Below are 57671 nucleotides of genomic sequence, written 5' to 3' on the forward strand. Positions count from 1 at the left end.
TCGGCCTTTTATGCGCAAAACACGACTCATTCTCGCCATTAAAAGCGGCTAGCTTTCAACAGCAAACCGTCTGGTAGCAACACCAGACCAGAGCCGATTTTCCACTCAAATCTTGCTCACACACAATCTATCAACCAAGTTGTCAAAGATCAAAAACCCACCAGAGAGTGTCTCGCGGGTGAGAGGAATAATAGCAGCCAATCGCGGTTCGTCAACGGACTGCCGCGAAGTTTTTGAGAAAATGTCGTTCCTCAGTTCCCGGGCCGTAGAGTGACTGTCCGCTACACTGATAACGCTTCACTTCGCGGCCGGTAAAACAGGCCAATCGGTAGCAGGAACGCCGCCATAACAGGGAACAGCCATGGGAACGGAAGTTGAAAGCCGTTGAGTAGAGCAGTGGCCAGCGAGAAGAACAAACCTGAACAGACAATTCCTATCCAGTTAATGAGATTCATCGCGCCGATCATCCGGCCTTTGTATTCGGCTGGTGGTCGAGATTGCATAAACACTTGCAGCGGGACGACGAACATCCCGGCGGACAACCCGGTCAACAACATTAAACCCCGCAGCTTCCATTCAAAGCCGGACAGCGGAACGAGCAACTCCGCGATGGCTTCCGGTCGAAAATGGATATCACCGACGATTTTCGAGGGAATGGGCAATGCAATCTTCTGCACGAATGTGACTGCTTTTCCAGATGGGCAGATCCACCACAGCCCAACAAAGCTAAGGATGAGACCCCACGTTCCGATTTTGGTCACACCGAAGCTCACCCGATCCTTGGACATTGCCGCCGCGGAAACACAGCCAAGGCAGATTCCTAACCCGATTGTCGCCACCATCAAGCTTGTTCGTGTATCCGACCAGCCAAGGTGAGCTTTTCCGAGCGTATTTGCGGTCTGCTGCGTGAGTCCACCGAGAAACCAGAACACGGATGAAATCAGAAGCACTCCGAGAAGCTGACGGTCGCTCCCGATCATTCGCCAAACGTCTTTGGTGACGATCCAGGCGGACCAATCGAATTGCAATTCCGGCTTGGCGATTGGTGTTTTTCGCAGGAACAACGAAGAAACGGTTCCCACAACTGCGATGCCGACGCAGTAAATCGTGCCAAGCCAAACCGCGTCGCCGTACCAGTCTTTCAGGAATCCGGCCAAGGCAGCACCGAAGATGATTGCCAGAAACGTCGTCATTTGAATGACGCCATTGGCGTGCGGCAAATCTCGATTGCGGAACATTTCCGGAAGAATGCCATACTTCGAAGGACCGAAGAACGCGCTTTGTGTTCCCATGAGGAACAACACTACGAACAGCAACGGGACCCGGAGTTCCGGCCAGTATTGCCCGATCATCAACGCCGCCCCGCCGAGCGACATGATGACAACTTCCGCCACCTTGCTGGAAACAATGATGCTGTACTTGCTGACACGGTCCGAAAGGAACCCCGCAACCCCCGAAAACAGCACAAATGGCAAGGAAAATAATGCGGTCGCGTAGCCTTGAAGACTTCCGCCGCCGGAATTCACCGTGGCGGTGACGCAGATCAGCAATACAAGCTGTTTGAAAAGATTGTCGTTGAAGGCCCCGAGAAACTGTGTAACGAGCACACCATAAAACGCACGGTCTCGCGATAGCGGAGGAATCGAATCCGCCCCTTGAGCTTCCGATGGCATCGAAGATCCTTCGCCCGAGATTTGGGCTATGTCGCGGTCTGTTGTATCTGTTTTCAGCGAGTCAAATCGTGAGTTTTCCGTCGTTGTCCAGAATGTCAATCATTGGTGACCGAGGAAATTTGATCTATAACCCCAGCGACAGCACCCAAAGAATGGCGAAAACCACCCCCATAAAAAGGAAAATGGTCAGGAACAACCGTACCGAGCGTTGAATGATCGCGGCTGGCAATTCCACGCGACTGGCGCTGTAAACCAAGCTGATCATTGCGGCCAACGGAACCAAATGCCAAGAGATATTGAGGTTCGCGAAAATCGGCATGAGGTTGTCAAACATGATCGCACTCGATAGCAAGTTCTGGCGTCGAAAGTTCGGTGATCAACAGTGAAGTCGGTGCCGTTTTTTGGGCGATCAGGCTGTGGGAGCAGTGTTGGGCTCGGATGCAGAGAGGTCTTCCGGCTGCTTCGCGGAATCATCCTCGGCATCTGGTTTTTCGTCGCCGTATCCATAGGCAGGACCGGCGAAGGCATCCCACACCGCGAGAATGTTGAGCAGTCCCGCAATCCAGGTGTAAACCAAGGCCAACTCGTACCCTTTCCCCCGCAACCCATGGAGACGCTCGATTTGCTGCTCGGTGGCTGGCATACCGACTCGGTTGAACAGACTTCGGGGCACAACGCCGTTCAAACTTCCACTTGAGGGTCCCGAATCGCTTTTCAGAATGTCGATTTCGAGTCCGCGGGCATCATCGCCAGCATATGGAGGGCCAATCAAAAAGCCGCCCTGTAATTCCAACTCGACCGGTTTGACCTCCCCATCAGGAAACAAACCATCACCAGAGAACACCCCGGAGACTTCCGGACCATATTCCGTCTGACGTGTATTCAGTCGGATGCGTCCGGCGACGGCCAATCCTTCGGATGGCACGATGTCGTAAGCAATGCCCTTGAAGTCGGACACCAATTCACCGTCCAATTGCCGGCTCGTTTGGTTCGACTCCGATTGGAACCGTTTTGTTTGCAGAAACGCGAACGTCGCTGGAGTTCCAATTCCCAGATGCGTGAGAAAACCCCAGTTGCGTTGCCAGTGGAGTCCGTGACCGTCGCCACCTGAAATCTGGTGGGTATGCAACGCGGACCAACCAGACTTCTGCATGCCATACAGGAACATGCCCCAGATACAAACGGCATACAAGACCGCTTTAAAAATCCGTCCTTGGTAGAGATGTCCCGCACCTGGCAAGAAATACGCCAAAATGGCGGCTAATGCGGGATTTTTGAGGGGTACGCGAGGGTCGGCCATCGTGCCTCGATCTCTAGCAATCGTTCTCTCGGACCGATCCCGTCGACACCGTCTGCTCTATCAAAGTACAAACGATTCAAGTTTCTGGAGTCGGAACAGATGCGGAACGAATTCGTTTTGGAATTGCGAATTGTTTGCTTCACCAATATCAATATTGGCAACGCCGAGAGTATAGGGCGAGTTACAAAGCGATGTCAACGTGTGTGAATTCTGCACACGGTCCCGAGACCACGCGGGAAATTCACAACCGATCGTCTCGGGAAGAAATCTTGCCGGGCACGCGTCGGTGGATCAACGTTTGTCTTAGCAACTTGGCGGCAGCAGGAGCGGCCACGGTGCCTCCATAGTGGTTTGGCCCACCGGTCGGTTCATCGACGACGACTAACACGATGACCTGTGGATCGTCCGCCGGAGCCCCACATACAAACGACGCAACATGATAACGGGAAGAAATCTTTCCTGTCTGCGGATCCGGTTTCTGAGCAGTCCCGGTTTTGCCGAAGACGGAGTACCCCTCCAATTGGCCATTGCGACCGGTTCCCCTAGTGATCACTTCCCGCATGGGGCCTTGCACGAGCCAGGTAGTTGTATCGCGGCTGGCCACGGCTGATGCCACTTGCGAGGAAACGACGGACTCGGAAGGGGATTGCCGATCATCGAACAGGGCATCCGTGTCCGCGAGAACGATCTTAGGAGCTAGCAATTGTCCGCCGTTCGCCAGCGCGGCATGAGCCGTGATCAGCTGCAACGGAGTGACCGCGATCTCATGGCCCATCGGCACGGACCCCGTGGAATAGTGATTCCACTGCTCCACTGGCCGGACTAGCCCATCAACTTCGCCGGGCAATTCGATGCCCGTTTTCCGACCGAACCCCCAATTCATCACCGACGCATGAAGCCCCGCATTCGTTAGCCGCTCGCCGACTTTCGCCATGCCGATATTGCTCGACTTCACCAAAACATCCGTGACGGAAAGTTCGCCGTAGGAATGATGATCGTGCAGAATTCGCCGCCCCATCCGGTAGGCACCATGTTCGCAATGGAGAGTCTCGTCACGCTGAAGCACGCCATCGTCAATCGCGGACGCCACCAAGAAAGGTTTCAGAGTCGACCCTGGCTCGTACATCGACGCAATCGCATTGTTCCGCCAGGCGCGGTTCACTGCTCCACGCGGATTGTTCAAGTCAAATCCCGGACGTGATGCCATCGCCAAGACTTCACCGTTTCGGGGGTCCATAACGATCGCGGATGCACCTCGCGGGTTCCATTTCTCGACGATTTGGTCAAGTTCCCGCTCCGCGTAAAGTTGAATCACCGCATCCAGCGTGAGTACAACCGTTCGGCCATGTTTTGGTGCCGACACGACTTCCTCGCGGACTTGAACCACTTTCCCCCGTGCATCTCGAGTGAGCTGTCGCGTGCCGTCGTGACCTCGCAGGATGTCGTCGAAGGTCTGCTCGATTCCACCGCGGCCAATCCCATCGATGTTCCGAAGCCCAACCACATGCGACGCCAATTGCCCCTGCGGATACTTGCGAAGGTATTCGTCACGAAACCCAAAAGTCCCACGTGGCAATTTCAACTCGACGATGGATTGTAATTGCGATTCCGTCAAACGTCGTTTGATCCACAAGAAGCGTTTGTGGCGATACTTCGAGAGCCGCAAGAACAGCATATCGGCATCCATGTTCAAGGCGGCGGCGAGTCGCTGTGCCGTTGGCCATGGGGCGGTGAGTCGATGCGGATCGACAAAAAGGCTTTTTGCGGTGACCGTTGTTGCGAGCAATCGTCCGTGTCGATCGACGATGTCTCCGGGACGCGCGGAGATGGTAACAGTGCGCGTGTGTTGGCGTTCGGTGATTGCACTGAGCTCGTCACGTTGAATGACTTGCAACTGCACCAAACGACAGGCAAGCACGAGCCATCCGACAGTCATCGCAGCCACAACGAGACGACTCCGCCAGATGAACATCTTCGATGATGCCTGGGAGTCCATCGGCTCAGCGGCGATTGGGCTGTTCGGAATCGATCGTTGGGACTCGTCCACGCCACTCCAATAACGGCATTTTTCGGGGGCCACCGTTCGCAACCCGTTCCGGAGCCCGCACCGGGATTCGACCGGATTCCAAATCTTCGAGCATGTTCGTCGGTGCCCCGAGTTCCTGACTCTTCAACCGCAAGCGGGCGTAGTCTTCGCGAAGGATGTCGGTCCGGTAATGCTGACGGCTGATCTCTCGGTGCAACGAAAGATTCGCCTTTTCCAGTCCCACACCGATCAACGCAATCGAAACGATCAACGTCAAACTACCGACAAATCGAAATACCATAACGCGGAGAACTCATGACAAAATTCGTCGTGCGCCGAATGCTCAAAGTCAAGCAACCGATGCGTTCCAACCTACGACTTTTATCGTCCAATGACTTCCGCGCTGACAACTCGAACTCGGCTGGCATCCTGTGGAAGCTGAAGTTCCGTGCCGACCGTCAATTTATTGGGATCGATTAATCGCTGCCGGTTCAACTGATAGATCTCGGTCCATCGGGAGAATCGGCCCAGATGAGCATGCGCGATGCTTCCCAGCGTGTCTTCTTTACCAACCCGAAAACGGGGCGTGCCGTTTTCGTCCATAAAGAAACCGCTATCCGCTCCCGCGGGGTCGGTATTGAGCACACGTTTGGGAAACAAGTCCGGATTGGCTTGTTCGAGTGCTTCCCGTGTAGGAACCATGACCTTCATGCCCGGACGCATTTTTTTCGGATCGGGGATACGTTCGCGATTGAATCGAGCAAGAGCTGTGAAATACCGCCCAGTGCCGTAAACCCGCTTCGAGATCGACCAATAGTTGTCACGTGGTCGGACTTCATACACATCAATTTCGTCCGCCTTGAACGCTGGCGCATCAGGTTCGAACTTATCGGAAGAACTTGCAGTCGGCACGGGCACCAATTCGGGCTCGTAGTCGTTCGACATCTGCACGGCAGGTGTACCGTCGGCGTTGCCAGCGGCCGGACCGGGCGTATCAATCGCAAATTTGTCAACCGGTTCGGTGGAAGGCTCGTTCGTGAACGGGTTCTCCGTTTTGAATGCGTCTTTGGGCTCCCCCGTATCGCCGGCAGTTTGCTGAATCGGATCGGAAGCCGGTGCCGGCACGTCGATCGGAGCGGGAGCGACAGGAAGTGCTGTCTCGTTACCTGCAGGAGGATCAACCGGGCCAAACAATTCCGCTGTCGCCCGTTCATTCGGAGCGGCTTCGGTACCATAATCTGTAGGACTCGGTACCGCTTCCATTCCCGGTTTGGTTTGATCAAACGGCACGGATTTGGCAAAGGGGACCGGTTCGTCGGTCGAAGGCGTCTCGGTAAATGGAACGGGGGCCGTCGCAGGTTCGTCCACAACGACCGCCTCCTCGATCACCATCGGCTCAGTCACCGCAGTTGGTACGGGTTGCAAGTCAGGCTCGCCCGGTTGGAGCGGAACACCCATAGGCGATTCCACTTCTGCATTGATTGCCGCCGGCGGTGTCGAAGGGTCGCCAGCGAACGGATCGTTCTGGGAAAATGGATCGGGGGCCGTCGCAGTCTCAGCCGCAGTGGTTTTGATGTCGGATGGCGTCGATTCACTGGCGACCGGACTGGCCATCGGTTCGGATGAACCGAACGGTGATTCTGCCTCGAAGACGGCCGGTTCTGATGGTGGTGCGGAAGCAGCGGGTTCGTTGACCGCGACCGTGTTCTCGGGAACTGTCTCTGCGGCCGGCTCAAACGGAACACTTGGTGTCTCCGTGGCGACCTCGGCTACGGATTCGGAAGCAGCAAAGTCCGGTACAGCAGCGGGGTTCGATTCCTCTGGGGCTGGTGATGCAGGAACGTCCGCTGCGGTTTCGACAACCTCAGCCGGCGGTTCCGAGAACACCATGGCCGGCGTCTCCTGCGATTCCGCCGCCGGATCTGGAACCGGGACCGGAACCGTGACAACGTCGTCGGTAGCCATCTCAGGAGCGGCATCACCTGTTGGGGCCGGAGCGAAATCAAAGGGCGCCGCCGGAGGCTCGGTTGCTACTGGTGGAGTCGTTGCGACAGGTGAATTGACCGCCGCAGTGTCGTCTTCTTTGGGCAGCTCCGATGTTTCCGGGGCTGCGGATTCAGTTGTCGGGCCTAAGTCTGGTGGCGTGGCAGCCGGGGCTGCATTGACTTCCTCAGCGGGCATCGTTGCGGTCGCGTCTGAGATCTCGACGGCACCAAACGGATTTTCAGCCGTGAACGGTGCAGACTCCGTCGGGGCAGGGGCGGTCACTTCGATATCGGCTGACGTTTCGGGTAAGGGTTCCGAGGCCGTCACTTTCACACCGGTCCAGTCGGCGTTCGGGGTGTCAACGGGAACCGCTGGTTCAAAATTGAGAGGGTTCTCGGCTGGGCTGTCTGGGACCGGCGCTGGCTCCGCGTTTCCGCCGGGCGAAACCGCCACCGTTGTAGCTTGGGGTTCGACGACTGTCGTCTGCGGTTCGGTGGCTGTCCCGACATCCGAAGCACCAACGTTGGTCTCGACTGCGGGAACTTCGTGACTCGCCTGCTGGATCGGTTGAGGGAACATCGGTTGATCAAACGAGATCGCCGACTTGTCCTGACTTGGAGGTGGCGTGAGTGCTGCTGGCGCCGGTGAACTTGGTTCCGGAGTCACATGCGTGGCGGAGGGTTCTTCACCTGCCGCCAACAGACCGCTGCCCAGGGCTTTGTTCTGTTCAGCCTTGCGATAAAGAACATATCCGAAACCCGCCAACAACACGGTGACACCGAGAAGTCCCAACTTGGTTCCCATCGAGAATCGTTTCGATTTCCGATCGACTCCCCAGTCCATTTCGGACGGTTGTGATGCTGCGGTCGGATTCGGTTGCTCCTGTTGCTGCGGAACAGATCGTGGAGCCGTCACAGCTTGACTTGGTGAAGCTTTGGAACTCGGTACCGGCTTGGACGGCTGTGTCGGAGCCGGTTGTTGGGGATTTGCGTTCGGCCGATATGAATTGAATTGCGATTGTGGCGAAGGTGTTTCTCTTGTCGAAGGAACCGGCTGTGTAGCTGACGCGGACCGTGTGGGAGCGGGCGGTGTCTGTGGGGTTCGGGAAGTCGCGTTTGGAGCGCCGGTTGAATAGGAATTGGGCGTGCTGTTCGGTGTCGGTGAGTCTTGAACCGACGATGGTCGCTGGGGGTCTTCGGACGAATCCAGGATTCCCGCGTGCGCAGCCAACGCCGCTACGGAAGCGGACGGCAACGACGGGGGCAAGCTGGAGTCATCGAGAAATCGCATTGCATTACCGGCGGCGGTGTGAGCACGTCCCAATGGAGGTACCGACCGATCTCCTGGCGTACTCGCGGACGACGTGGAAGATGATGTCGGGGTCGTTGAGGCCGGTGGTTCCTGCGTGTTCGCCGATTGCCCAATGTTCGGATTCACCCCCGGAGCCGATGGTCTCGGAACCGGAATGCTCCGGGTCGCGGGGCCACTCGGTCGTGGCTGAGGTGGATTCGCCCCAGCATTCGGAGTGGCCGCATTCGGAGCAGGAGCATTGGGTTCTCGTGCGTTTACGCTCGGATTGCTACGCGGAGCCGGGCCGTTCGGGCGCGGGGGTTGAGACGCACCTCGTCCGGGCTGGCTGAGATGGGTTTGAGGGCTTTGCTCGGGCCGGTTTGGGTTGTCTGCCATGACGCACCTCGAAATGCTGCCTTGACCATGCGGTCTTCCAACGAATGAAACGTGATGATGAGTGCACGCCCCCCCGGGCGAACAATCCGTGGCAAGGTCTCATCCAGGGCTTGCCGAAGGTGATCCAATTCCTGATTGACTGCAATTCGCAAAGCTTGATAGACCCGCGTCGCCGGGTGCTTTTTGGCATCCTGCCGAGCCGAACTCGGAACGGACCGCAGCACAATTTCCGTCAATTCTTTGGCCGAACGCAGCGGCTTCGAGTTTTCCTGTCGATGTTGCTCGATGCCGGCGGCAATCCGACGACTGTACCGCTCTTCGCCATATTCCTCGAAGATTTCGCACAACTCGGTTTCGCTCCAATTTTGGAGCATCTTCCAAGCCGGGTGTCCGCGTGATGGGTCGAATCGCAGATCCAAATCACCGGTCGCCTGGAAACTGAAACCACGATCGTCACTCGCCAGCTGGTCAGACGATAATCCTAAGTCGAGCAAAACTCGATCGACTTGGTCAATCTGATGCGATTCCAAAACACTCGCCGCGTCGGCATAGCTTGCATGTTCCAAGATGATCCGCTGCGCGTCGGCGGCATCCGATCGCAGTTTCGTGCTTGCATAGGCGAGCATCATGGGATCGCGGTCGAGCCCAATCAACGTGCCGTCCGGTCGGATTTTCTGCCAGATCTTTTGGCTATGTCCGGCTGCTCCAACAGTTCCGTCAAGTACCGTAAGCCCCGACGAAAGTTCCATTTCGCGCATCACTTCCCGCAACAACACCGGTCGGTGAACCGGGTTGCCAATCCGTTGGGATTGTCGATCGGGAGCTGCCATGCGTCAACCTGAGGGTGCAGTTGAGTCCGAAGACTCAGTGAGCCTGAATGATGAATCCGCAGGGTTCTAGACGAAAAACCCTGGCGCGCGAAGATCAAAACTGATCGACCGCCTTTGATACACCTTTCATCGCTGTTTCGGCACAAAATGTCGGGTTGACCCAATTGTCGGTTTTGGGGTAAGTGACAGGTCGCGTCACGGAATTGCCACGCGATCCCCGCTATCAGTCATGGAACGACTCGCAATGACTTCGCATTCAACCTTCCCGAAATTGTCTCACTCCGAATCGGACTCCGAACTGCCGTTGACCGAGGGAAGCCTGCTCGACTTTCCCTCGAACCCCATCGCGGTTCTTCGACGATTAAACGCGGAGCATGGGGAAATTGCCGGGTTGCAAGACGGGGCGCATCGGCTGTTTTTCGTGTTCGGTCCCAAATGGACGCAACGTGTCCTCAGTGACGCCCGAACATTTCACTCGCGATTCTTCGCCCTGCGAGGTGGCAAACGGTCGCCGCAACGACGACTCACGAGTGGCTTGCTCAGCATGAATGGCGACGAACACAAGCAACATCGTCGACTTGTGATGGGGCCGTTCCAGAAGCAGGTCATTGGGCAGTATGCCGAACCAGTGACGCAGTTGGTCACGGAAATGCTGGACTCCTGGCAGGTCGGAGAGACTCGCGATCTGCATGAAGACATGACGCATTACATGCTGCGTGTGACAAGTGCCTTGCTCTTCGGGCTAGATGAACCGGAGTTGGCTTACCAGATCGGTGCCATGCTCGACGAGTGGATTCATATGAATCACGAAATTGGCATGGGAGCATTCATCGCCGGGAAACAATTCACCGATGGCTACGACGAATTGATGACGTTGGGAAAAACCTTGGAACAGGAAATTCTCGGCATGATCAACCTGAAAAAATCACGAGGGGCCAGCGGTAGCGATTTGCTGTCTCTCTTGATTCAAGCACATGATCAAGGCGTAAAGATTGATGACGGAAATCTCGTCGGGCATGTGGCACTGTTGTTCGGTGCGGCTCACAAGACGACGGCTCATACACTTTGTTGGACAATCTTCCTGCTGACGCAGCACCCGGAAATCATGTCCGAATTGTGGCAGGAAATCGATACACTCGTCGAACAGCCATCGCCGAACCTCGGAGAGATTGAAAACCTTTCGGTCACGGAACGAGTTCTCAAAGAGAGCATGCGAATCATGCCTGCCTCGGGATATTCGCAACGGATCGCAGCGGAACCGGTCGATCTGGGACCGTTCCGCCTTCGTCGGGGTGAGCCTGTCATTTTCAGTCAATTCATCACACACCGTCTGCCAGAAATCTACCAAGAGCCCAACGCGTTCCTACCGGATCGCTGGCGAACGCTGTCGGTTTCGCCGTATGCGTATTTGCCGTTTGGGAACGGACCACGCATGTGCATTGGCGCACCGTTGGCGATGATGATTCTCAAAATCACGTTGCCGAGTATGCTCAAACGCTTTCGGTTCAGTGCGGTGAGTGGCAGCGAAGTCAACGGGGCCATTCGGTCGACGATGTTGACCCCGCTTGGTGAACTTCCTGTGACCCTGCACGAGCCGGATGGCCAATTCGACCAAAATTCCGTGCAAGGCAACATTCACGATCTCGTGAAACTGCCAATCCAAACGCAACCGGCGGCCAAACCGTCTCGGAAGGCCGCGTAGGTCGATTTCTTACCAACAGCGTGCGAATTCCGCCGCCTCGACTTGCCCACCGACCACCAACGACGTTCGCTCGTGGATACTGGAAGGCACTTTATCGAGGATGCGGTGTTCGCCATCCGTCGCGACGCCGCCAGCTTGCTCGGTGATGAACGCAATCGGATTCGCTTCGTACAACAGCCGCAGTTTTCCTTCCGGATTGCTCGCCGTCGGCGGATACAAAAAGATTCCGCCCTTGAGAAGCGTGCGATGAAAATCTGCGACCATCGAGCCGATGTAGCGTGAACTGTACTGTTGGCCCAATTCTCCCGATCGAATTCGGGTCAGGAACTTTTGGTACGGTTCGGGAAACGATTCAAAGTGTGACTCGTTCACCGAGTAGTACTTACCCTGCTTGGGAATCCGGATGTACTCGTGGCTGAGCACGAACGCACCGATGGCTGGGTCCAGCGTGAAACCGTGCACGCCGTGTCCGCAGGTGTAAACGAGCATCACCGACGAACCGTACATCACATAACCGGCTGCGACTTGCTTTGCACCTGTTTGCAAAACATCGGCCTCGTGCCCCCCGTCCGGAGTGGCTCCATCCGCGCGTTTCAGAATCGAAAACGTGGTTCCCACACTGACGTTCACATCAATGTTCGACGACCCATCGAGCGGATCAAACACCACGACATAATGGGAATTCGGATTGCCTTCGTCGACGATCTGCGGTTGCTCGTTTTCTTCCGATGCCAACACCGCCACGCTTTCTCGAACCGCCAAGCAGTGCATCATCGCTTGGTTGGCGTAGACGTCGAGTTTCTGTTGGACCTCGCCTTGCACGTTCATACCGCCTTCGGCTCCAAACGTGTCGGTCAGACCGGCTCGGCGAACACGGGCTGCGATCATTTTCGTCGCGAGGGTGATGCCCGACAGCAGGAACGAAAACTCGCCAGACGCCCCCGGAAACCGACGTTGTTCCCGTAAGATGTGCTGTTGGACGGTGACAATCGGATTCTTTTCGGCGAACGCCGGTGCTTCAACGGGTTCCATCGGTGACCTTTCCAGTCTTCTGAAACGGGCGGCGCGACCCGTCCGGGCGAGATTGAGCTTGTGATGCTGAATTGTGCCCCGCGACCCACTTTCACGCAACCGACTCGCCCGGTTGTGAGTCACCAGAAATCGCCCAAAAAACGAAATCGCGGGCACTCTCTTCGAAAGCGGTTTGCGAACGAAATTTTCTCTGCGGTCGGCACCCGAATTGCATTGAACAGGCAAACGAGTCTTCTACAACGTAAAAGTCGCTAGACCCAGCGGATTTGTATCCGAGTGACTTAGAGCCTTGTAGAAATTACATCACTCAAAAGTCAAATCGACAATTCCCGAGACAAGCAACGCTCCATTTGGTGGAAAGGAAGCCCCATGTCGGACCGAACCGAAACGCGGACTCGCATCAACCCAGAACGTCATCCCGCCTTGTTTCAGCGGGTCACGCCGAACAATCCGACGCCGCCACGTCCCACGAACGAAACTCCCGTCAAACCTTCGGGCACCGGAGTCACGATCTACGCGGACCTGATCAATCACCTGCAGTTCCATCCCGCGGACCTGCGTCACGCTGACGATCACCATCGAAATCGTTCGACTCTCGCCGCCGCCGTGCGATTTCTGGAGAGCCGTGGCCTGTCATTCGATGACATCTTGGCTCTCAACTTTGGCTTGTATCCGACTGCGGACGAGGTTCGCAGCTATCTCCGACGAATCGGCTACGGCGAAACGGCGATCGAAGAATCCGGCTTGGTCTCCGATTCCGACGGACATCGGCACGGGGATTGGGAAGGTTGCTTGGTCGCACCCATTTGCGATGCGAATGGTGAAGTCGTCGATGTGGTCGCGTTCGTTCCGACTCCCAATCCCGGTCAACGAGCCCATTACCGATTTGCCCGCGGACCAAAGTTCTCGGGTGTCCCTGCCTGCGGTTTGAGTTCCCCTCTGACCTCAGTAGTTCTGTCTTCGGAAGTGATTCTCGTCGAGGACGTGGCCGACGCGTTCTACCTGCAATCTCGCGGCATCGAAAACGTCTTCGCAATTGCTGGCGACGGTCCCGAATTTACCGCAACTCGCTGGCAACAACTCGCGAAACTTGGTGTGCGGTCGGTGGTGCTTGCCTTCCGAAAGGATTCCACCTGCTACCGCGATGTGCGGAGCTGTCTCGATCATGCGTTGCACGCTCGCAGTGCTCCGGAAATCTTCGTTTTGGATCACGATCGTATTGGCGATGACGAAACCCTCGCCGATTTCACTCGTAAGCACGGCGTATCCGCCTGCCGCAAAACTCTGGAATACCGAAGCCGTGCATTCCACGGGAAATCCTTCGGGTGGACCGACCGAGTGACGGAACCGGCCCGCCGTAATGGCACGAAACCCGTCGCGAAAGTCGAACCGAAACCGGAACGCTACACAACTTTGCGTGCGTGGTTGCAAGCCGAGGCCGAACGATTGACCGATCTTGACGATCGTCGTGCGATGCACGACCTGATCGCCGATGTCGATGACGCACTGCGTCGCGGTCACTTCCAATTGGCTCGCGATTTGGTCGAATCACGCTTGGGCAGCCTCCAAGCCCCAGCTCCAAAAGCTGAATGCGTTTCGGTCGGTGATGTGGTCGGACGACTGATCCGAAACGACGATCGTCACCGAGTCGATGAAGATCTTCTCAGCTGCGATGGGACGGATCGTCATGCCGGCACCGTCACCGTGTTGGCTCAAGCAACACGACGAGGACGCTTCACCGAACTGTGCGGCCGAATTGTGCACGCCCTGGAAAACTGGACCGGCACTTCCGTCGTGGTCTGCCGCGAGTTCACCGAAGAAGAAATCACACTCGGCGTCATCGCTCAAATGACCCGGCGGCTGTCCGACGGTGAAGGCTTGTCGGTCGAAGAAATTCAAACCCGATTGATCGGCCAGGACCCACGTGGTGGATACGCTGACAAACCATGGTTAGTGGATGAGTCAGTGGATCGCTTGCGTCAATGGGCTGAACGAATTCAGTTCGTCGATGGCAACATCGAGCGACAAACCGTCGAAGTGTTGAAGTCGCTGTTCAACGATCGGCAACTGGGTGCGGTCTTCGTGGACCATCTCGGTGAGTTCTCGCATTGGACCAGCTACGAACGCAACTGGCATTTCGAAGAGCCAATGCTCCGCGATTTGGAAAGCCTGGCGGATCGCTTCCGCTGCCCCGTGATTGCGATTTCCACCGAGCCGATGCAGATTGCCACTCCGGCAGCTCGATCGAACGCCCACTGGGTGCGAGTCGAACGAACCGCAACACCATGGAACCGCGATTTCTACCTTGGTTTGCACGACTGGATCGACCGGGAATCCGGTGACGATTACCGCTTTCGCTTCAAACATGTCTAAGCAGCATCGACGAAGTCGGAAACGCATCTAAAACAGAACAAACCCCGTGGATGAGTAAACTCGTCCGCGGGGTTTGTGGTTTTGATCGCTGGTCAACAGTGAGGTTGAATCTTCAAGCCGCCGACCTTTTTTGCGTCAAATTAGTTGTTCTTTGGAACCTCTGGAGCAACTGGGCCGCAAGCGATGTCGCACTCGTTGTTGTCGCAGTCGTCGAGGCTATCGACGAAGACACATCCGAAGCTGACAGCAGCGTTGTTGCCGAAGATTCCGCCGTTGCCATCGTCTTTAGCTTTGGAGAAGCCGGTGTAGCCATAGCTTTGGTTCAGGCAGCCGATGGCTTCGCCGACGTCATTGAGTTCGGAGTTCACAGCGTGAGCGACTTCGCTCAAGCCAACAACGAGGCCGATGACAAGGATCGTAGCGATCATGACAAGTTCAGCCGAGACGATGAAACCAGCTTCGTCGTTGAGCAATTGTTTCAGCATTGAGATTTTACCTTCTGATAATTCTTGAGAGAGCATATCTTGTTGAACATGTCACCAATCTTCGGCCGAAGCCCCGTGATTCGTGTAGACGGTGAATTCCGCGTTTGTGCACGAACGAAGAATTCGATTTCGGCAACACATTGATGGTTGAGTCTGATCCACTCCCCATCGATTGCCTTTGCATCCGGGCAATTCCCGAGATGCGCCTGCAGGTTGTATTCGGATCGGCCATCGAATGGACCGATTTTGATTCGACGAGGACTGTCGGTTGCGGCGACAGTCCTCGGGTCTCTCTCACACTCGAGTATTGCGAAGACTCTGAGCATGACAGCTTAAAACAGTCATAGAGAACGCTACTTAGTACCGCAGCGTTCATGTAAGACGTTCAAATGCAGTTCATGTGCCAGAACGCAAGACCGTGGGAAACCGCCCCGAGGACAGCAACCACGAACAAGACATAACCCGTTAACATCAAACGGGTTGCAACGAATCACTAGAAGAGAATGTTGCTGAAAGAAGACAGTCCGAAAAATCGGAACGTCAGATTTGCGAACAATTTGATTAATCAAAGTGTTTCATTGCCTGAACGTTGAGATTCCGCAACATCGAGTTTCTTTGCAAACTCAGTGGGGTATCTATTGAGGCACGTGGAAATGGCTGTTCATCGTCAGCAACTTCGTTTCACCGTCTTTGTGACGGATCACATTGACGCACGTGTTCTGCTGATCCAACGTCTTTGCAAGCCGAAACTCAAGACCTAACAAGTGGGCAAGCCAAGCTCGGTTGACGACGTTGTGCGCGACCACGACGATGGCTTCCCCTTTATGTTGTTCGAGGAGTTTTGCCATCGCAGGCTCGGTTCGATTGAGGACATCGCGGTACGATTCCCCTCCCAGGTAGGGTGTGTCGCCGGGATCATCCATGAATTTCCGGTAGTCGTCCGGAAACTCGGCCATAATCCCGTCCCAGTGTTTGCCTTCCCACTGTCCAACATCGACTTCAGCGATGGTTTCGAGCGTTTGCACATTCAAATCATGATGCAGTGCGATTTGTCCGGCAGTCTGCTGTGCCCGCTTGAGAGGACTGGCATAAACGTGGCTCAATGGTGCCGACTTGAGGAACTCACCAACCGCCACCGCCTGCGCCTGCCCCGTCGGGCTGAGGTCGAGATCGACACTTCGTCCTTGCAGCGTATACGGCCGCATTTCGTTTGCAGTGGTCGCACCGTGACGGATCAATAGAAGATAGGTAGTGTCAGATTCAACAGGCGGTAGCATGATGTTCTCTTCCGGTGATAGTCGCATGTCGCCAGCGATGGCGTAACATAGGCGGAGAACACGACGAACGCAAGCGGATTCAGCACGGCAAGAAACTGTTATACAGGTGACATACTGGGTAGCACGAGGGGACATTCGAACGTCGCTGGCCCATGCCCACCTCGAGCTGTGAGCATGCCACCCAAGTATTGATTGCATCACTGGTTAAGAAAGTCTGTCGTCAACCCGAACAGCTTCCTGCATAGGCATCAGAGTCTCAATTCCGCCGCGACTAATTCTCGACGAAGACGGCTTGAACAACCCCGTCCCGTCCGACATTCGTCACCGGATTGGTCGAAACACGGGACAACAAACCTGAGTACCGCCCACGAATCATCGCCAGCCCCACTGTCAGGAAGTGTGACATCGATTCATGGTTGGCGTCGCGTTGAACTTCTAGTGACGCCGGTTCGGTGAACTCTTGGACGACCTTTGGCAGGCAAGGATCCAGCTCGCACGCCGCTTCCCATTCCGATGGCGTCGCAAATTTGCCGACAACCACCCCGAATCCACGGCCCTCGTTGGCAGGTTTGATCACCAACCGTTCGCGATTCCGTTGAACGAACGGAAGTAGGTCGATCGTCTGACCGTCCCAATCGACAAGCCCTTCGCGAAGACGCACGGTACGCAAGACATGATGTTCCACGACCAAACGTTCCGCATCGCTCAATTGGCGTGTGAACTCAGGCGTCCGCATGACTTCGAGCAATCCCTTGTCCTCACCAACTGTCAGACACGCCAAATTATTCACCGCCACCACGCCGTCTTTCGCGATCGCCTCCAAATAGCCGGCGTAACGATTTTCGAATCCCGGTCGCCAGTGATGCCCCGGACTATTCGGTGTGCTAATCCGGATCTTGTTATATGCCAGAGAGATCGGTTCGCCGTGAACGGTCGCCTGGGAACCGTTCCATTGAATGTCTCTCGCATTCACGATTTCCGCCCGACGACCACGCGAGCGGAGTTTGCGTTGAAACAGAGCTAACTCGTTCTGCAGTTCGTTTTCGTCATTGACGAGTGCAATCAAACCTTGCTCATGGGTTCCTTGACGTTCAATCTCAAGAAGCTCATCACAAAGTGTTCGCTCCGGGATCGTGCCGTAGCGGCTTGTCGCTGCGTGTGCGGGGATGGCTCCCGCCTCGACCATTGCACGGGCGGTCACATCGGAAAAGTTCTCCGCATGAAAAAAACCCGCCGGGCATCCCGTGTTCAATTCGAGAATCCGGACCTGCCCATCAGCCGTGATGACCGCGTCAAACCGGCTCACGCCTTGCCAATGGGGTGAGTGCGAAGCTTTCCGTAGCCAAGGCCACATCCGTTCGTGATCGCGAAAGAACTGGATGAATCGGTCGTGGTCGCTCAGCACCCAATCCATCGCCTTTTCAGCGATGCGATGCAACGACTCTCCGATCTCTCGCAACGTCTCAACGTGTTGCTGTTTGAGTAACAACGCCGAGAGTGCGAAATTCATGCTCCGCGCGCCCTCGAACTTCGTTTCTCGGTCGGAGAGCGTTTGGCTGGCATGGTCGCAGGCCGCCTGACAGGATTTCGGATCATCTCTCCAGCGACCAAGCAACCGATCATGCAACGCAAACGTGGAATTCAAATCAATACGGGGGGCCACCGGAACCCTTTTCTGATGGTTCAAACGTCGAAAGCCAGGCTCACCCGATCGGTCTTCCTTGTTGCCGGTTGATGATGGATTGCACTGGGGTTGAGTCAATCGACTTGACTGATTCCATTGCGAGCGCGTGGGGGGCATGGTTTTCATAACTCAAATATGGCCAGAAACCCGTGTCCCCCGACACAAGTTCACCAGACGTCAACCGTCTGCTACACAAATTGACCAAGGTTAGTCAGCAAACGCCGCGTCAAATCGAGTATTGGACGGAGCAAAATCGACATTCTTGCAGAACTGAGCGGCTTCGGTCGCGCCGGCTTCGCGGTCCATCCCCATGTCTTCCCATTCGACCGACAACGGGGCATCCGCCGGATAACCGATCGCGTTCAACGCACGAATGATCTCTTCGAAGCGAACGCCACCACGACCGACACTCCGGAAATCCCAACCACGCCGCGGATCGCCGAACCCGAGATGACTGGTCAAAATCCCCGTCTTCCCGTTCAACGTGACTTTGGCATCTTTCATGTGGACGTGGTAAATCCGATCCGGGAACGCCCGAATGAACTCAACCGGATCGACGCCTTGCCAAATCAGGTGACTGGGGTCGAAGTTGAACCCAAATTCTTCGCGGTGATCAAGTGCCTTGAGTGACCGTTCGGCCGTGTAAATATCGAAGGCAATTTCTGTTGGATGGACTTCCAACGCGAATTTGACGCCACATTCTTGAAAGACGTCCAAAATCGGATTCCAACGATCCGCGAGCAATTGATAGCCCGCGTCGAACATCTCCGGTGGGGTTGGCGGGAAGTCATAGATGAGGTGCCAGATCGAAGACCCCGTAAACCCGTTGACCACGCCGACGCCCAACTTCTGAGCGGCTCGCGCGGTGTTCTTCATCTCTTCGATCGCCCGTTCGTTGACGCCATCCGCGTCGCCATCTCCCCAGACATATTCCGGCAAGATGGATTGATGACGAGCATCGATGCGATCCAGCACCGCTTGCCCAACCAAGTGGTTCGAGATGGAATACAATTTCAGTCCATGTCGTTCCAGCAAATCACGTTTTTTCGCACAATAGGTGTCGTCGGACAACGCCTTGTCGACTTCAAAGTGATCTCCCCAACACGCAAGTTCCAGACCGTCATATCCGAAATCGCCCGCTTTTTTGCAAAGCGTCTCTAACGGTAGGTCAGCCCATTGGCCAGTGAATAGAGTTACGGGACGGGGCATAGCGCAGTCCTTCGTCGTCAGGGTATGTCAATGAAGAAGCGAAATTTGGTGAACTGGTTGTGTTGGATGGGTCAATCCAACGGGAACCTCACGGTAAATGAGGTTTCCCGAAATGTCAACGAAGCCGATTGCTTTGTCGTGGTGTCGTGAGATGCTCTCAGGACGCGGGGTTGGTGATGGAATCTTGCGTCCATTGCCCATCGACACATCGCCAAAGACCCGGAATCGTTGACTCGTCCTGAAGTTCGGCAGGGAGGCGATTGGGACGAACGTTATCGTAGCACAAAAGTTGAGCAAAACGTTGAATCGACGTTGGCATACCGACCGCCGTAAACCCCGGATGCCCAGTCGCTGGGAATGGTCCGCCGTGATTCATCGCCGGACTGACGGCCACACCTGTCGGCATTTTATCATTGAGTAGACGGCCAACACGCTGACGCAGTTTTGGCTCAATTCGGTTGTAAATGTCGTCGTCGGTACCATCGGTGTCACTATAGATACAGCCCGTCAGATTGCCTTCCAAAGCCGCCGCGATTTCCACCAATTGACTGACGTCGTTCGCAACGACAATCAACGACTCATTCCCAAATGCTTCGGTCTGAAATTCCTCAGGGCGTTCCAAGAATTTCTCGCCATCGACTTTGAGCAATGTGTTCTGATACTGAAATCCAGTTGCATCAGCATCGGCACCACCGCACAGCAATTCTGCTCCTGCGGACTGAAGTGTTTGCACGCCATTCGAAACCGATTTGAGAACCCCTTCGGCCAACAAAACCCCACTTGGAGCATCCTGAAATCGCTGCACGATTGCATGAATAAAATCTGTGGACTCTTGCGACTTCAGCAGCAACACAAGCCCCGGATTTGTGCAAAACTGGCCGGTTCCCATCAAGCAACTACCGACAAATTCATCGACAATCGCTGCGGATCGTTCGCGAAGCGATCCTGGCAGAATGCAAACCGGATTGATGCTGGAGAGTTCGAGATAAATCGGTTTTCCGGCTTCATCAGCGGCTTTTTTGAGAGCCAGACCGGCATGACGGGACCCGGTATACCCGATCGCACCGACACGATGATCGGAGACGAGTCGGGCACCGTCTTCATGGCTGGTTCGGTAAACCAATTGGACGAAGCCATCGGGCATTTTCGTCGCTTTTGCGGCCGCCAACGCTGCTTCGGCGAATAATTTCGTGGTCCCCGGATGTGATGGGTGACCTTTGGCAATTACCGGATTCCCGGCAGCCACGGCGGCGGCGAAGTCTCCGCCCGCGATGCTGTTAAACGCGAACGGAAAGTTGTTCGGCCCCATCACAACGACGGGACCGATCGCAGCGAATTTCGAGCGGATGTTCGCTGTCGTATCGATGATAGGACGCGACCACGAACCGGTTCGGGCTCCCTCGGCGGCCTGCCGGAGTTGATTGGTCGTGCGAGGAAACTCACCATCCCGCAGACGAGGCGAAACCGGCAACGCCGTCTCCAAATTCGCCATTTCAACAAGTGCATCTTGCCGTTTTTCGATTTCGTCGGCGTACCCTTCGAGAAAGTCCGCGAATCGGCTTCCTGGCCAATTTTGAACCTCCTGAAAAGCCGCATCCGCCGCCTTCAGCACCGACTCCAATTCCTCCCACGAACTGACCGGAAAAGCCGCCTCCAACGATTCCCGAGTCGCCGGATTGACGGCATGAAAGACTTGGCTAGCGTTGGATTCGGTCCAAGCTCCGTTGATCAAAACTGGTTGTCGGCTCATGATTTCTTCGGGGTTGAAGGGCAATACGTCGTGTGGATCCGTTTGCCGATTCTATCGTGTCACAGTCGCCTCGCAAGCGGACCACGATGATCCAACGGCATTAGTCGGCAAGATGCTCACGAACGTTTTGCTCGTTCACCGGACGAATCAACCCGCGTTCGGTGATAATCGCTGCGATGTATTTGGCCGGCGTCACATCGAAGGCCGGATTGTAGACGTGTGCCCCATCGGGAGCTGTCTGACGTCCCATTCCGTTCGTGATTTCCAGAGGGTCACGTTCTTCGATCGGAATTTCTTCTCCGGAGGACAATGACAAGTCAAATGTGCTCGACGGAGCGGCAACGTAGAAGGGAATGCCATGTTCCTTCGCCAACAGAGCCACAGAGTACGTGCCGATCTTGTTGGCGGCGTCTCCATTGCCTGCGATGCGGTCCGCTCCGGTGACAACGGCCTGGACCCGTCCCTCTTTCATGACCCAACCAGCCATGGAATCACAAATGACGGTGACGGGCACGTTGCGTTGCATCAGTTCCCAGGATGTCAGCCGAGCCCCCTGGAGCAGTGGTCGCGTTTCGTCGGCATAGACCTGAAGTTGCTTGCCGCTCGCTGCGGCCGCAAAGATGACTGACAACGCCGTCCCATCGCCCGCCGTCGCCAATCCACCCGCGTTACAATGCGTGAGCACGCCGGAACCGTCCGCGAGCAATTCCGCACCGTGTCGGCCGATCGCCGCGCACATCTCGCGGTCTTCAAGTTCAATACGTCGAGCTTCTTCCAGCAATTTCGGTAACAACTTCGTTGAGGCTTCCTCTGGACGATCCGCCGCAAATTGCGACATCCGCTCGAGGGCCCAGAACAAGTTGACGGCGGTTGGTCGGCTTGTGGCCAGGTAGTCCACCGTCTCTTTCAATTTGGCATCAAACTGCTCACGGGGGGCGTCTGCCACTGCCTGCAACCCGATGACGACACCATAAGCCGCCGCGACCCCAATCGCAGGTGCACCACGAACGCGCAAGGCTTTAATGGCCTCCCAAACGGCCTCTACCGATCCGAGTTCAATCTCTTTCAACTCGGTTGGCAACAGGGTTTGATCAATCATCCAGAGTCGGCCCGTGTGATCGCCCTCCCAGCGAAGTGTTGGAGTGGGTGTTTCGGCAGATGTCGATGATGGATGCGGTACGGACATAGAAAAAGCTCAAAATGAAGTGGTCGATAGCACATGATGGATGTTCGCCGCGAACGGCTTTCGTTCGGTTGCCATTTCGACGAATACGCCACGAAGGCATGTTCTTCCTATGTAACAAACCGTGGATCGAAACATTAGGGAATGGGTCAAGTTTGCACGAACTTCATCGATTCTTGCTCGTGTCCACGACTTTGATTCACCGTCTGTAAGACAGCCCGACGCGAACCTGTTATGATGATCCCGAACGCACCGTTTTTCTCGCAAAGAAGGCCGATTCACGTATGTCCGCGGATTCTCGTCGCTCGTTGGCAGCTGCTCGTCAGAGCCAGTTTCTGGACGTGGTCAGCCGAGATGAGGCGACGCGTCGCTTTCGTGAAGCCATCAACACGCAACCGTTGGGTGTCGAGACTGTTCCGCTGTCGGAAGCGGTCACGCGAGTGCTGGCGGAGGATGTGGCCTCGCAGATTGATGTTCCAGGGTTCGACCGCTCGAATGTCGACGGATTCGCGGTCCAGGCGTCGGATACGTTCGGGGCCATGGAAGAAGAACCGCGAATTGCAAATCTCAATCTCGAAGTGATTTCGCCGGGCATCGAACCGGAAGGTTATGTCTCTCCCGGAACCGCAACGCCAATTGCCACCGGCGGGATGCTGCCACGCGGAGCCGACGCCGTTGTAATGATCGAAGACACCGACGTCGATGAAACAACCGATCCCCCGCAACTGAGTATCACACGTGCGGTCTCAGCGGGGCAGAACGTGTCGTTCGCCGGGAGTGACATTGCTCTCGGCGAGACGGTCTTGCGTGTCGGGCAGGTCCTTTCGTCACGGGAAGTCGGCGTACTGGCGGCGATCGGATTGTCGAAGATTGCCGTCTATCGCAGGCCGACCGTGGCCATTCTCTCGACGGGCGACGAAATTGTGCCTCCCGGCGGACTTCGACCGGCAGGAAAGGTTTACGATTCCAACTTGTTCATGCTCGCCGCCGCCGTGCAAGAACTTGGTGGCGAACCAGTGCCCTTGGGCGTCGTCCCCGATGAGGAAACCGCTCTGGAAAAGGCACTCGACGAAGCACTTCAATGCGATGTCGTGTTGTTGTCCGGCGGAACATCAAAGGGTGCTGGCGACTTGTCGTACCAGGTCGTCACCCGTCGCGTGACCGATCCGGGAATTGTCGCTCATGGCGTCGCATTGAAACCTGGAAAGCCAATCTGTTTGGCAGCGACGGAGAAAAAACCCGTCGTCATTCTGCCGGGCTTCCCCACATCGGCGATCTTCACCTTCCACGAATTCGTCGCCCCAATCATCCGGCAATTGGCGGGACTCAGTTCCCAAGCCACCGAAACCGTGACGGCTCGACTACCAGTTCGTGTGAATTCGCAACGGGGACGGACCGAGTTCCTGCTGGTCGGTCTCGTAAATTCCCCCGATGGACTCAGTGCGTACCCGATGGGCAAAGGAAGCGGGTCTGTCACGACGTTTAGCTTGGCGGATGGTTTCCTGACGATCGATCAACATACCGAACAGATAGCCGAGAATTCCAAAGTTATGGTCACGAAGTTAGCCGGTGGCAACAATGCGGCCGATCTCGTGTTTGTTGGGAGTCACTGTGTTGGTCTGGACCAGATTCTGAGTCAGATGAACCTGTCCGGCCGACAAACAAAAACCATTTTCGTCGGTAGTCAGGCCGGGTTGAATGCTGCCCGAAAAAACGACTGCGATCTGGCGGGTCTCCATTTGCTCGATGCCGCAACCGGCGAATACAACACGCCTTTTTTGGACGACAACGTCGTTCTGATCCCTGGTTACTTACGTTGGCAGTGTATCGTTTATCGATCCGACGACATACGCTTCGATGGCCTCACGCCAACACAAGCGATTGAATTGGCGATCAAGACCCCCGACTGCCGCATGGTCAATCGCAACCAAGGGAGCGGCACTCGGATTCTGGTTGATGAGTTGCTCGACGGGGAAAAGCCTTCGGGTTATGCGATGCAACCCCGTTCGCACAACGCAGTTGCGGCGGCAATTCAGCAAGGGCGAGCGGATTGGGGCGTGGCGATCGAGTCTGTCGCAATAAACTATGGTCTAAAGTCGATCCGTGTTCGCCAGGAACAGTACGATTTCGTTGTCCCACGATCCCGGTTCGATTCGCCGGTGATCCAAGAGTTCCGCAAGCGGTTGACATCCGACGAGACGCAAAAATTCTTGGAAGGAATGGGATTCACGCCAATTCATGCGTAACGTCCCGCCAGTTTCCGTCAACTTCAATTAGACCGGGGGGCGGTTATCCGGATACTCGGTGGACAGGATCAAACCGTTGCTTCCTGACCTTGACGAATAACCCACGAGGAGCGATAGCAAGCTGCTCGGTAGCTAATCCCCCTAGCGGACTGCCAGCGATTCCGCCATGGCATCCTGGGGTTCCAACTTAACTCGGTAAGCAACTCCACCAATCAAAATCTCGTCTCCCGGATACACTTCCGTTTCCGTGGCGGGCTGCCCGTTGACGATCGTCTGGTTTGTGGATGCCAGGTCTTTAAGAAATAACCGACCATCGACACAACACAACTCACAGTGCATTCGGCTGACAAGCGGGTGCGTCACCTGCACGTTGGCATGTGAACTTCGGCCAACGACAACCGGGACATCATCGACTTGAAATGAAATCGATGGGTAGTCCGAGAACTGGCTAATCAGTGAAACATCCATGATCATGACGTGTTTCAATACCCAATTGGCTGGCAGGATGAGTGGGGATAACTCGGCAGGCTCAAATCCGTTTTCTTTAAGAAAATTGAATGTCGCAATGATCCATTCAATATCAAAAAACGTTGTTGGGAGAAATAGGATACGAAATTTCCCTGATATCAACAACCGTTAATTTCAGAAAATTTGGAGTCTTCACCTCGACACCTCAAAAAGTGGGAACCATCCGGAAACATTCGCAATCCTAATTATCCCACTTCAATCAATCATTCCTGGGGAGATCCGAACGTTTTCTGCACGATTCCTCGTGGGGAAAGCTTAAACTGTACATTGGGCCCGCAAATCAATCGGCCGTTAGTTCCCAGATGCGGCCGTCATTTTATTAATGCTTAACATAATGCCAGATTCACAACCGCAACTTAAACTCCGCCACGACGACCGGATCTTCGGGCCAGTCAGCTTTGAGCAAGTTCAAGAGTTACTGACGGCAGGGAAGGTTCAGAAGACGGATTCCGTCCGTGAAGATGACGGCCCGTGGATTCAAATCCAGGACTACTTGGATTGGAAAGCTGAGCAACAGACGCCGGTCGCAGATATCTCCGAACTTCTCGGTGGTTCCGACACCAGCGGTCCTTCCGAGAAACCGGCTCAGCCGTCGCAATCGTCATCAGCCCCGCCTGCAAAACGCCCCGCGGGTTCCAGCTCGACCATCATTCCGGATGATGCTCCGCTGATCGCGGACGACGACGATCCGTTACCCGTCGAACCGAAACCAAAGAAGGCATCCTCCTCGTCCAACGACTACATGCCGTTGGCGGACTCGGAACCGGAGGCAAAGAACCAATTGGCGGAAACCGCGGAGGTTCCGAAGACGGATTCGCACCACCGAAAACCGAAATCGAAATCGGGTTCTGCATCGTCCGTTCGTGAGCAAAAAAGAAAATCCTCCGGTGGTTCGTCGGCGTCTGCTCGGTCCTCGAAAGCGGGGAAATCCGGGAGTGGAGTTCGAGCTAACTCAAAGTCCGGGGAGCAACGGAAACGTCGTCAGGCAACGGGACGAAGTAGTCAAGCCACCCAGTCGTTTCGTCTCCCCGACGATGCCGACTTGGACTCGATCCTCCGCGCGATGGCGACCTACGAAATGACCGCGGAAAGTCTCGACAGCTCCCCGGCACAATCGACTAAAAAACGTCGACGCAAATCGTAGTATTCGGCGGCGTGTTCAAAGCGGTCAACGCAACCACGTCCTGCGACATCACCGCAAGCCCTTTTAATATGACGGGCGGTAGACGTTGCGGGCATCGACGGTCTCCACTCGATCACTGAGTTCGCTCGTTTGCCATTCCTTCCAGGCAAGTTCCATCATTCGATTCGACCGAGCATTGAGTTCCTGCAACGACAGTTCTCGCTCGCGTTCGATTAACGGCGACAGCGATGTCAATTGGCACGAGGCAACATTGAGTTTCGCAAGCCGATCCACGCCGCCAGTCGATACCAGGAACGCGAACGCCGCCTGGCCAATGGGATTGTTGCTAAGATCCAATGCCGTCAAATTTTCTCTCATAGAGAGAATCCAGGCCGAGAGCGTCCGAAGTTCCGTCTCATGAATTTGATTGATCGCCAGCGAAAGTTCATTGAGCGATGGCAATTCGATTTCAAGCAGTTGGCTCACGACATCGGCTTGGCCCAATCGATTGAAGGACAAATCTAACGCAACGAGTTGTCGCCAGATGTTTGTGTTGGCCAAGTCCGTCAAGACCTCCGCAGTGAGGTGATTGGCACTCAGATCGAGTTCCGTAATCTGTGGCGGCGGAACATATTCCGCGAATTCGCGAGCATTCTCGGCGATATGCCGCAATTCCACGCGTCGTAACGCAGGCATCTGATCGCACAATGCGTGGCCGTTGCGAATGAAGTCCGCACTGGAGATGCGAACCCGCTCGATCAATCCGCGTTCAAAACACTTGACCGAGACGCCAGTCACTCCCAATGCGCGAAGCGGAGCGAGCCATTCCTCGCCGTGCATCTCAAGCAATTCACGTTCTCGATCCGACAGAGCGGCACGCGCGGCATCACCGGGAGGCAAGGTGGTCAGTTCACATTGCACACGGATAAGTTCGCCCCGCAGATCGCCTTGTTCCTCCAAGAAATCCGCGTAAATGAGTCGTGGTAGTAACTCCTGCGGTTCGTCCCGGATCGCCTGGATGAAGGTCCAATCATCACTCATGGGGCTTCACTCGAAAAGAAATGGGGTTCCGATTCTCACAGTTCGTAATCGACACCCTTGACGCGGGAGTGGGAACGGCTATCGTGACGTTGTTACGTCGGCGTCCGCGATCGCGGGCTTTCCCATTCATTGCCGTTTTTGATTGATACAAAAGGGAGTGCAAAATGCGTTCTTGGATTCTAAGCGTTATGATTCTGGCAGTCTTCGCGGGATGCTCCAAAAAGGACGATAGCGAATTCTCCGAACCAACCGGTGGCTCGCATGTTGAGGATTCCGCCCACGCAGCCCATGGTCCCCATGATGGGCACATGGCTCATATGGGAGCGGAACACCTGGTTGAAGTTACCGTGAGCAAAGAGCCAAAACAAGTCGCCGTTTACATTCTCGATCACGACGACCAAACCGTTGCAGACGTTGAGCCATCCGCTGTTGTGCTGTTCCTCACCGCCCACAAAGAAGACGAAGGCGAAGGCTTCCCACTCACGAAGAAGACCCTCGGCGAAGGCGATGACGCTGAAACCGCTTGGGTGATCGAAGGCGATGCCGTCCCAGCGGAATTGAAATCCATCGAAGATTTCAAAGGCCACGTGGACGTCACCCTCGACGAAGAAACAACAACGGTTACCTTCGCTCACGAGCATGACGACCACGACGATCATGAAGGCCACGAGGAGCACAAAGAGTAATTTTTCGTGCCGGATGATCTCATTGACGGGCTGGGTTATCACCGTATAACCCAGCACTTTTCATTTCCGCAGAAGCCCAATGCGGTGAGGGATTTTCCTCAGAAACCCGCAAGGATGTGATGGCGGAAGTCAGACAGCTCAATTCCCCGAGGAGCCGATTCCGATGGACCGCCCCCGTGTTTCTCGTATCCTCAGCGACGGCCAGCCGGGCGAACCGGTTGAGATCAGCGGCTGGGTCCGCACACGTCGCGACTCCAAAGACGGCTTCTCGTTCGTGGAACTCAACGACGGAAGTTGCATGGCCAATCTGCAATTGGTCATCGACAGTTCCGTGCCCGGCTACGCCGAGACAATCAAGAATGTGACCACGGGGTCGAGCATCAAAATCACCGGTGAGATCAAAGAATCTCCCGGAAAGAAACAACGCGTCGAAGTTCACGCCAGCACACTGGAACTCATCGGCACAGCGGATGTCGAATCCTATCCGTTGCAGAAGAAGCGACACAGCTTCGAATTCTTGCGGGAAATCGCCCATCTCCGTCCCCGCACCAATACATTCGGAGCCATTGCTCGCGTTCGAAATGCGGCATCGGCGGCGATTCACAATTTCTTCCAAGAACGCGGATTTCTGTACGTTCACACGCCGGTCATCACCACGAGCGATTGCGAAGGTGCCGGCGAGATGTTCCAGGTCACCACGCTGCTTCACGACGACAAACCACCGAAATCCCTGGATTACACGGAGGATTTTTTCGGCAAACGGGCGTCATTGACGGTGAGCGGGCAACTCGAAGCGGAAATCTACGCCACATCGGTCGGGGAGTGTTACACCTTCGGCCCGACTTTCCGAGCCGAAAACTCCAACACCACTCGGCACTTGGCCGAGTTCTGGATGATCGAACCGGAGATGCCGTTTTACGAACTTCCGCAGAACATGCAACTGGCGGAAGACTTCGTGCGGTCGGTCATCAAGATGGTGCTCGAAAAATGCCCCGACGACATGCAGTTCTTCAATGACCGCATTGACAAGACGGTGCTCGAAACCCTGAAGAATATCACGGAGAACGAATTCCTCCGTGTCTCATACACAGACGCGATCGAGATCCTCGAGCAGAGTGGGAAGAAGTGGGAATATCCCGTCAGCTGGGGACAGGATTTGCAATCCGAGCATGAACGCTTTCTGACGGAACAACACTTCAAACAACCCATCATTCTGTTTGATTACCCCCGAACGATCAAACCGTTCTACATGCGGTGCAATGACGATAACAAAACCGTACGGGCGATGGACGTGCTTGTTCCCAGGATCGGTGAGATCATCGGCGGCAGTCAGCGGGAAGAGCGTTACGATGTTTTGCTCGATCGAATGAAAGAGCAAGATCTCAATCCCGACGAGTATTGGTGGTACCTCGAACTCCGCAAATTTGGCAGCGTGCCCCACAGTGGGTTCGGTTTGGGCTTCGAGCGACTGATTCTCTTGCTGACTGGCATGCAGAACATCCGTGACGTAATTCCGTTCCCACGAACCCCGAAAAACGCCGAGTTTTAGTGTATTTGGACCCCGTGGAATCAATCCCGATTTTTCTCCCAAAACGGCAGAGCGATCGGTTGCCAACGGCGTCTTCACAGAATATACTTCCTCTCCCAATGACGCGGGGTGGAGCAGCCCGGTAGCTCGCGAGGCTCATAACCTCGAGGTCGCAGGTTCGAATCCTGCCCCCGCCACTTTTTGAGTTTATTGCGTTTTGCACAAACTCACACAACTTTGCCGAAGCCCTCGTTAATCGAGGGCTTTTTTTTATGGCCAGTGAGTTCAACTGCGGTGTAGATATCCAGCAGTTATCATTCTCTTGCACCGAGTGATGTTGGGAAACCAGACTCCAGTGCACGGGAATCACTTTACCCGCTTCATGGCAAAGGGCAACTGGGAGAACTTTGGTTTCTTCTCGCTACTGGCTCAGCTTGATGCCGATCGAGACCACGTTATGGCTTGGGGAACACTTTTTATCGCCGCTCTTTTCGAGATTGGATGGGCGATCGGTTTGAAGTACGCCCACGGTTTCACACGACTATGGCCAAGCGTGCTGACAATCACCGCAATGGTGATCAGCATGGCATGTCTCGCGTCGGCCGTTCGGACCATTCCGGTCGGAACGGGCTATGCCGTTTGGACTGGCATTGGCGCCGTCGGCACGGCGATTCTCGGCATCATTCTTTTCAGCGACCCCGTCACTTTCTGGCGAGTCGTGTGCTTGCTCATGATTGTTGGGGGTGTCGCGGGGCTGAAGTTTTCGGCCTCGTAACGTTCCGACGAAACGGTAGCCTAGCGGCAATCACTCATTCTCACCGATCAGCCGCTGGTTGATGTCACGTTCTTTCTTTTCCGCTCTTCGAATCAGCGTCGTCTGCCAGTTTTGAGAGAGCAGAGGGATCGCCGCCAGTTCCAAAGCAGCGTCGATGTCCGTTTTCTCAATGTGCATCACCTGATTGGCTCGCTCAACGGTCCATTCGGGATACGGCCGTTCCTGAAGGCTCACAGACTTTCCCGCAGCGATGTGTCCTTCGGTTAGCACGCGAAAGTACCACCCTGTCCGTCCCGTCTGTTGAACTTTTAGAGCAAGAGTTTTGATCCGCCACCGACGAGCTAGTTTCCAACATGGCTGACGCGGCTGCGAGACTTGCACGAGCACCGTATCACCAATTCGCCACGTGTCCCCGATACACACATCGGCTTCACTCAAACTCTCCATCGTCATGTTCTCGCCGAACGCTCCGAACGGAAGCCGCGGCTTGGCCAACGACTCTCGCCAACCAGAGTAATGCTCGGCGGAATAGGCGAGAACGGCTTTGTCTGGTCCGCCATGGTGAACCAAATCAGCTTGTCCATCACCATCAAGGTTCGTTCTCCCCAGCCAGACGCTGCCAGACACTGGCTCTTTAAAGAAACCAGTCGTCCAAGTGCGATCCATCGGATCGGCCGCTCCTTCTTCGCCATACTCGCGTGGCATGCCAACCTGAATTGAGGCCAATAGCGGTTGATTCAATGCTGAGTTCCTATTGTGTCTAGTGACGCAAGTTTGCTTGGTTTTCCGTCTTGACGGCCTGTTGTCATGTTTGGTTCGCAGTCGATCCGACAAACGAATCTGAGCACGGATTTCAAGCGGGTGTTCTCATGATCGATTCGAAACCGTCATGCGTCAACCAGTGAAAACAACGTGATAGCGGAACGGTTCACCGCCATGCACCACCCTTAACTTCATACGATGGCCACAAACTAGTGGTTCGACCACTCTGTATTGACGGGTTTCAAAACTTCCACCGCACGCTCGTTGGCGTGCTCATCGCAAATTGCGAACATGTCAATTCAGGTCGGATACAACACTAGACTGACACCGAATGCAGCCTTTTCGACCATGCCATTTGCCAAATTCGCTCATCGATCAATAATCGCCAACTTTCGCTTGCCACAAAACAGACAAGTCTGTATATTTTGGATATGAGCAAGACACGTCGCAAGAAGTCGGACGCCCGACAACGCATTCTGGAAACCGCCGAACGGTTGTTTTACGCCGAAGGCGTGCGGGCCGTCGGAATTGACCGCATTGTGGCCGAGGCCTCAGTGGCTAAGATGTCGTTGTACAACCACTTCGCCTCAAAGGACGAACTTATTCTCGCGGTGCTTCAGTACCGTGAAGAGCAAGTCGACCAGATGTTCGTCAATTCCATGACACGCCATGTTGATCAGGGAATGAACAAATTGGAAGCATTTTTTGCCGCCCTCAAGGAGTGGTTTGAAGCCGAGAATTTTCGCGGTTGCTCGTTCATCAATGCTGCCGTAGAGTTGGCAGACGCCGAGCATCCCGCTTCCCAATTTTCCGTCGAACATAAACGTCGTTTCTATGCGATGGTGAAAGCAATCATTAGTGAAGTCGCTGGGACTAAAGCAGCAGAGCGGACCAGTGAGGCGATCGCGTTACTCGTCGAAGGAGCGATCATCAAGGCAGTCATGGACCAGTCATCACATCCAGCCGATGTTGCCAAAGAAACAGCAATGGCGCTTGTAGCTCGAGCGAAACGAAAATAGCCAGAGGAAACCCATTCTCATTTTTTTTGCCCGAATATATACCGACCTGTCTGTATATATTCACAATCCCATGTTCGGAGTGAATTATGAATGAAGCCGCCGAAAACAGCATCGTCTACGGTAGTGGCCGAAAAGCAGATGCCGCTATCCCCCGTCCGGGAGTGCGTCTGCGAAAGGAGAACGTGGCCGTTGTCGTCACCGATCCGCAGAACGACTTCTTAAGCCCAGACGGGGTCAGTTGGTCAGTTGTTGGCGAGAACGTCACCGAAAACAACACGGTTGAGAACATTCGACAGTTATTCGCAGCAGCGAAGGAGATGGATGTCCCGCTCGTCATCAGTCCTCATTACTACTACCCGCAAGATCACCGTTGGCACTTCGAAGGTGCGTTAGAGAAGTTGATGCACGACATTCACATGTTTGACCGGCCAGCCGCACTTGACCTAACAAATTTCGTCGGGTCGGGAGCCGATTGGCTCAAGCAATACAAACCGTACATCAATGATGGAGAAACCATCATCACAAGCCCGCACAAGGTCTATGGCCCCGAATCCAATGATCTTGTTTTGCAATTGCGAAAACGGGGAATCACTCAAGTTATCCTCGCGGGCATGTCCGCCAATCTGTGTGTGGAATCCCATCTTCGAGAGCTGTTGGAGCAAGGCTTTGAAGTCGCAGTCGTTGGCGATGCAACGGCGGCGGCTCAAATCCCCGGCTACGACGGATATGCCGCAGCGATCACGAATTTCCGCTTCCTCGCAAGTGACGTGTGGAGCACGACGGAAGCCATCGACCGGTTGTTGAATCTTTCGAAACCGGTTGAAGTCTGCCAGACAGTTTGAACGAACTCTGCAAAAAATCGTCGCAGACACTTGAACAGTGAACCAAACTGCTGAACTTCTCAATCAGGTTTCTTACAAGGAGACGAAAGTATGACAATGCCTTACAAGGTGACGCTGACTCTACTGAGCATGATTCCCTGGATGACTTCTGCAAATCTAGACGCATCCGAACCGACAATTCCGCAAGTCTATTATCGAACAGTCCAAGTCGATGGGCTGGAGATTTTCTATCGGGAGGCGGGCGATAAGGATGCCCCGACGGTCTTGCTGTTGCATGGATTCCCCACATCCTCGCACATGTTTCGCAATCTCATACCAAGGTTGGCAGACAAGTATCATGTCGTGGCTCCCGACTATCCCGGCTTCGGGTACAGCTCGGCTCCCACGGTGGATCAGTTCGAGTACACATTCGACAACCTCGCGAAAGTGATCGAGGAATTCACGGTAAAGATCGAGCTAACAACCTATGCCATTTATTTAATGGACTATGGAGCCCCCGTCGGCTTTCGACTGGCAGTCAGACATCCGGAGCGGGTGACATCGCTGATCATTCAGAACGGGAACGCTTATGACGAAGGGCTCGACAACGAGTTTTGGGTGCCGATCAAAGCGTACTGGAAAAACCGAACTCCAGTCCAAGGCGACAAACTGCGATCCTTCCTCACACTCGACGCAACGAAGTGGCAATACACGCATGGCGTCCGCAACGTTGAAACGATTAGCCCTGACACCTGGGGACACGTGCAACCATTCTTGGACCGTCCCGGTAACCAAGAAATTCAGTTGGCCCTATTCTATAGTTACGGTAGCAACCCGCCGCTGTACCCGAAGTGGCAAGCATACCTTCGCAGGTTCCAGCCGCCGACACTGATCGTGTGGGGCAAGAATGATGAAATATTCCCAGCGGCAGGCGCGTATCCCTACAAACGCGATCTGAAAAACCTGCAGTTCCACCTACTCGATACCGGCCACTTTGCCCTTGAGGAAGACGGCGAGAAAATCGCCAGATTGATGCGAGCGTTCCTCCAAAATCAATCGAGGAAATAACAACTCAAGTTTTTTCCACCACACATATACAGACCAGTCTAACCATAGCCACTTCAGTCAAATGTGGTAGCCAAAGACGGAGTGACTATTTAAGTCCACCAAGAAACAGAACACCGTAGCCCAATCGAGAAAGAGTATCATGTCGAATCTAAGCCCCCCATTTACTGAAGAAACAGCGTTGGCCAAAGTTCGGGCAGCCGAAGACGCTTGGAACAGTCGCGATCCGCAGCGGGTCGCGCTCGCCTATTCGGAAAACTCCGAGTGGCGAAACCGTGGTCAGTTTCTTCAAGGACGTGATGCGATCCGTGAGTTCTTGACGACCAAATGGAATCATGAACTCGATTATCGACTCACAAAGTCTCTTTGGAGCTTTACCGAAAATCGAATCGCTGTTCGCTTCCAGTACGAATACCACAACGAAGCAGGACAATGGTTTCGAGCCTACGGAAATGAGCTTTGGGAGTTTGACGACAATGGTCTGATGCGTCGCCGTGAGGCCAGCATCAATGACCGTCCAATCCAAGAAAGTGAACGCAAATTCGATTGGCCCGCTCCAGGTCCACGTCCTGCTGAAGAACCGGGGATTCCAGCGATTCAGTAACGAGTTCTCTGCCAGCCCATAGCAACATTTCGCACATGGATGGTCCCCAATGGCGGAACGCAACACAGGCCCAGGGCTCTAAGCGCTGGGCCTGTCACTATGACTTGTTGTTGATCTGGATGCCGAAGTCAGAGAAGCACAGTCAAGAGACTGCAATCACAGTGACGACGTATCCTTATATCATCACTTGCAGCTAGTCACTTGATCGCTTTGTTCCCATAGCCCGCCCAGACCCACTCGATCGCATGAGGGAGAAACTGTTCCTTCGCGTTCCGGATACCGTGTCCCGAATTGCGACAAAACACATACTGATATTCGTATCCTTTGTCTTTCAGAACTTTCGCCATGCGATGGTTCGCTTCGACCCAATCGTGCATTCCATCACGCATGACATTCGGATTCAGGAGATCCCGATCGCCAACAGAAATGAAAATGCGAATCGGCTTTTTAGGAGTTTTGGGTATTAAAGTTTTGTGAAATCCCCAGGCCCCATCGGGGTACATCGGATCGAAAGGCCATGCTTGATTCACAAAGGTCCCCGAGGTTGTAAGCACGCGTCGATACAGATCAGGTCGAAACCAGGCCATGATCAGTGCTGCCGACCCACCTGAACTCGACCCCATGGCCGCACGCCCTTCGGGATCTTTGGTGAGTTTGACGTTGCAATTTTTCTCAACCCTTGGCAGGACTTCTGTTTCTATGTACTCAGCAAAAAGCCCAGACATATTGTCGTACTCTTTGCCCCGCTGATGACCTTGAGCGTCGCCCCCGCCGTTGGCAATTTGGATCAGAATGATCGGCGGAATCCGCTTCTGTGCAATGAGGTTATCGAGGATTCGCGGTAGTGTCATGTTCGGGCGTCCCTTGGGGCCGTCATGAACGACCATAAAGGGCGCCGGCGTGTCACGCTGGTACTGTGCCGGGATATAGACTGTGATTTGCCGTCGATAGTCGATTGGGTGTGTATCGACGATCAACGTTTTCGGGTTCTCCGGATCAACAGTCCCAAACTTTCTCCGCGCGATTCCTGGGTTATAGATCTTTGTTTCTTTCGAGTCGATTTTGAACTGCTGAACCGTGCCCTGTGGAACGCCAGCGACAGCCTTCCGTTCGGGTGCTGGAATGTACTTCGGCCCAATCACAAAGTTTCCATAGACATTGAGCGGAGGAGACTCACCTGGGCTCAGGACTTCGAATTCGGGAGCCGACGGATCATCGTAATGTCGGACCGGCGGTGCAGCCGAGATCGCTGATGTCGTCGACACGAGGAGAAAGATGAGCCGCATTGAGATGGTTCGATTCATAGAGTTGGTCTACCAAAGTATTGATGGGAGTGTCTGCGAATGCTGATCGATGTTCAAAAGACAGCTACGGGATAAGATCCTGGGCTTTCAGCCATCGAATTGATCCCTTTTGCCACGCATCCCACATTGGTCCGCGATATCCGTTCAGTCCATGGCCGCCCGAGGGCAATTTGAGGTATTCGGTGGGAACTTGGTGCTCTCGCAGAGCCTCGTGAAACAGACGACTATTGTCAGGAACGACGACTTTATCATCCAAAGCGTGAGCCAAATACGTGGGAGGAGTCTGCTTGTTGACTTGCATTTCATTGGAGAAAAGTCGAACCATCTTGTCCGTTGGCATCCGTCCCAACAGGTTCCGTTTCGATCCTTGATGAGTTTTGTCGCTCATTGAAATTACTGGGTAGACTAAGATCATAAAATCGGGTCGGCAACTTTCTCGCTCAATCGGTTCCTGGCTATTGGGGTCACCAGCATCAAAGTGAGTACCGGCTGTAGATGCCAAGTGTCCGCCAGCCGAGAAGCCAATGACTCCGATACGTTTTGTATTCAACCCCCACTTTGAGGCATTCGCGCGGGTCAGTCGAATGGCGCGTTGGACATCGCGCAGTGGTACAAAGGGGCGTCCCTTGGGTAACTCATACTCTAACACAATTCCCGTGATGCCGTGACGATTGAGCCACTTTGCAATTCCGTGTCCTTCGCCCCCCGTCACAAGTCCGCGATAGCCACCACCGGGGCAAATCACAATCGCGGTTCCATTGGGTTTGGAGGGGCGATGAACTGTTAGTTTCCCTTCGCTCTTTGGCGGTTTTTGAGTCCACAATGGCGGTTTCATGGTCTTGGAAGAACCTTCGTCCGCGAACGTTTCGTTGACTGCCCCAACAACTAGCAACACCACACCACACAGCAACTGCGTTTTGACTTGTTTTGAGAGTTTTACTAGGTCAATCATGAGCGACGCCTTTATTGTTTTAGTTCGGTACGACAGGTCTGATGTTTGCCTTGATTTTAGACGATGTTACGGTTGGCCAATGATTGGCTCAATCATCGTTTTGTATCGCTGTTTTAGCGATGGAAGAGTATGTTGACGAAGTGCTAGCATTTCCTTGTTCGAAAGGACTAGCTTTTTCTCCGATATGAGCGTGACCAACGACTTGGCGCGTCGATCAGTTCGTAATAACGCTTCGATCGCCAATTGGCGGTTTCTTCCCTCAAGGTGAGCGAGAGCACTAGCAAGTAACTCCGTCGCAGTATCGGTGTCGATGTCGGCTAAGCCACTGACGGCACCCATTTGCAATTCGCGGGAACTGTTCAAGTATTTTTTCAGCTCGACGATCGCATCATCAGGTTCAAGCAGTGCAATCATCCGGAGGGCATCGTAGCGTGTTCCAGAGCGAACTTGCTCATCGTGGGCCATTTTGACGGCTTTGTCTAAGGCTTCCGGCCAAGCTGCTTTGACAGCTGGCAAGCCTTGCAGAATTTCGTCGATTCGTTGATCGGGCCAGAGTCCGATTTGCGTGGCTCCATTAATCAGACCACCGCCGATAACGACGGCCTGCCAGTCTTCGAGAGGATGGCCGGCTTTCGGAACGCTGATTTCCAAGAGATCACGAATCTCGCCACCATCGTTCCGTTTGGCGACCGCGATCGAGACACGCCAAATCCACGGAATTCGACGATACTGTTCCTTCATGTCTTTGGGATCGAGATCGGCCGTCAGTATCCCAATGATCGCCGGTCCCATGCCAGGCCTTTGGTCGATCGCTTGCTGACGCCGTTCGACGGATTGCGTCTCGTCCAACAGGAACGGTGCGATTTCCGGTGCCCGTCTCGGAAGTGGAGTTTCTGTGATGTCGCTCGCGGCGAAACGTGGAGCTTGACCAACCGGAACGAGACGAATCTCACGAAGGTCGAACAGGGCCTGCTCAACAGGTTCCGCCGCTCGCATGATGATTGAATGACGCCCTGCGGTGAGAGTCGTGCGTCCAATTTTTGGTTGACGATACCGATCCCAACCGCCCGTGCTAGCAACCTTCCCGACAATCGGATTCGGTAGACCGTCCACACGAAATGAATTCCCAGCGGCAGAACCCACGCAGGCGAAATTCAGATAGACGTCGTACTCGCCCGGCTTTGGCAGGTCGATCTGCCAAACGGCCGAGTCTCCCTGATCGTGCCAGTATCCGATGTTGGAGAAATCCGTCTCGAAGGTAATGTCTTTCCCACGGATTTCGGCAACGGTTGCGGTGAGTTTTAGTACGCCATCGTCATCAGGACGAACAACCTGAGGCTGATTGCCGGGCAGACGTTTGGCCGGCTGCTGAAAACTCCCTAAGTAGGCGATTACGTCGCTTAAGTCGTGACTGGACAGGTCTCGTTCCAGGCCTTCCGGCATGAGCGATTTTTGCGAAGATTGCATTACCTCGATCTCGTCGCGTGCTATCGAATGCTCTTTGCCGCCGGACTCTCGCAACCGCACACTTGTGGATGACTCGTCGACGAGGAGTCCAGCAGTGACGCGTCCGTCGGTCGTCGCGATCGTCCATGAAAGATATCGGGCATCGACCTGTTGATTCGGATCAAGTATCGCCGCGAGCAACCATGCCGGATCACGAACGGTCAGTGCCTGCAGGTTTGGACCGACTGCGTGTCCATAATCCTCGAGTCGATGACAGGACGCACAATGCTTTCGGAACTTCGTGCGACCATGCTCGACGTTACCGGGCTTGAGTGATGACAGCATCTCTTTCACAATCTCCGCCCGGTTCGATTGCCCAGACGCCCCCAAAGCCTTTTCGGCTTGTGATCGTTGTTCGACGGCAATTCGCGAGAGCAGTTTCTCACGGCGGTTGGCATCGAATCGATCAGCGCGGACCGTTCCCGTTTCCAACGCTTTCACCAACACTGCGGGACCATTTTTTTGATTCAACATGGTGTCGATGATTGCGAAACGGATGTCATTCCCGAGCGAGGCGTAGGCTCGCATCAGCAATTTCGGCATGTCTTCCGCACCGGTCGCGACGACCGCGGTCAAGGCGTCTCTCTGCAGTTTGGCTGGGTACCGAGGGGAAAGAAATCGAGCCAAATAAGAGGCCCGTTTGTTGGCAGAGAATCGGTTGGAGATGCTGCTGGCTTCTACGGCGGATTTCGAAAAACTGCCGAATTGTCGACCGAGCAATTTGAAAGCCGCTTCGTACTTCTCCGATGTTTCGTTCGTGGCTCTTACAGTGGCCAGAGCATTCTGAAAGAGTTTCTGAATCTGCTCGACCTTGGCGAGTTCTTCCGGCATGTGGTCTTGGGCGGATCGGCGGTCCGTTGCAGTGAGAACCGTGATCCACAATTCTGCGGCTGTCTTTGTGGGCAGTGGTTCGACAGTGGGGAGATGCTTGGTGAACACGGCGTGAAGAGTATCAGCATCCCCAAATTGCACAGCGAGCTCGAGGAGTTTCTTCCATGATGCGGAGTCATGGTTCGAGGTGGGCAAGTCCGTGAAGGCTTGTAGGACCTGTTGAATGTTCTTTGACGAAACAGAATTCAACGCCGCACTGCGGACATAGGTGCTGCTCTCAGCACCGCTCGCCAGACGGGCAATTGCCGCCGAGAACTCCGGGCTGTGTCCCGCTCCCAAGGAGAAGGCCACCTGGCGCCGCAGCCGCATGTCTTTGTGATCAGCCAACGCAACAACCGCTGTGCGTAGTTCCGCTGATTCATCGAGGAACTGCTCACTCAGCTCCACCGCGAACCGCTGGACATCGGGCGAACTCGTTCCCAGACCTCGCAGAACATCGTCCGCGGTGAGTTGGTTTAATCCCTTGAGAACGGAAAGAGCTTGCAGTTGTGCTGCCGGATGTTCTGAATTTTTGATGATCTCGCGAATGCTTGCAGCCGCGTCGGTCGCGTTTTGCCAGAGAAGTTTTTGGTGGACGAGATCCCGCAGGGTTCCGTTCGATGAGTCCAACCGTTTAGCGAGTTCCGTCGTTGACAATCTCTGAAGATCCGGAAGGACGCTGGCAGTTTTGGTTGTGTTATCCGTCGTGGATGCCGTCCCGCGTGGCAAGACGCGATAGATTCGCCCTCGTCCTTGACCGGCATAGACATCGAGTTCGTCGCGAGTGGACTGCGGAATCCAGCGGGAGTGTTCAATCACAAAGCGATACATATCGACGACCCACAAGGCTCCATCAGGGCCGGTTCGAGCTTGCACCGGTCGAAACCAACGATCGTTCGAACTCAGAAATTCGCGATCTTCTTCACTCTCGCCCCGTGTCCCTGAGAAAACCGGATTGCCTTCTCGAAAATCAATGCGATGCACCGATTGGTGAACCGGCTCGCAGGTGAAGGCGTCGTTAAGAAATTCTTTCCCCAGCAGTGTGTCGCGATAGATTCCTAACCCACAGGCCGATGTTGCTCGGCCCGGTGCTCCGGACAACGCAAACCGAACCAGATTCTCCGGTGGCAGCAGCTGGTGGGCTTCCTCTGCGATTCGGACAACAGGCACCGCCGCCGGTGACGCCAACGGGTTACGGGCTTGGTACTTTTCATCCGATGGGATCGGTCGCAAGAGAGTGCCGTTGGAGCACCCAAACCAATCTCCCCAGTCGTTACGACATCGGCCTTGCTGTGTTCGCCCATTGACCGGCTGAATAATTCCCTCGTCCGGTTTGATTCGGAAGTCGCGATTTCGGCAATCGACGGTTTTTCCAGTCTGTGGGTTCGTAATGAGACCACCGAACAGCCCGGACGCACCGTACACCCAATTATCCAGTCCCAGCCGCAAACTATTGACTCTCGCCTGAGCATTGCGGACTTCGAAGCCGGTGAACAGTTGCGTGACTTTGTCGGCTTGGCCGTCGCCGTTTGTGTCTTGAGCGTAGAGAATGTCGGGAGCATCGCAAATCAACACGCCTTCCCGCCAGACTTTCACATCGGTCGGGAAGCGGAGTCCATCGACGAACGTTTTGGCGACCTCGAAGAAACCGTCGCCATCGGCGTCGCGAAGACGACGAATCCGACCTTGCTGTTGGAAGTTTTCATACACATCGCGACCGTAGTCGTTCATCTCAGCCACCCACAGGCTGCCATCGGGTCCGAAATCAATGGCGACCGGATCGGAAATGGCTGGTTCAGCGGCCGCCAGTACCACTTGCAAATCCGCGGCGACTTGCATGGTTTTCAGCGATTCTTCCGGCGACTTCGGTGCGATCCCGCGTGTACCGGCTGCGACCGAGAACGATCTTGGAATCTGACGGTGAACTTCTTCGACAATCTGATCTTCCAACCCAGCTTTCAATGTGTTCGGCAATGCAAAGTATGGGACTTCGCCACCACCACCATAACCGCCCTCTTCGAGCAAACGCTCGGACGGAATGTAACAACAAAAGTCGTTGCTATACGTGTTCAGCCAGAACCGATCGTGATCGAACTCGCTCTTGAGCCGTTTCGCATAATCAACGCACACCTCACCTGCGAGAAAGGTCATACAAAAGCTGTCGCCAAACGTCCAAGTTTGGATGGGGTAATCAATTTCCGTGAGTAAAGACTCGCCCCGATCCAGCCGTTGTAACTGCGTTTGGGCGTTGTAACGGTCTGTCGGACGCCCCTTCTGCGTTTGGGCAACGAGTTCCTCTCGTGTTGGCGGCGGATTCAGAGGGAGTTTGATCCGGCGATAGACCGCCGTTGCAGGACCGGAGATGCGGGTCAACTTGCCAGAGAGTAGCCGTTCCACTTCCGTTGCGATCTCGACCCCTTGGCCTTCCGCAACCTGCACGTTATCGCCGGTGACGCCCGAGATCGGATTTTGATCCGAACCGGCTCCAATGGAAACCATCGCAACGCAATCGGGAAATCGTCGTTCGATCATGGCCGCCGCGTAACCGGCCCAATCCCCGCTGATCTGATTGAACGATAACGTCACACAATGGCAGGCGTACGAAACGTAGATCGCCCGCGGCTGGCCGGACTTCAGATCACGCACAACCAACATCGGTAAGTCATGGTCGGTTGGCCCGCCAACGGTTCGGCGATTTTTGGCGAAATGCGCACTTCCGGTTGCCCGTTCCAAGTGGGCCGGTCGCATGGAATCCAAAGCTTGCCGAGCCGCTTTAGTGATCGAATTCGTTAATTCCTTAGTGTACCGATCAATGTGTTTTTGGTGGCTTTCAGGAATCGCTTGGCTGAAAATGTTATCACATGCGCCATTGACTTTCGGCGTGCAATGGGAATGGGTGAACGTAATCACCAAGTTCTCGGCGGGTACCCCGTGAGACTTCTTCAACTCTTGTGCGACTCGGTCACGCATCGACTGCCGAATACCGAGACTATCCAATGTAACCAAGACCAATGGCGATTTGGCAGAAGGCGAGTCCGAATGCTCGGCGATCGCCAACGCTTTGGCATAAATCGGCTGAGAGACGCCTTCGGACTCCTCCCGACGATTGCCAAATCCGTTGAGTCGAATCGGGTACGTGGGAGTGATATCGACCGCGGAAACGCCGACATCATAAACGTCGCCCCCGACGGCCGGTCGGCACGCGATCAGCAGAATCGGTATCGCGAGACAGATGAAACGCCAATCAAACCGATTGCGATTTCCTGTCTCATCGAGAGGAATTTGGCTTTGTCTTCTTCTGACAGGTTGCATTCGCGTCACGTTCACAGTCTCAACTCGCATGGTGCGTGATTCAGTCCGACGTCGCCGTCGAGCGCGACGACGCATAAGTGGCAATTCCGCCCCCAAGGGCATGCACCGTCGGATTCTCCACGAATGGCGAGGGAATGTAAACAATCACAAGCGAGTTTTGATATGTGAACATTGTGGACACACGAGCCGTGTGCGATCAGGAACTCTTTGGCTTATGGAATTGCCGATTGAACCTGCTCGAGAATTTGATTCTTGACCTCAGGATTCGTGACAATTCGACCGACCAATTCCTGAGGCCGATGAGCCAACTCGGGGCGGAGCTTCTTGGCTTGTCGCATCGCCGTTCCCGCGGATTCTTTTTCCCCGGCATCAGCTAGGGCAACTGAACGCAGCATTGGATCCCAAAAGCAATCAGGCAGCGTGAATTGCTCGGATGTCGCAATCGCGTCTTGTGATCGTCCCGACCCCATTTGACCGATGGCTGCCCCCCATTTGATCCAACCGGGAAGTGCCGGATTGCGTTCGACGGCCTCGTTGATGAGTGGTTGTCCTTGCTCGCCTTGATCGAGAGCGTTCAGCAAGGCACCGGCTGCCCCCAATTCGAACGACGAACCGCTCGCATTGTCGATGGCCCGTTCGGTGGCCGCCACGCCTTCCTCTTGTTGCCCGTGCATCAGGTGATACAGCCCCGCGTTCCAATGAGCAAACGCGCATGTCGGGTCGGCTTTGAGAGCGTTCTCAATACAGTGGTGGGCTTGTTGAGAGGCATCGCGTGCTTTGGTTTTTGCGAGCATCGATACGCCATTGAGATGCAGCGTCGCCAAGGCTCCCCACGCCATGGAAAAATCGGGAAACGCTTTCACAATTTTCGTCAGGGCGTTCAGAACGCGATCGTAACCGACATCGCCCAGGTGCGTTTCGTATTCGAAGAATCGAAATAGTGTTTCAATCGCCGTTGCACTCTCAAGGGGTGTGTTCAGCGAGGCGGATCGGATTGCTCGCGACAGTACTCCAAAAAGATCGCCCAGCAAGAGTGCTGTCCCAGACGCTAACTGATCCAGACTCTCTTGAAGATTGTTGCCTTGTCGGAAGTCGAAGGAATCCGCCCAAATGACGACTCCCCGATCACTCCGTACGAACTGAAGTGTGACGCGAATCTCGGATGCGATTTCGCGGATCGTACCGGTCAAGAAAAAGTCAGCTTTGAGACGCGCAGCGAGACGGACGGGATTGGATTCATTCGTCCGAACACTCCGGGCCGCCAGGTAGTCAACGACTTGAATCCAGGAAAACCGACTCAGATTGACGCACAGATCTTGAGCCAGACCGTCTGCCAAGGTTCGCAACTGATCAACGCAACCAAACGCGGCGAATGGAAGAATCGCAACGACGGGACGCCCCAGTGGATCACTCGCCGATGTTTGGAGCGTCCAAGAATTCTCGCGGGCTGTTTCAACAGTTGATTCCTGACGATCGTTGTCGCAAAATTTCGGCCGATACCCGCCCTTGGGAACGCTGATTGTCACAGGGCTTTCGCCGTCTTGTTTGGCGTAGTAACGATCCAAAGCCCTGCGGAGTTTACCCGCAACAACTCGGACAACGGGATCAAGCCGGGAATCGAAATCGCCGCCACGCCCTAACGCGTTGAGGGCAATGGTTCGCTCTTTGAGATGTTCGCCGTTCCCCGCGAGTGTCTCTTCCACGATAAATCGCAGGAAACGGGTCATGTGTTGGGAGGCCAAGAAATCTTCGGAGGCCAGCACACGTTTCAATTCCGCTTGAATGGCTTCCGATCGATCGTTCAGACTGGATTCACGAGGCATTGCCGATGTCATTCATTCGAAGTGCATTTGCCGAGATCTCCAATGCAAAAAACCGGTTAATTTCCAGCCCGCTTAACCGTAAATTACTTTTGCAATGGGGTCTGGCATTGTAACCTCGACAGCCGACTCGTCAAAGAAGTCGCGGCGATACCTTTCACATTTCTGTTCCAGAGTTCTTGTGATTGACAAGCAAGTTTTAGCAAGGTTGGGACAAAGTCTGGAGTCCCAATTGCCTGATGCAACCAAACGCATCAACCGCCACCTATCTGAAGAACTATTGAACGACATGTGTCGCGAGTACATTGAGTGCGTTCACGCTCGCGAACACTGGCTGGATTTTCAATCGGTCACCAACACTCGCATTCGGGAGTATGAGCAACTGTTGGCGGAACTGCGGGCAGAAATATTGGCGTACTTGCAACGGTGAAGTGCGTTAATCCGAAAAACAATTCCAAGGAGGAATCGGTGTTCTAGCCCAATCAAATTTGAAACCTGGCGAAAACTGATGATTGAATTGATGACTCAACTCGAAACCGCTCAGCCAAAAAGGTAACACTATGTTGACGGACGTTTCCCGATGGGCACTCTGCGGCGTATTGGTTCTTGGACTTGTCAGCCTATTCGAGATGGAGCCAGTTGTCTCGGCCCAAGAGAAACCGAATATTCTTGTGATCTGGGGCGACGACGTTGGCATTCCTAACATTAGCGCTTATTCGCGGGGCATGCTGGGTTACAAGACGCCCAACATCGACCGTATCGCGAAGGAGGGAATGTTATTCACGGACTCTTACGCCCAGCAGAGTTGCACCGCGGGCCGTGCGAGTTTCATTCTCGGTCAGGAACCGTTTCGCACGGGACTATTAACGATCGGCATGCCCGGCGACGATCACGGGATCACCGAATGGATGCCGACGATTGCAGATGTCTTGAAAAGTCAGGGCTATGCGACGGGGCAATTCGGAAAGAATCACCTCGGTGACCAGGACAAGCACTTGCCGACCAATCACGGGTTCGACGAATTCTATGGCAACCTCTATCACCTGAATGCCGAGGAAGAGCCGGAAGGCTATTTCTATCCGAAAGATCCAAAGTTCCGCGAGAAGTACGGGCCACGGGGTGTGATTAAAGCAGTCGTTGATGGGAAGATCGAAGATACCGGCCCACTCACGAAGAAACGGATGGAAACAATTGACGAAGAATTTCTCACGGCTGGGAAGGACTTCATTCAACGGCAAGTCAAAGCCAAGAAGCCTTTCTTCATGTGGTTCAACTCAACACGGATGCACGTCTTTACGCATCTGAAGAAAGAATCCTACGGCGTCACAGGCAAAGGAATTCATGCAGACGGGATGGTTGAACACGACGGACATGTGGGGCAGTTGCTCGACTTGCTTGATGAACTCGAGATTGCTGACAACACCATCGTTGTCTATTCCACTGATAACGGCCCCGAGTTCGCAATGTGGCCGGACAGTGCTGTCACACCATTCGCTAGCGAAAAAGGCACCACATGGGAAGGCGGTTTCCGCGTCCCTATGATGGTCCGCTGGCCAGGTGTCATTGAACCAGATTCCGTGTCGAACGATATCATTTCAAGCATGGACTGGTTCCCCACACTGTGTGCCGCCGCAGGCGTCGGCGATGTGAAGAAACAATTGGCAGAGGGAGCCAAGTTCAACGACAAAGATTTTAAAGTTCATCTAGACGGTTATAATTTCGTGCCGTACTTCAAGGGTGAAGTGGAGAAAGGTCCGCGAGACCGTATGCTGTATTTCGATCAAGGCGGCAACCTTAACGCAGTCCGTTGGAACGACTGGAAGGTAAGTTTTGCGGTTCAGGAAGGTAATATTGCCTTCGGTTCCCGTAAGGTGACACCGTGGGCTAGCATCACCAATCTCCGTATGGACCCCTACGAGCGGGCAGCGCATGATGGCGGTAAATATGTCGATTGGTACGCGCGTCAAATGTGGCTGCTCGTGCCGATTCAAGGCGTCATCAAAGACTTCTTTGCAGACTTCAAAGACTACCCATACCAAACGGGTTCCTCCTTGAACGCCGGTAACATCAACTATGGGCTTCTCCGCCAGAAAGATGCACTACAACGATTGAAGGAACTGGAAAAACTAAAGCCGCGTTAGACCTATGTGGCTGAGTATCCTGCCCCTAGTTTTTGATCATCGGATTTGCGCAACTGATTTCATTCGCTCTCGGAGCATTGCTCTGAGAGCGAATGAACCTCAATCTATCGTCGTACTATTTACGTCCAGCTACGCTTAACAATTTATTGAGACTACACCAATGCACGTTCACATCGACACCGACGACTATATTGTGAACGGAACCAAGAAACTCAAACTGGAAAAACATAAGACGAAGGTCAAGGACGTCTATAAAGACAAGTCGGAGTACAAGGATTTACTCAACGAGTTCCAAGATGAAATCAATGACTTGCAGCGAATGATGTACGCTGACGATCGCAACTCGATGCTCTTAATATTCCAGGCGATGGATGCCGCTGGGAAAGACGGCACGATTCGGGCAATCATGTCGGGAGTCAACGTACATGGTGTGGTCGTGCATTCGTTCAAACAACCGAGTACGAACGAATTAGAACACGACTTTCTCTGGCGAACGACGATCCGTCTCCCGCAGCGAGGGCAGATTGGCATCTTCAACCGCTCGTATTACGAAGAAGTGCTGGTTGTGAAAGTCCATCCCGAAATCGTCCGCGAAAAACAGCGACTACCGCAGGAATACACTGAAAACCTGGAAGAACTCTGGGAAAACCGATACGAATCGATCCGAGATTTCGAGAAACACATCTGCCGGAATGGCACGAAGGTGGTCAAGTTCTTCTTGCATCTCAGCCGGGACGAACAACGTGAGCGTTTTCTCGACCGAATTGATGAAGCGGAAAAGAATTGGAAGTTTTCCGAGGCAGATGTTTCCGAACGCGGCTACTGGAACGACTATCAGCAAGCCTATGAAGATGCGATCAACGCGACGGCAACCCAGCACGCCCCCTGGTTCGTCATTCCCGCTGACGACAAAAAGAATATGAGGCTAATTGTCGCTCAAGTCGTCCTGGAACAACTGCACGCCTTAGATCTCAAATACCCAGTCGTCTCCGATGAGCGACGCGAAGAACTTGAGCAGTTTCGAAAACAATTGCGTGACTAAGTACCAATGACGATTCGAGAAATGGAAGGAGGTGCCATTGTCTTAGTGGATTTCGACTAAATATAAGGCAACCACAGGTTCTCACATTGAACTTCGGCTACTTTGATTTTACAAGACAAGGATTTGACATGACCGGACGACGGAAACTCGCCGCGATGATGGCGTTGTGCTTGGCCAGCCTAGCGGTGGTTGGGGAAACACAGGCACAGGACAAACCAAATATCCTCGTTATCATGGGGGACGATATTGGCCAGACAAACGTCTCGGCCTATACGATGGGGCTTGTTGGCTATCGCACGCCAAACATTGACCGCATTGCAAAGGAAGGAATGATCTTCACCGACTACTATGCTGAGCAAAGTTGCACAGCAGGGCGATCGACATTCCTCACCGGCCAGTGCACGTATCGCACGGGCCTTTCCAAAGTGGGCTTGCCAGGTGCGGACTTGGGATTGCAAGCTGAAGATCCCACTTTGGCCGAACTCCTCAAACCGCACGGCTACGCGACAGGTCAATTCGGCAAAAATCACTTGGGTGACAAAGACGAATTTCTTCCGACCAATCATGGTTTTGATGAGTTCTTGGGCAATCTCTATCACCTCAATGCCGAAGAAGAACCCGAGAACCGAAACTACCCCCGTGACCCCGAATTTCGCAAACGCTTTGGTCCTCGCGGTGTCATCAAAGCCAGTGCTGATGGAAAAATCGAAGACACTGGGCCTTTGACGAAAAAGCGAATGGAAACGATCGACGATGAGACATCGGACGCAGCCGTCGACTTCATCGAGCGGCAGGTCAAAGCGGAGAAGCCATTCTTCGTGTGGTGGAATGCGACTCGAATGCACTTTCGGACCCACGTACGTGATGAACTGCGGGACGAGCCCGGTCTCGACGCTCGAACCGAGTACGCCGACGGTATGCTCGAACACGATGGTGATGTTGGCAAACTGCTGAAAACCCTGGACGATCTCGAGATCGCTGAGAACACGATCGTGCTATACACGACCGACAATGGACCTCACAAAAACACCTGGCCGGACGCTGCATTGAGCCCTTTCCGTAACGAAAAGAACTCGAACTGGGAAGGTGCCTTCCGAGTCCCATGTGCACTTCGGTGGCCGGGCAAAATCAAAGCGGGCAGTGTCTCCAATGAGATTGTCAGCGGCCTCGACTGGCTGCCAACCTTCCTGGCTGCCGTCGGCGATGCGGACATCAAAGAGAAACTTCTCAAAGGTCACAAGGCCGGCGATAAAACCTACAAAGTCCATTTGGATGGCTACAACATCTTGCCGTATCTCACCGGCAAAGACGAGAAGTCACCGCGAGAATCCTTTTTCTACTTCAACGACGATGGCCAACTCGTCGGGATGCGATTCCGGAACTGGAAAATGGTCTTCCTGGAACAACGTGCTCGAGGGACTTTGAAAGTTTGGGCTGAACCGTTCACCCCATTGCGACTTCCGAAAATGTTTGACTTGCGAGCCGACCCCTACGAGCAAGCCGACATCACCTCGAACACCTACTACGATTGGTTGCTCGACCACGCGTTCTTGCTTGTCCCAGCCCAGCAATACGCAGGGAAATTCTTGGAAACCTTCAAAGAGTATCCGCCACGGCAAAAGCCAGCCAGCTTCAATCTGGACGACGTGATGCAGAAACTCTCCGAAGGCGTAAGTAAGTAGTCTTGAAAACCAAGCAGACCGAGGCGCGATTTTCGGGCCTCGGTCTTTGTTGGTTGGATTCATGATTGGCTCTTGACAATCCAATCGCTTAATTTTTGAAAGTCTACTACAAGAAACCAAAAGAGAGACAATGGGAACGCGCGACTCCATCTTACAAATCTCCGAAGCTATGAACGCCGCTGTTGTCGGACAGCAAGAGGTCGTCGAACGTCTTTTGATTGCCTTGGTCGCAAACGGTCACGTGCTGATGGAGGGGCTTCCCGGCACAGCGAAAACGCGTTCGGTGAAGACGCTTTCTCACCTCATGGAGAGCGAGTTCAGCCGGGTGCAATTCACACCCGACTTGTTGCCTTCCGATGTGACCGGTTCGGAGATCTATCGCGAGCAAAACGCGACTTTTGAATTCCAGGAAGGACCGATTTTTGGAAACTTGTTGCTTGCGGATGAAATCAATCGTGCGCCGGCGAAAGTCCAAGCGGCCTTGCTTGAAGCGATGGAGGAACGTCAAGTCACAGTGGCAGGGCAAACTCATCGGTTGCCCGAATTGTTTTTGGTAATGGCGACTCAAAACCCCATCGAGCAAGAAGGAACTTACCCGCTTCCCGAAGCACAGATGGATCGATTCATGCTCTATGTTCGCGTGGACTATCCCGATGGAGCGAACGAATTAGAAATCCTTCGTCTCGTGCGTGGTGAGAAAGCGGGGAAATCGTCAGAGCCCACCAAAATCGCTCAAGAAGTCATCTTCCAAGCTCGAAAAGAAGTCCTTGCTGTTCAAGTAGCCGAAGCCGCTGAGAAGTACATTGTGGACCTCGTTCTAGCAACACGAATTCCACAAAAGTATGAAGGCAGTCTTCAAGGCTGGATTCGTCTCGGAGCCAGTCCGCGAGGCACTCTGGCGTTGGATGCCGCTGCTCGGGCTCATGCTTGGCTCGCGGGGCAAGATTTCGTATCGCCAGACAACATCCGAGCCGTTGCCCCGGCTTGTTTGGCTCATCGAATTCACCTGAGTTACGAAGCCGAAGCCGCTGGGATCACGCGAACGCAGGTCATCGAAGAATTACTCAAGCAAGTTGTACCGGTTTAGGTCATCCTATGAGTGCTCGTGTCACCATTCGCTTGGAAGAATTGCTTCTGTTGAAGGCTGAAGCGAGAGGATTTTCTTTCGGCCCCAGGCAGCCCGTTAGTTCGCTACTTGCGGGTCGGCATGCGTCTCGGTTGCGGGGTCGCGGTTTGGCATTCGAGGAACTACGGCATTACCACCAAGGCGACGACATCCGTACGATGGACTGGAAAGCGACCGCCCGACTTCGATCGCCATACGTTCGCGTCTATTCCGAGGAACGGGAACGGCCGGTGTTGTTGGTCGTCGATCAACGACGCCCCATGTTTTTCGGAAGCCAGCAGGCCATGAAATCGGTTACTGCTGCCGAAGTGGCTGCGTTGGGAGCGTGGAGGACTTTGGATTCCGGTGACCGTGTCGGCGGCTTAGTCTTCAACGAGCAGGAAATTGTGGAAGTCCGTCCGCATCGTAGCCAACCGCGAGTACTTACGCTCTTTCACGCGATTTGTCGTTTGAACACCCAACTCGCTTCGAATGAGCCGCCCGAGGGGAAGGCCACTTTGAATCAGGCGTTGGAAGGAGCGCTTCGCGTTGCCAAACACGATCATCTTGTGGTGCTGATCACCGATCTCGATGGAGCAAATGACAACACACAACGCTTGGCAACACGGCTTTCAGCTCACAACGATGTCCTCGTCGTTGCAGTCTACGATCCATTGGGCATCTCGTTGACGGGCACGCCAGGCATGTTCGCCAACGATATTGGGCGGACTTGGGAAATCCCGTCCCACTCAGCATTTTCGCGAGACTTCCAAGCGGCATTCCAAAGATGTCTCGATCGGTGGCGGGAAATTTTTCGTGCGCTTCGAGTTCCAGTTCTACCAATCTCCACTGCCCGCCCAGTGGTTGAGCAAATCCGGGCTCTCTTCGGAAATCGCCCCAACACACTATGAACGATAATTCAACCAGCTTGGATCGGTTACACGACATTGCCGTTCCACCGCCCGTCCCCTGGTGGCCGCCAGCACCTGGATGGTACGTCGTCTTGGCGTTGGCATTCTTAGCAGTGATATTGTTGTTCGTTTGGCAATGGAGACGCTGGCGCGCGAACGCCTACCGGAGAGCCGCCCTACGAGAATTGGAGTCCGCGAAGACCCCGGACATGATCTCAGAAATCCTTCGCCGAACCGCGTTGGTGTTCACACCACGAGCAACACTTTCGGGACTATCGGGAGAACAGTGGCCCGCATGGCTGGCTTCGCAATCGCCAGAGCCGATGTCCGACCAAGTCCGCAAACAGTTAGCCACCGCGATTTATCGGCCCACGAAGAAAGTAACTGACGTCAACTCATTGCGAGCGTACGCGGAAGTCTGGATACGCAAGCACTCACCTAAACATCGCCTCGACCGAAACTAATCCCAAAGCGAAACCTGTGTTCGAATTCAGCTATCCTTGGACCTTCGCATTGCTGCCAATCCCGTGGCTTGTGCGGAACATCATGCCGCCGCGAACCAGCAACCGGGTGGCAGTACGTGTGCCATTCGGAGACCGCTTGGCGGAGGCCATGGGAACAACGTCTCAGCCCGATGAATCACCGCGAGAGATCCGAAAATGGGTGATTCCCTCCCTTCTTTGGTTGTTGACGCTCTGTGCCGTCGCCCGTCCTCAATGGGTCGAGTCACCGGTGACAAAAACGCTTCCCACGCGAGATTTGCTCTTGCTTGTGGACCTTTCGAGTTCCATGAATCAAGAAGACTTCACCAACAAAGCCGGGAAAAAGGTCGACCGGTTAACGGCGGTGAAGGAAGTGCTCGGCGATTTCCTCGAAAAACGGGACGGGGATCGCGTAGGATTGGTTGTCTTTGGAGATGCGGCTTACCTGCAAGCTCCCTTCTCGACAGACTTGGAACTTTCACGACGGTTGTTAGACGAATGCGAAGTCGGCATGGCCGGTCCGCGTACGGCGTTCGGTGATGCGATCGGACTGGGTGTTGGTCTGTTTGATGAAAGTGATGCTCCCGCGAAAACCATGATTGCCCTAACCGACGGCAACGATACGAAAAGTCAAGTTCCGCCGGTCGAAGCGGCCCGCGTCGCCGCGGCCCGAGACATTCGAATCTATACCGTCGCCATCGGAGATCCAACGACGGCCGGTGAAGACAAACTCGATGAACAGGCACTCAAAGACGTGGCCTCCGCCGCGAACGGTTCCTACTTCTTTGCAGGGGATCGAAAAAGCCTAGAGGGGATCTACTCCGAATTAGATCGGCTCGAAACACGAAAAGTGAAAACGGTGAGTCACCGGCCGCGGCGTGACTTGTTCTATTGGCCGGTTCTGATGGCAGTGCTAATCTCGCTCGGTGAGAAATCCTTGAGTCTGATTCGGCTTCGGCACGTCGACAGAACAGCCGAAGAGCCACAGATGATTTCCGTCAATCCGCTCACCGGGAAATTGGAGTTGGGCCCATGAGTGATTTCTTCACCAACTTCCATTTCATTCGTCCTGGTTGGCTTCTGTTGATTCCGGTTGTTGCCGGTTTGTGGTGGATTTGGCAACGACGCGTCGATCCACTTCGGGGTTGGCGAAAACAAATGGCCCCGGAACTTCTCGACGCGCTCACGATAGGGCGAAACATCAAGACACGGCATTCCACGATCGGCCTTCTCATCGGTTGGATCGTAGGAGCCGTTGCGGTTGCTGGTCCGACTTGGAAACTAGAGCCCAATCCGTTCGCGGAGGATGCTCAACCATTGATGATTCTATTGAAGGCGAGTGAAAGCATGAAGCTTCCTCCACCAACGCCATCGCGACTGGAACGAGCGCAACTCAAAATTGCCGAGTTGGTCAAGAAAAGAACCGGGCAACCATTAGGACTGATTGCCTATGCCGGTTCCGCCCATCTGGTGCTTCCGCCGACTCGCGATACGGAAGTTGTCGCCCAGATGGCAGCAGAAATTCAACCGGAGATCATGCCGGTCCCAGGCGATCGGTTGGATATCGCTTTGGAGAAGGCAGGGAAGTTGTTCAAGGCGGATTCCAACGGAGGAGCGGTGTTGGTATTAGCGGACTCCGTTGATCTTGCCGCGCAAGCGGTGACTGACGCCCACCGCAAGGCGGGGAACTTCCCGGTGCAATTCCTCTCGCTGACGGGGGAAGATAGCCCGGAAGACAAAACCATCCGCGTCGTCGCAACGGCGATGAACGCTTCTGTGCAAGTTCTCACCGGAGATGACGAAGATCTCGAAGCGATTACGAAATTCGCGGAACGAAAATCGGCTGCGTCGCTTGCGGGTGAGAGCACTCGTTGGCAAGAAGCCGGTTACTGGCTGACCCCCATCTTGGCATTGATGGTTGCGTATTCGTTTCGTCGTCGATCCTTCGCAAATCGGGAGACGCAATTATGAAATATGCCGGCTTGATTTTGGCGGTTTCTTGGGCGGGGCTCTGGTTAACTCCAGACCAACAAGGACAACGTCTACTTGAACAAAAACAATTCACCGACGCCGCGAAGACGTTTGATGATCCGATGCGTCAAGGAGTCGCGTGGTATCGGGCAGGGGAGTTCGAGAAAGCGGTTCAGGCGTTTTCGCGTGTGTCTTCCGCTGAGTCCTCATACAATCAAGGCAATGCTTGGGTATTGCTCGGCAAATACGATCGTGCCATTCAGAGTTATCAACATGCTCTCAAATATCGTCCAAGCTGGAAGGATGCCCAAGAGAATTTAGCTCTCGCGAAAGCCCGTGCGAAACAGCTGGAATCGAAAGGCGGCGACATGGGTGATCAGAAGTTAGGAGCCGATGAGATCGTCTTCGATCAAAACAAGCCCAAGGGCGGACAAGACACGGAAATTGCCGGTGAGCAGGCGGTGTCGGACGCATCGGTGCAAGCGATTTGGCTTCGCCAGGTGCAAACCAAACCGGCTGACTTTCTCAAAGCCAAATTCGCCTACCAGAATGCCAGCGAAACCGCGGGAGACAACGAATGATCGGACCGACGTGTCGTCTTCTGATCGTCGGCATGGGCATGATTTGTCTCTGCAGAGGATTCGTTTCGACGGTTCACGGCGATGTGCCGCGTGTTGTTAGCAAGGCTCAAGATCCGAGCGTTTGGAAGGGCGAGCGGGCTCGTTTCACCGTCGAACTCCGCGCGGAAGGTCCGTTTGTGGGTGCGGCGAGTTTCTCCATTCCTCAGATTCCACGCTCGGTGATTGTCAAGACTGGAAACCCCGTTGTGTCCTCGAAAGAGATCGACGGCGAATCTTGGTTGATCCAAACTCACGAGTTCGCATTGTTCTCGCAGCAAACGGGGACCGTCACGATTCCGAGCTTTGAAGTGCGGTTCGGCAACAAGGAAGGTTTCACCGGGCCGGAGAAAGATCACACCGAGAACGTTCCCACGCTAAAATTCGAGATCAAAGCCCCTCCGAAAAGTCGAGACGATGATTTTCTGGTGACAGTGAAGCAGATTGAAATTAGCGAGACATGGGACCCGGAACCTAAACCGGCATCTGTTGGCAACATCTTTCGCCGGACCATTACACAGCACGCGGACCAAATGACGGGAATGGCTCTTGCGGCACCACCAACCAAGACGCCAGACGGAATTCAGGGCTATGTCGGACGTCCCGACGTTCACGACGAAACGGAGCGAGGAGAATTCTCGGGAACCCGAACGGACGTCATCACCTATCAGATGAAACAGGGCGGGAGTTGGACGATTCCTGCAATTAAGTATGTCTGGTGGGACGCGGAGACGGAACAATACGGCTCAAAGACGCTCCCTGCAGTGAAATTCGAAGTCGCCGCGCCCGCCCCACAATTGGAAACACAACCTGCTGAGCAAAACGGTCCGTGGAGACTGCTCGCGTTGGGAACTGTTGTGCTCGTGGCGGTGCTGGGTTGGCAACGGCATCGATTGGCTGAATGGGGGCGGCGAGCGTGGCGAAGGTGGAATCCGCCGGAACGCGTTGCAGCCCGCAAATTGCTCAAAGCCTGCCAACAGAATGATGCGAAAGCGGCCGAGACGGCTTGGTTGGATTGGCAGAACCAGCGTTCGCGGACCGGACCATTGAACGCAACTCTACAGACTGCAACCTCGGAACTGAATTCGCATCTCTACGGCAAGCAAGTCACGGATTCCTGGCAAGGGCAGCAATTGAAGCAAGCTTTCCGAGACCAACTGAAAATGGAGAAGAACTCCTCAATCAACCGTTCCGTTGATCTTCCCTGCCTCAACCCACATTGAGCACGTTCCACTCTCTCCGCAGACGTTGATGTAACATCAAGTCAAGACTCGGTTCAACGGAATCGGTAGGCCCCACCGACACCCACGAACAGATCGTCTGCTTCCTCGTTCAATCCTGCGCCAATGCGGAAATCAATCACCCAATCCGGGGTCAGCAGGTAATCTACCCCAGCGTTGAAGAAGTTCAGCGTGAAATCGTCCCGTAAGCCACGCGAGTAAATCCCGAAGTACTCGAGGTACAATTCCGTGCGTTCCGCAAGCGGCACGCCACATGCGACAGACTGTGAGAACGCGGTGAACCGATCCTGTCCTCCGTCGTCCCCTTCCGCTCCCTCCAATGCCTGACCGGCGAGCCCGACGAGAGAAAATTCCCCCAAGCCATCGGTACCGAATCCGGTCGATCCCGCAAGAGACCATTCATCCTCATTACGCCATTCGTAGACGAAATCGAATCCAAATTCGTCATGGCTCGTTGTGAAGTCGCTTCCGCCGGTCGGTGCAGAAGCGATGACGCGAACAGCACTTTCGGGCGTCCAACCGTCTTGCTCGGTGAGAGCCAATTTGAGGCCGTACCGAATATCTTCGGCACTGTCGAGATCCGTCAGGTCTTCTTCACCATCGCGGAACTGCCAGACGTAGTTCATCCGCAATCGCAGTTCCACATCCTCAGTGATCCCAATGCGGGTCACGAGTTCCGGCGTGGTGTGCGAGTTTTCCGTTTCACCGTCCTGGCTCTTGTGGAAGTAAGAATATCCGCCTTCAAACTGCACAACGCCCGCACCGACAGTCCGAGGCGACTGCGTGAAATCGTGCCGATCCGTCTCGATCGGACCTAATTCGGCCACCGACCGGTGCTCACAGTAGATCCCGTCCAGCAATCCGCCAAACAGGCTGTCGTCACCGGCAGAACCAACTGTCGGCAATAGGCAAAGCCCGATAACGGACAGTAAGAATTTTCGGGAAAGCTCCATCTGCCTGCTCTTCCGTGATTGTGGGCAAACTTTCACAACAGCATATGTTTGGAGTTATCGTCCTTTACTCGAGCAGGATGAATCAACACGGTTACGCTCAACGAATCTTTCGCACAGCTCAAACGGCTTATGACGGTTATCACAATAACGAGGCAGGGGTCGATACCATTGAGACGCCTATTCGCCCCCGCCCAATCATCCCAAAACTAGACTTTGCCGATTATCCTGACGAGGCGATTCATGGGCGATCCTGACGATGGATGGCACCTCGAAGGCATCTTGCGTGCTTGATTCCGTAGAGGTCGAGTTACCCCTGTGTCCGTTGGAAGACAGCACCAAATCGCCGGGGGTCGGGAAGTTCTTCGGGCATGAACTCACGGCCTGCAGTGAACTCGGAGACATCCACAAACGCACCGTGGTTCTCGCTGGATTCGTAAGCCGCCATCAGGACGGCCATGGTGTCCCATGCCAAGAGCGGACCAGATTGCGGAGTCCGATCGGCTTCCAAGGCACAATCGACCGCGTCGTTCATCTCGCTGACGTAACCATGAGCGTCGAACTGATGTGGCCGAGGAAAACTCGTGCCCTGCGGCGTTGGGAGTTTCTCCCGCAGAAGCAAATCACCAGCCGCTTCCGCCTGCGGTAAGAACAGTTCGTGTTCGTTGTTTGGATTCACCCGCATGTCGTACTGACCGAAATCTGCAATCACCGACACTTCGTTCTTGATGCCGCTGATACTCAAATCATGCCCGATCACCTCGGCCACGGTTTGGTCGTCAAACACGACGGTCACTCGTCCGAAGTCATCCACATTCTGCATGACGCGGAAGTGCTCTCCGGCAGATTCCGGTTGGTGTTTCAGCACTTGCAGAGCGACGGCCGAGACTTTCAGCGGTCGGATCGGTCGACCATCACGGAGAATGCCCTCAGCCTGCTTGAGATACAAACAAGGTCCAAGCGGATGACAAGCCTTGTTGAACAGCGCACCTCCACCCGACTTAGCAGGCGTGTCGTATGCCGGCGCATGCGATCCTTGATGAGCACAAACGCCCCGCTGGTAAAGTAGCTTCCCTTTGTCGACCGACTGGGCTTCGATCATCAGTTCGACCAAACCCTTGACGCCGTCCAGGTAAACGAAGTCTTCGGCGTAGAGAAGTTTCGATCCACCCGCTCGGACGGCGTCGAGGACTTCAGCGAGGTACGCCATCGACTCGTGTTTTCGGGTCTTGGCGTCAGCAGACCGGCCCTCGCGGTATCCCGGCCAGACAACCGGTGGCTTCTCCAACACGATGACCGGCACACCGGACTTTGCCGCCTCAATCACGTACTGGCCATGAGCGAAATTCGCGCAGGCGACGTTGTCGATGT

44 protein-coding genes and 1 tRNA gene (1 of these 45 running past the window's edge) are annotated in these 57671 nt (G+C 54.5%); 23 read left to right on the top strand and 22 right to left on the bottom strand.

Going from position 1 to position 57671, the window contains the following annotated elements; translation table 11 throughout:
* Positions 1 to 281: 281 nt before the first annotated feature.
* From G6R38_RS25390 to rsmH, 6 genes are all read right to left on the bottom strand, one after another.
* The gene (locus G6R38_RS25390; RefSeq protein ID WP_166831610.1) at positions 282 to 1673 is read right to left on the bottom strand and encodes an MFS transporter; all 1392 of its coding nucleotides are present in this window, start codon (positions 1671 to 1673) and stop codon (positions 282 to 284) included.
* Positions 1674 to 1797: 124 nt separating this feature from the next.
* Positions 1798 to 2007, bottom strand: a complete 210-nt coding sequence (locus tag G6R38_RS25395; protein ID WP_166831611.1) for a hypothetical protein — start codon at positions 2005 to 2007, stop codon at positions 1798 to 1800.
* A gap of 75 nt (positions 2008 to 2082) precedes the next feature.
* Positions 2083 to 2973: a DUF6677 family protein gene (locus G6R38_RS25400; RefSeq protein ID WP_166831612.1), complete on the bottom strand. Its 891-nt coding sequence runs from the start codon at positions 2971 to 2973 to the stop codon at positions 2083 to 2085.
* Positions 2974 to 3214: 241 nt separating this feature from the next.
* Entirely contained in the window at positions 3215 to 5020 is a 1806-nt protein-coding gene (locus G6R38_RS25405) for a peptidoglycan D,D-transpeptidase FtsI family protein (protein WP_240928379.1), read from the bottom strand.
* Entirely contained in the window at positions 4974 to 5300 is a 327-nt protein-coding gene (locus tag G6R38_RS25410) for a hypothetical protein (RefSeq protein ID WP_166831613.1), read from the bottom strand. The genes G6R38_RS25405 and G6R38_RS25410 overlap by 47 nt, the downstream gene beginning before the upstream one ends.
* 3250 nt (positions 5301 to 8550) lie before the next feature.
* The gene (gene rsmH, locus G6R38_RS28170) at positions 8551 to 9501 is read right to left on the bottom strand and encodes a 16S rRNA (cytosine(1402)-N(4))-methyltransferase RsmH (protein WP_240928380.1); all 951 of its coding nucleotides are present in this window, start codon (positions 9499 to 9501) and stop codon (positions 8551 to 8553) included.
* A gap of 244 nt (positions 9502 to 9745) precedes the next feature.
* Here rsmH and G6R38_RS25420 point away from each other — a divergent pair, with 244 nt between their 5' ends.
* Entirely contained in the window at positions 9746 to 11203 is a 1458-nt protein-coding gene (locus tag G6R38_RS25420) for a cytochrome P450 (protein WP_166831615.1), read from the top strand.
* A gap of 9 nt (positions 11204 to 11212) precedes the next feature.
* Here G6R38_RS25420 and fbp read toward each other — a convergent pair whose 3' ends face one another.
* Positions 11213 to 12235 (bottom strand): class 1 fructose-bisphosphatase, encoded by a 1023-nt coding sequence (gene fbp, locus G6R38_RS25425; RefSeq protein ID WP_166831616.1) that lies wholly within the window; start codon positions 12233 to 12235, stop codon positions 11213 to 11215.
* Positions 12236 to 12604: 369 nt separating this feature from the next.
* On the opposite strand from fbp, the gene G6R38_RS25430 reads away from it, so the two are divergent.
* Complete coding sequence (locus G6R38_RS25430) at positions 12605 to 14608, top strand: hypothetical protein (RefSeq protein ID WP_166831617.1); 2004 nt, start codon at positions 12605 to 12607, stop codon at positions 14606 to 14608.
* 140 nt (positions 14609 to 14748) lie between these two features.
* On the opposite strand, the gene G6R38_RS25435 is transcribed toward G6R38_RS25430, so the two are convergent.
* The 6 genes from G6R38_RS25435 to mtnA all read right to left on the bottom strand — a co-directional run bounded on the left by G6R38_RS25435 (position 14749) and on the right by mtnA (position 22199).
* Positions 14749 to 15093 carry a hypothetical protein gene (locus tag G6R38_RS25435; protein ID WP_166831618.1) on the bottom strand — a complete coding sequence of 115 codons (345 nt, stop codon included), beginning with the start codon at positions 15091 to 15093 and terminating at the stop codon, positions 14749 to 14751.
* Positions 15094 to 15728: 635 nt separating this feature from the next.
* On the bottom strand, positions 15729 to 16370 hold the full coding sequence (locus G6R38_RS25440) for a histidine phosphatase family protein (protein ID WP_166831619.1): 642 nt from the start codon (positions 16368 to 16370) through the stop codon (positions 15729 to 15731).
* 271 nt (positions 16371 to 16641) lie between these two features.
* On the bottom strand, positions 16642 to 18033 hold the full coding sequence (locus tag G6R38_RS25445) for a glutathionylspermidine synthase family protein (RefSeq protein WP_166831620.1): 1392 nt from the start codon (positions 18031 to 18033) through the stop codon (positions 16642 to 16644).
* Between the two features lie 228 nt (positions 18034 to 18261).
* Entirely contained in the window at positions 18262 to 19263 is a 1002-nt protein-coding gene (locus G6R38_RS25450; RefSeq protein WP_166831621.1) for a sugar phosphate isomerase/epimerase family protein, read from the bottom strand.
* A 157-nt stretch (positions 19264 to 19420) separates the two neighbouring features.
* Entirely contained in the window at positions 19421 to 21013 is a 1593-nt protein-coding gene (locus G6R38_RS25455) for an aldehyde dehydrogenase (NADP(+)) (protein WP_166831622.1), read from the bottom strand.
* A gap of 100 nt (positions 21014 to 21113) precedes the next feature.
* A complete protein-coding gene (gene mtnA / locus G6R38_RS25460) occupies positions 21114 to 22199 on the bottom strand; it encodes an S-methyl-5-thioribose-1-phosphate isomerase (RefSeq protein ID WP_166831623.1) in 1086 nt (361 codons plus the stop codon).
* A gap of 281 nt (positions 22200 to 22480) precedes the next feature.
* Here mtnA and G6R38_RS25465 point away from each other — a divergent pair, with 281 nt between their 5' ends.
* Positions 22481 to 24442 (top strand): molybdopterin biosynthesis protein, encoded by a 1962-nt coding sequence (locus G6R38_RS25465; RefSeq protein ID WP_166831624.1) that lies wholly within the window; start codon positions 22481 to 22483, stop codon positions 24440 to 24442.
* 141 nt (positions 24443 to 24583) lie between these two features.
* Here G6R38_RS25465 and G6R38_RS25470 read toward each other — a convergent pair whose 3' ends face one another.
* The gene (locus G6R38_RS25470) at positions 24584 to 24916 is read right to left on the bottom strand and encodes an FHA domain-containing protein (protein WP_166831625.1); all 333 of its coding nucleotides are present in this window, start codon (positions 24914 to 24916) and stop codon (positions 24584 to 24586) included.
* A gap of 388 nt (positions 24917 to 25304) precedes the next feature.
* Here G6R38_RS25470 and G6R38_RS25475 point away from each other — a divergent pair, with 388 nt between their 5' ends.
* Complete coding sequence (locus G6R38_RS25475) at positions 25305 to 26114, top strand: hypothetical protein (RefSeq protein WP_166831626.1); 810 nt, start codon at positions 25305 to 25307, stop codon at positions 26112 to 26114.
* Positions 26115 to 26177: 63 nt separating this feature from the next.
* Here G6R38_RS25475 and G6R38_RS25480 read toward each other — a convergent pair whose 3' ends face one another.
* Positions 26178 to 27134: a TIGR02996 domain-containing protein gene (locus tag G6R38_RS25480; RefSeq protein ID WP_166831627.1), complete on the bottom strand. Its 957-nt coding sequence runs from the start codon at positions 27132 to 27134 to the stop codon at positions 26178 to 26180.
* Between the two features lie 164 nt (positions 27135 to 27298).
* Here G6R38_RS25480 and G6R38_RS25485 point away from each other — a divergent pair, with 164 nt between their 5' ends.
* From G6R38_RS25485 to sugE, 4 genes are all read left to right on the top strand, one after another.
* Positions 27299 to 27820, top strand: a complete 522-nt coding sequence (locus G6R38_RS25485; RefSeq protein ID WP_166831628.1) for a hypothetical protein — start codon at positions 27299 to 27301, stop codon at positions 27818 to 27820.
* Between the two features lie 163 nt (positions 27821 to 27983).
* Positions 27984 to 29369 carry an asparagine--tRNA ligase gene (gene asnS, locus G6R38_RS25490; RefSeq protein WP_166831629.1) on the top strand — a complete coding sequence of 462 codons (1386 nt, stop codon included), beginning with the start codon at positions 27984 to 27986 and terminating at the stop codon, positions 29367 to 29369.
* Between the two features lie 102 nt (positions 29370 to 29471).
* Positions 29472 to 29545 (top strand) — tRNA-Met (locus G6R38_RS25495).
* Between the two features lie 260 nt (positions 29546 to 29805).
* Positions 29806 to 30123: a quaternary ammonium compound efflux SMR transporter SugE gene (sugE, locus tag G6R38_RS25500; RefSeq protein ID WP_166831734.1), complete on the top strand. Its 318-nt coding sequence runs from the start codon at positions 29806 to 29808 to the stop codon at positions 30121 to 30123.
* Between the two features lie 30 nt (positions 30124 to 30153).
* Here sugE and G6R38_RS25505 read toward each other — a convergent pair whose 3' ends face one another.
* Positions 30154 to 30864, bottom strand: coding sequence for an MOSC domain-containing protein (locus tag G6R38_RS25505; RefSeq protein ID WP_206028726.1), 711 nt, complete (start codon positions 30862 to 30864; stop codon positions 30154 to 30156).
* Positions 30865 to 31316: 452 nt separating this feature from the next.
* Here G6R38_RS25505 and G6R38_RS25510 point away from each other — a divergent pair, with 452 nt between their 5' ends.
* The 4 genes from G6R38_RS25510 (at position 31317) to G6R38_RS25525 (ending at position 34394) form a co-directional block, all read left to right on the top strand.
* Positions 31317 to 31904: a TetR/AcrR family transcriptional regulator gene (locus tag G6R38_RS25510; protein WP_166831630.1), complete on the top strand. Its 588-nt coding sequence runs from the start codon at positions 31317 to 31319 to the stop codon at positions 31902 to 31904.
* Positions 31905 to 31990: 86 nt separating this feature from the next.
* Positions 31991 to 32746 (top strand): cysteine hydrolase, encoded by a 756-nt coding sequence (locus G6R38_RS25515; protein WP_166831631.1) that lies wholly within the window; start codon positions 31991 to 31993, stop codon positions 32744 to 32746.
* A gap of 141 nt (positions 32747 to 32887) precedes the next feature.
* Entirely contained in the window at positions 32888 to 33793 is a 906-nt protein-coding gene (locus G6R38_RS25520) for an alpha/beta fold hydrolase (protein ID WP_390881473.1), read from the top strand.
* Positions 33794 to 33932: 139 nt separating this feature from the next.
* A complete protein-coding gene (locus tag G6R38_RS25525; RefSeq protein WP_166831633.1) occupies positions 33933 to 34394 on the top strand; it encodes a nuclear transport factor 2 family protein in 462 nt (153 codons plus the stop codon).
* A gap of 197 nt (positions 34395 to 34591) precedes the next feature.
* Here the strand turns inward: G6R38_RS25525 and G6R38_RS25530 are convergent, their stop codons facing one another.
* The 4 genes from G6R38_RS25530 to G6R38_RS25545 all read right to left on the bottom strand — a co-directional run bounded on the left by G6R38_RS25530 (position 34592) and on the right by G6R38_RS25545 (position 44161).
* A complete protein-coding gene (locus tag G6R38_RS25530; protein WP_166831634.1) occupies positions 34592 to 35680 on the bottom strand; it encodes an alpha/beta hydrolase in 1089 nt (362 codons plus the stop codon).
* An 82-nt stretch (positions 35681 to 35762) separates the two neighbouring features.
* The gene (locus G6R38_RS25535) at positions 35763 to 36650 is read right to left on the bottom strand and encodes an alpha/beta hydrolase (RefSeq protein WP_166831635.1); all 888 of its coding nucleotides are present in this window, start codon (positions 36648 to 36650) and stop codon (positions 35763 to 35765) included.
* A gap of 66 nt (positions 36651 to 36716) precedes the next feature.
* Entirely contained in the window at positions 36717 to 42368 is a 5652-nt protein-coding gene (locus G6R38_RS25540; RefSeq protein WP_166831636.1) for a neutral/alkaline non-lysosomal ceramidase N-terminal domain-containing protein, read from the bottom strand.
* A gap of 182 nt (positions 42369 to 42550) precedes the next feature.
* Positions 42551 to 44161, bottom strand: coding sequence for a hypothetical protein (locus tag G6R38_RS25545; protein ID WP_166831637.1), 1611 nt, complete (start codon positions 44159 to 44161; stop codon positions 42551 to 42553).
* 229 nt (positions 44162 to 44390) lie between these two features.
* Here G6R38_RS25545 and G6R38_RS25550 point away from each other — a divergent pair, with 229 nt between their 5' ends.
* From G6R38_RS25550 to G6R38_RS25600, 11 genes are all read left to right on the top strand, one after another.
* The gene (locus G6R38_RS25550) at positions 44391 to 44588 is read left to right on the top strand and encodes a hypothetical protein (protein WP_166831638.1); all 198 of its coding nucleotides are present in this window, start codon (positions 44391 to 44393) and stop codon (positions 44586 to 44588) included.
* 199 nt (positions 44589 to 44787) lie between these two features.
* The gene (locus tag G6R38_RS25555; RefSeq protein WP_390881474.1) at positions 44788 to 46299 is read left to right on the top strand and encodes an arylsulfatase; all 1512 of its coding nucleotides are present in this window, start codon (positions 44788 to 44790) and stop codon (positions 46297 to 46299) included.
* Positions 46300 to 46459: 160 nt separating this feature from the next.
* The gene (locus tag G6R38_RS25560) at positions 46460 to 47341 is read left to right on the top strand and encodes a PPK2 family polyphosphate kinase (RefSeq protein ID WP_166831640.1); all 882 of its coding nucleotides are present in this window, start codon (positions 46460 to 46462) and stop codon (positions 47339 to 47341) included.
* Positions 47342 to 47499: 158 nt separating this feature from the next.
* The gene (locus G6R38_RS25565) at positions 47500 to 49023 is read left to right on the top strand and encodes an arylsulfatase (protein WP_390881475.1); all 1524 of its coding nucleotides are present in this window, start codon (positions 47500 to 47502) and stop codon (positions 49021 to 49023) included.
* A 130-nt stretch (positions 49024 to 49153) separates the two neighbouring features.
* Positions 49154 to 50110 (top strand): AAA family ATPase, encoded by a 957-nt coding sequence (locus G6R38_RS25570; protein ID WP_166831642.1) that lies wholly within the window; start codon positions 49154 to 49156, stop codon positions 50108 to 50110.
* Between the two features lie 8 nt (positions 50111 to 50118).
* The gene (locus G6R38_RS25575; RefSeq protein WP_166831643.1) at positions 50119 to 51039 is read left to right on the top strand and encodes a DUF58 domain-containing protein; all 921 of its coding nucleotides are present in this window, start codon (positions 50119 to 50121) and stop codon (positions 51037 to 51039) included.
* Positions 51036 to 51503: a DUF4381 domain-containing protein gene (locus G6R38_RS25580; RefSeq protein WP_166831644.1), complete on the top strand. Its 468-nt coding sequence runs from the start codon at positions 51036 to 51038 to the stop codon at positions 51501 to 51503. Before G6R38_RS25575 ends, G6R38_RS25580 begins: the two co-directional genes overlap by 4 nt.
* 82 nt (positions 51504 to 51585) lie before the next feature.
* Positions 51586 to 52557, top strand: a complete 972-nt coding sequence (locus tag G6R38_RS25585; RefSeq protein WP_206028727.1) for a VWA domain-containing protein — start codon at positions 51586 to 51588, stop codon at positions 52555 to 52557.
* A complete protein-coding gene (locus tag G6R38_RS25590) occupies positions 52554 to 53492 on the top strand; it encodes a vWA domain-containing protein (RefSeq protein ID WP_166831646.1) in 939 nt (312 codons plus the stop codon). Before G6R38_RS25585 ends, G6R38_RS25590 begins: the two co-directional genes overlap by 4 nt.
* Positions 53489 to 54073, top strand: a complete 585-nt coding sequence (locus tag G6R38_RS25595; protein ID WP_166831647.1) for a tetratricopeptide repeat protein — start codon at positions 53489 to 53491, stop codon at positions 54071 to 54073. Before G6R38_RS25590 ends, G6R38_RS25595 begins: the two co-directional genes overlap by 4 nt.
* Positions 54070 to 55332, top strand: coding sequence for a BatD family protein (locus tag G6R38_RS25600; protein ID WP_166831648.1), 1263 nt, complete (start codon positions 54070 to 54072; stop codon positions 55330 to 55332). Before G6R38_RS25595 ends, G6R38_RS25600 begins: the two co-directional genes overlap by 4 nt.
* A 53-nt stretch (positions 55333 to 55385) precedes the next feature.
* Here G6R38_RS25600 and G6R38_RS25605 read toward each other — a convergent pair whose 3' ends face one another.
* A complete protein-coding gene (locus G6R38_RS25605; RefSeq protein WP_166831649.1) occupies positions 55386 to 56303 on the bottom strand; it encodes a transporter in 918 nt (305 codons plus the stop codon).
* 307 nt (positions 56304 to 56610) lie between these two features.
* On the bottom strand, positions 56611 to 57671 hold the 3' portion of the coding sequence (locus G6R38_RS25610) for a Gfo/Idh/MocA family protein (RefSeq protein WP_166831650.1). It continues 220 nt past the right edge of the window; the window shows 1061 of its 1281 coding nt (coding positions 221-1281); its start codon lies beyond the right edge, outside the window; the stop codon is at positions 56611 to 56613.

It is taken from the genome of Thalassoroseus pseudoceratinae, assembly GCF_011634775.1.
GTDB lineage: Bacteria > Planctomycetota > Planctomycetia > Planctomycetales > Planctomycetaceae > Thalassoroseus > Thalassoroseus pseudoceratinae.

Bases quoted from the DNA above. Each gene is read 5' to 3' on its own strand.
- G6R38_RS25390 (WP_166831610.1), bottom strand. From the start codon at position 1,673: ATGCCATCGGAAGCTCAAGGGGCGGATTCGATTCCTCCGCTATCGCGA.
- G6R38_RS25395 (WP_166831611.1), bottom strand. From the start codon at position 2,007: ATGTTTGACAACCTCATGCCGATTTTCGCGAACCTCAATATCTCTTGG.
- G6R38_RS25400 (WP_166831612.1), bottom strand. From the start codon at position 2,973: ATGGCCGACCCTCGCGTACCCCTCAAAAATCCCGCATTAGCCGCCATT.
- G6R38_RS25410 (WP_166831613.1), bottom strand. From the start codon at position 5,300: ATGGTATTTCGATTTGTCGGTAGTTTGACGTTGATCGTTTCGATTGCG.
- rsmH (WP_240928380.1), bottom strand. From the start codon at position 9,501: ATGGCAGCTCCCGATCGACAATCCCAACGGATTGGCAACCCGGTTCAC.
- G6R38_RS25420 (WP_166831615.1), top strand. From the start codon at position 9,746: ATGACTTCGCATTCAACCTTCCCGAAATTGTCTCACTCCGAATCGGAC.
- fbp (WP_166831616.1), bottom strand. From the start codon at position 12,235: ATGGAACCCGTTGAAGCACCGGCGTTCGCCGAAAAGAATCCGATTGTC.
- G6R38_RS25430 (WP_166831617.1), top strand. From the start codon at position 12,605: ATGTCGGACCGAACCGAAACGCGGACTCGCATCAACCCAGAACGTCAT.
- G6R38_RS25435 (WP_166831618.1), bottom strand. From the start codon at position 15,093: ATGCTGAAACAATTGCTCAACGACGAAGCTGGTTTCATCGTCTCGGCT.
- G6R38_RS25440 (WP_166831619.1), bottom strand. From the start codon at position 16,370: ATGCTACCGCCTGTTGAATCTGACACTACCTATCTTCTATTGATCCGT.
- G6R38_RS25450 (WP_166831621.1), bottom strand. From the start codon at position 19,263: ATGCCCCGTCCCGTAACTCTATTCACTGGCCAATGGGCTGACCTACCG.
- G6R38_RS25455 (WP_166831622.1), bottom strand. From the start codon at position 21,013: ATGAGCCGACAACCAGTTTTGATCAACGGAGCTTGGACCGAATCCAAC.
- mtnA (WP_166831623.1), bottom strand. From the start codon at position 22,199: ATGTCCGTACCGCATCCATCATCGACATCTGCCGAAACACCCACTCCA.
- G6R38_RS25465 (WP_166831624.1), top strand. From the start codon at position 22,481: ATGTCCGCGGATTCTCGTCGCTCGTTGGCAGCTGCTCGTCAGAGCCAG.
- G6R38_RS25470 (WP_166831625.1), bottom strand. From the start codon at position 24,916: ATGATCATGGATGTTTCACTGATTAGCCAGTTCTCGGACTACCCATCG.
- G6R38_RS25475 (WP_166831626.1), top strand. From the start codon at position 25,305: ATGCCAGATTCACAACCGCAACTTAAACTCCGCCACGACGACCGGATC.
- G6R38_RS25480 (WP_166831627.1), bottom strand. From the start codon at position 27,134: ATGAGTGATGATTGGACCTTCATCCAGGCGATCCGGGACGAACCGCAG.
- G6R38_RS25485 (WP_166831628.1), top strand. From the start codon at position 27,299: ATGCGTTCTTGGATTCTAAGCGTTATGATTCTGGCAGTCTTCGCGGGA.
- asnS (WP_166831629.1), top strand. From the start codon at position 27,984: ATGGACCGCCCCCGTGTTTCTCGTATCCTCAGCGACGGCCAGCCGGGC.
- sugE (WP_166831734.1), top strand. From the start codon at position 29,806: ATGGCTTGGGGAACACTTTTTATCGCCGCTCTTTTCGAGATTGGATGG.
- G6R38_RS25510 (WP_166831630.1), top strand. From the start codon at position 31,317: ATGAGCAAGACACGTCGCAAGAAGTCGGACGCCCGACAACGCATTCTG.
- G6R38_RS25515 (WP_166831631.1), top strand. From the start codon at position 31,991: ATGAATGAAGCCGCCGAAAACAGCATCGTCTACGGTAGTGGCCGAAAA.
- G6R38_RS25520 (WP_390881473.1), top strand. From the start codon at position 32,888: ATGACTTCTGCAAATCTAGACGCATCCGAACCGACAATTCCGCAAGTC.
- G6R38_RS25525 (WP_166831633.1), top strand. From the start codon at position 33,933: ATGTCGAATCTAAGCCCCCCATTTACTGAAGAAACAGCGTTGGCCAAA.
- G6R38_RS25530 (WP_166831634.1), bottom strand. From the start codon at position 35,680: ATGCGGCTCATCTTTCTCCTCGTGTCGACGACATCAGCGATCTCGGCT.
- G6R38_RS25535 (WP_166831635.1), bottom strand. From the start codon at position 36,650: ATGATTGACCTAGTAAAACTCTCAAAACAAGTCAAAACGCAGTTGCTG.
- G6R38_RS25540 (WP_166831636.1), bottom strand. From the start codon at position 42,368: ATGCGAGTTGAGACTGTGAACGTGACGCGAATGCAACCTGTCAGAAGA.
- G6R38_RS25545 (WP_166831637.1), bottom strand. From the start codon at position 44,161: ATGCCTCGTGAATCCAGTCTGAACGATCGATCGGAAGCCATTCAAGCG.
- G6R38_RS25555 (WP_390881474.1), top strand. From the start codon at position 44,788: ATGGAGCCAGTTGTCTCGGCCCAAGAGAAACCGAATATTCTTGTGATC.
- G6R38_RS25560 (WP_166831640.1), top strand. From the start codon at position 46,460: ATGCACGTTCACATCGACACCGACGACTATATTGTGAACGGAACCAAG.
- G6R38_RS25565 (WP_390881475.1), top strand. From the start codon at position 47,500: ATGGCGTTGTGCTTGGCCAGCCTAGCGGTGGTTGGGGAAACACAGGCA.
- G6R38_RS25570 (WP_166831642.1), top strand. From the start codon at position 49,154: ATGGGAACGCGCGACTCCATCTTACAAATCTCCGAAGCTATGAACGCC.
- G6R38_RS25575 (WP_166831643.1), top strand. From the start codon at position 50,119: ATGAGTGCTCGTGTCACCATTCGCTTGGAAGAATTGCTTCTGTTGAAG.
- G6R38_RS25580 (WP_166831644.1), top strand. From the start codon at position 51,036: ATGAACGATAATTCAACCAGCTTGGATCGGTTACACGACATTGCCGTT.
- G6R38_RS25585 (WP_206028727.1), top strand. From the start codon at position 51,586: ATGCCGCCGCGAACCAGCAACCGGGTGGCAGTACGTGTGCCATTCGGA.
- G6R38_RS25590 (WP_166831646.1), top strand. From the start codon at position 52,554: ATGAGTGATTTCTTCACCAACTTCCATTTCATTCGTCCTGGTTGGCTT.
- G6R38_RS25595 (WP_166831647.1), top strand. From the start codon at position 53,489: ATGAAATATGCCGGCTTGATTTTGGCGGTTTCTTGGGCGGGGCTCTGG.
- G6R38_RS25600 (WP_166831648.1), top strand. From the start codon at position 54,070: ATGATCGGACCGACGTGTCGTCTTCTGATCGTCGGCATGGGCATGATT.
- G6R38_RS25605 (WP_166831649.1), bottom strand. From the start codon at position 56,303: ATGGAGCTTTCCCGAAAATTCTTACTGTCCGTTATCGGGCTTTGCCTA.